This window comes from Enterobacter sp. 18A13, from assembly GCF_007035975.1.
GTDB classification, from domain to species: Bacteria; Pseudomonadota; Gammaproteobacteria; order Enterobacterales; family Enterobacteriaceae; genus Enterobacter; species Enterobacter vonholyi.
This window is the reverse complement of sequence record NZ_AP019634.1, coordinates 3,946,791-4,003,320: the sequence shown is the minus strand read 5'-3', so window position 1 is coordinate 4,003,320 and position 56,530 is coordinate 3,946,791. Positions and strand designations below refer to the sequence as shown.

The following is a 56,530-nucleotide window of genomic DNA, read 5'->3' as shown; positions in this document are numbered from 1 at the left end:
CGCCGAAGAACGCCGGGGACCAGACCACCAGATCCGCCAGCTTGCCCGCCTCAATCGAACCGACTTCGTGGGCAATGCCGTGGGTGAGCGCCGGGTTAATGGTGTATTTGGCGACGTAGCGCTTCACGCGGAAGTTGTCGTTATCGCCGGTCTCTTCCGGCAGCGCGCCGCGCTGGACCTTCATGCGGTGCGCCACCTGCCAGGTGCGGATAATCACTTCTCCGACGCGGCCCATGGCCTGCGAATCTGACGAGGTGAGCGAGAATGCGCCGATGTCGTGCAGCACGTCTTCAGCGGCGATGGTTTCACGACGAATGCGGGATTCCGCAAACGCCACGTCCTCGGCGATATCCGGGTCAAGGTGGTGGCAGACCATCAGCATGTCGAGATGCTCGTCGATGGTATTGACCGTGTAGGGCAGCGTCGGGTTGGTGGAGGAGGGCAGAATATTCGGGTGCGCGCAGGCGGTGATGATATCCGGCGCGTGGCCGCCGCCTGCGCCTTCGGTATGGAAAGTGTGGATGGTGCGCCCTGCGATGGCCGCCAGCGTGTCTTCGACAAACCCGGACTCGTTCAGCGTGTCGCTGTGCAGCGCCACCTGAATATCCATTTCTTCCGCCACCTCCAGCGAGCAGTTGATCGCCGCAGGCGTCGCGCCCCAGTCTTCGTGGATCTTCAGCCCGATGGCGCCTGCGGCAATCTGCTCGCGCAGGGCGTCCGGGTTGGAGCCGTTACCTTTGCCGAGCAGGCCGATATTCACCGGCAGCGTATCGACAGCCTGGAGCATGCGGGCGATATACCACGGCCCCGGCGTGCAGGTGGTGGCGTTGGTGCCCGCCGCGGGGCCGGTGCCGCCGCCGATCATGGTGGTGACGCCGGAGACCAGCGCCTCTTCCGCCTGCTGCGGGCAGATCCAGTGGATGTGGGTGTCGATCCCGCCTGCGGTGACGATCTTCCCTTCGGCGGCAATCACTTCCGTTGCCGCGCCAATCGGGATCGTCACGCCGGGCTGAATGTCCGGATTACCGGCTTTGCCGACGGCGAAGATCCGCCCGTTCTTGACGCCGATATCGGCTTTTACGATCCCCCAGTGATCGACGATCAGCGCGTTGGTGAGAACCAGATCCACGCAGTCGTCTGCGGTCATCTGCCCCTGACCCATGCCGTCGCGGATCACCTTTCCGCCGCCGAATTTGACCTCTTCGCCGTAGACCGTGAGATCGTCTTCCACTTCGATCCACAGCTCGCTGTCGGCCAGCCGCACTTTATCGCCGGTGGTGGGGCCGAACATATCGGCATATGCCCGGCGTGAAATCTCAGCCATGTTTCACCTCGCCCATCACCTCGCCGCGAAAGCCGAAAATGCGCTGCGCGCCCGTGACCTGAACCAGCGTCACCTCACGCTTCTGGCCGGGCTCGAAGCGCACGGCGGTGCCCGCCGGGATATTTAGCCGGTAGCCTTTGGTGGCTTCCCGCTCGAACTTCAGGGCCGGGTTGACCTCGAAAAAGTGGTAATGCGATCCGACCTGGATCGGCCTGTCGCCGTGATTTTCGACAACCACGCTTTGGATTTCACGCCCGACGTTGATCGCAATCGTTCCGGGCTGGATCTGGTATTCACCTGGGATCATCGCGCGCTCCTTAGACGATCGGGTTATGGACGGTGACGAGCTTCGATCCGTCCGGGAAGGTGGCTTCGACCTGAATATCCGGGATCATCTCCGGCACGCCTTCCATTACCTGATCGCGCGTCAGGACGTGGCGGCCCGCCTCCATCAGCGAGGCGACGGTTTCGCCATCGCGCGCGCCCTCCATGATGAAGGCGCTGATCAGCGCGACCGATTCCGGGTAATTAAGCTTTACCCCGCGCGCAAGGCGGCGTTCGGCAACCAGCGCGGCGGTGAACAGCAACAGCTTGTCTTTTTCTCTGGGGGTCAGTTCCATAACGTTTCTCTTATGTCTGCCAGATACGCGGCGAACAGGCGGTTTTGGTGGTGAGAAGCGGGCGAAGCGACTGCCAGACGTCACGCATCACCCGCTGACAAATCAGGTTATCGTGGGAGAGAAAACGCACCGACATGAGATCGTCCGCGAGCGTGGCGCCCGCAAAGTGTTCCAGCGGCGCGAGCCGTTCGCGTACCGTGTCGAGATGTTCTTCTTTGGCCGGATAGAACAGCAGCGTGCCGAGCCATGGATATCCGGCGACGGGCGTGAGATCGCCGTCGGCAAGGTGCTGACGCTCAATCAGGCGCGGTTCATCCTCAACCCAGACTTCAAGGCGGCTCTCCAGCGTGCCGTGGCTGAAGGTCTCATTGATCACCGGGCGCCCCAGGCAGTACAGCTCCCACGCCAGCAGCGTGCTGGAGGTCTTCAGGTGGAAGACGGAGCGCAGCGCGGCGTTCGCACCCGGGAAGATAATAGTGTCCTGCGGTAGCCACTCCAGCGTGGATTCATCATCGAGATAAAAGTGCTGATTCAGGCGAGCCTGCGGGCCGCTGCTGCGATAGAACTTGCTGGCGCCGGGCATCGTGATTAGCACATGGCTTTTGGCGTCCAGCCGAACGGAAATGTCCAGCGTATCGCCGCCCACAATTCCGCCGGGCGGGTGCAGCAGATAAAGGTGGCAGGTTTCCCCTTCGGGATAAAATGGACGCTGAACGGTAAGCGGCCCGACGTGATGAGCGGAGTGCAGGAGGGTTTTCTTAGGGGTGTGACAAAACTGCAGGGCAAGCGACGCCTGCCAGCCTTTGTACGAATTATCAGTGACCTGAGCTGCTAACATGCTGCATCCATCTGCTCATCATCGGGGTCGTTTCAGTATGCCCTGGCAGAAATGAAGGCTGTCATATGAGTCGCTTATGGATGGCGGTTAAGACGAAACAAAAAAACACGCCCCGGAGGACGTGCTGTCTGACAAACATCGCGATGCCGTTATTTCAGGTGCTCATGCAGCGCTGCGCCTGCCTGCTCCAGGGCAACTTTAACCGTTGGCTCCTGGCTCAGCGGGTTAAGCAGGCCGTAATCGTGGATCATGCCGTTATAGCGCGTGACGGTCACCGGGACGCCAGCCGCATCCAGCTTACGCCCGAATGCTTCACCTTCATCCCGCAGAACGTCCAGCTCTGCTGTCTGAATCAGCGTCTCGGGGAAACCTTTCAACTGCGCGGCGCTGGCGCGAAGCGGAGAGGCAAGGATATTGTTGCGGTCGGCAGCGCTGGTGGTGTAGTTATCCCAGAACCATTTCATCATGTTTTTCGACAGGAAATAGCCGTTCTCGAACCGGTTATACGAGGCAGTATCAAAATTCGCATCGGTCACAGGCCAGAGCATCACGTTGTAGCGAATTTTTGGCCCATTGAACTGTTTTGCCTGCAGCGCCACGGAAGCCACCATATTGCCGCCCACGCTGTTACCGACCAGACCCAGACGGCTACCGTCCACGCCAATTTCCTGACCGTGTTCGGCTACCCATTTTGTCGCTTCATAGGCCTGATTGATGGCCACCGGGAAATGGGCCTCAGGTGACGGCGTGTAATCAACGTAAACCGCTGCGGCGCCTGATGCGCGAACCAGATCGCGGATTAAGCGTTCATGGGTTGGGTAATCGCCCAGCACCCAACCGCCGCCGTGGAAGAACATAAATGCCGGGAGCGTGCCGGTCGCGTTTTCAGGTTTCACTATTTTCAGTTTGATCGCCTGACCATTTACCTGGATCGTTTTTTCTGAAACCTGAGCGGGCGGCAGTTTTGCGCCTTGCTGCGCGCCGATCAGTACCTGCCGGGCCTCCTGCGGGGTCATCTGTTCCATTGGCTTACCCTTGCTGGAATTCAGAATATTAAGAAACGCCTGTACGCCTGCGGTCGGAGCTGGGGTATTGGTGGTTTGAGCGGATGCAGCAGCTGACGCGAAGACGGAAGAAACCAGGATGGTGGTTAGTGTTTTCATGGTGGTACCTCTTTAAGCGCATTTGATCGGATGAGATAACTAAATAGCGTGCTACTTAGTTGCTGGTATAATACTTGCGCGCAAGATACTTTTAGTCAAACATTATTTATAATTTTTTTAGGCAACAGATTCGGAGTTGATAGAAAAATGAAAGAAAACAAAACGCTAGATGATTTACTTTGCTTCTCGCTGTACTCGGTCACCAATGCGTTTGTTCGCCAGTATCGTCCCTTACTGCAAGAGATGGATTTGACCTACCCGCAATTCGTTGTTTTGATGGCGCTTTATGAGAAAGACAACATTCCACTTCGCGATCTCAGCGATAAGACGTTTTTTGATTCGGGCACATTGACGCCGCTTGTACAAAAGCTTGAGGCAAAAGGATTCCTCAACCGTATCGCGGTTGTGGGGGATGAAAGGATGAAAAATGTCCTGCTGACCGATAAGGCGAAAGAACTGAAAAAACGGGTGATGGCATTGCCGGACCAGATTCGCTGCAGCATGCGGATGAACGATGATGAGCTTGATATGCTAAAAAAACTTTCCCGAACGCTGCTGGACGATTTGTAAGAACCCTTCGGTGGGTGGGGAACCCACCGAAGCGATGTGTCGTTACCGATAGTCCTCCGCATCCACATCATACCCGGAGGGCTCCCAGCGGATCGCCAGCAGCGATGCCAGGCCGATAAACGGCGCCAGCGCAATCACCCAGAACACGGCGGTGTCGAGCGACGCCACCAGCAGCGGGAACAGGAACAGCGACAGCGTAGAACTACTGCGCATCAGCGTCTGGTTGAGACCCACGCCCACGCCGCGCAGCGAGGTCGGGTAGCTCAGCGAGGCGAACGTCATGGTATGCGCGCCCGGGCCAAAGCCCTGACCGAAAAGGAATAGCGCCAGCATCGCCACGGCAAGCACGCCTTCAGAGGCACCTTCCGGTCGGCCAATCAGCGCCAGGCCCAGCAGCGCGACAAGCTGGCAGGCATAACCCGCAAGCGACATTCGCCATGCGCCGAAGCGCGGCACGTAGCGTACCGCCAGCAGTCCGCCGACGAAGGCAAACAGCAGGTTAAGCACCAGAGAAATGAGAATGGTGGTGAGCATCGACTGGACAAAGAAGCTGGAGATGATCACCGGCAGACCAAACGCCACGGCGTTGTAGGCGAACGAGGAGACGACGGACAGCAGCGTGGCGAGCGTCGTGCGGCGTAAGTAGACGCCGCGAAACAGATTCAGATAGTTTGACCATTTCGCTTTATTCACGACGGGTGCAGGCTGGCCGAGCGCATCCTGCGGGACGTGGGCGTTAATATTGTACGACTGCCGCAAAATCGATGCCGCCTCCTTCAGATTGCCCTGATTCGCCGCCCATACCGGCGATTCGCTCATATAGCGGCTGCGGATGGCGATAATCACCAGCGCTGGCACTGCACCAAAGCCGAGAATTAAACGCCACAGCCAGTCGCTGTGGCTTTCCGGCAGCACGGCGTAGAAGAACAGCACCAGCAGGTAGGAGACGCTGATGGCGGCATACCAGGTGGGGCACCACATCGCGACGCTGGAGGCTTTGTTTCCCGGACCTTTCAGCCTGGCGAACTCGCTTAAAAACGCCATCGCCACGGGAAGGTCGATCCCGACCCCAAGCCCCATCACAAAGCGGGCACCCGCCAGCACATATTCGTTCGGGGCCAGCGCACAGGCGATGGCGGCCACCACGAAGAACACCATATCAGCCATAAAAACGCGGTAGCGCCCGATTTTATCCGTGAGGTAACCGCCGAGCAGCGCTCCGACAATCGCGCCAAAGGTAATTGCCGAGGCCACCATACCGGTCCCGGCGGGCGTCAGGTTAAATTCGCGGGTGATATCTTTTATGCCGAAGGCCAGCGCGCCCAGATCGTAAGCATCGAGGAAAATCCCGCCCAGCGCGATACCGACCACGATGCGGGCATTGGCCCGGCCCTGTGAGCCGTCATTAACGAGGCGTGATACATCCGAAGCGCTGCGCACCCACTTGATGTCGCCATCGGGGTGTTTTTCTGCCGTTGAAAGGGGAGTTGTTTCTGTGATTTCAGCCATTTTCTTCTAATGTGGTTGTGTTGTGTCATTAACAGTTACCACAGGCAGAAGGTGACCAAAATCACATTTGGCTATAAGGCATAACTAACCCTTACGGCGCGTCTTTTTTCTTCCTCTTGAGCTTCGTCCAGATTTTGGTCTCCTGACGACGCCACAGGCGCTGAATATTATCGTGATGACGCAGCAGGATAAGGCAGGAGAGCATCGACACCGGGAAGGTGAACTGAGGTTTAAACCACCAGACGTAGAACGGGGCGATCAGCGCGCTGACGATGGCGCCCAGCGAGGAATAGCCGCTCAGCAGAATGGTCAGTAGCCAGGTCCCGGCCATCACGCCGGTTAGGTCCCAGCCGATAGGCGCAATGGCACCAAAGGCGGTCGCCACACCTTTGCCACCTTTAAAACCGAAGAATACGGGCCAGATGTGGCCGACACAGGCCGCAATAGCAATAAGCCCCAGCCAGAACGGCGTGACGCCCAGCGCATACGCGCCCCAGACGGGCAGCATCCCTTTCAGAACATCAAAAATCAAAACCGCTACGGCTGCTCCCTTGCCACCAATTCGTAGTACGTTGGTCGCCCCCGGATTCCCGGAACCATTTTCACGCGGGTCGGGTAACCCGGCAATGCGGCAGACCAGAATGGCGCTGGAGATTGAGCCGCAAAGATAGGCGAGGAGGATCATTCCAGGCGCGATTGCACTCATAACGCTGTTCCGTTTTGAAAATGTATCTGTATTCTCAGCATCTGTGGATAATACGCATAATTCGCCGGAAGTGGTATCCGGTTTAGCCAAAAAGCAGGCAGGTCGTGATGGATATTGTATTTATAGAGCAACTTTCGGTAATCACCACAATTGGTGTTTACGACTGGGAACAGACCATCGAGCAGAAGCTGGTGTTCGATATCGAAATGGGATGGGATAACCGCAAATCGGCAAAAAGCGATGACGTGAACGACTGTCTCAGCTATGCCGACATCAGTGAAACGGTCATTGCCCACGTTGAAGGGCAACGTTTTGCGCTGGTCGAACGGGTGGCGGAAGAAGTCGCAGAATTGCTGCTGAAAAAATTCAACTCACCGTGGGTACGCATCAAGCTGAGCAAGCCGGGCGCGGTGGCGCGAGCCGCCAACGTTGGCGTCATCATTGAGCGTGGCACAAATCTGAAAGGCAAGAATTAACGTCATAATTGCTAAACCAATTTAGGTTATACCGGTCTTAAAGCTGTATCTTTCACGGTAGCCGTTGGGGCGACCGTTTTTTTATATCTTTTTAGGGGTTTATAGATGAGCGATATGCACTCGCTGCTGGTGGCGGCAATATTGGGTGTGGTCGAAGGATTGACGGAGTTTTTACCGGTTTCCAGTACCGGCCATATGATTATCGTTGGCCATCTGCTGGGCTTTGAAGGCGATACCGCCAAAACGTTTGAAGTGGTTATCCAGCTGGGTTCGATTCTGGCGGTGGTGGTGATGTTCTGGCGCCGTCTGTTTGGCCTGATCGGTATCCATTTTGGCCGTCCGCCGCAGCACGAAGGGATGAGTAAAGGTCGCCTGTCGCTGATCCATATTTTGCTCGGAATGATCCCGGCGGTGGTGCTGGGTCTGGTTTTCCACGACGCCATCAAATCGCTGTTTAACCCGATTAACGTGATGTACGCGCTGGTGGTGGGCGGCTTCCTGCTGATCGCCGCGGAAGTGCTGAAGCCGAAAACGCCGCGCGCGGAAGGGCTGGACGATATGACGTATCGTCAGGCGTTTATCATTGGCTGCTTCCAGTGTCTGGCGCTTTGGCCGGGCTTCTCGCGTTCAGGCGCTACCATCTCCGGCGGGATGCTGATGGGCGTAAGCCGTTACGCCGCGTCAGAGTTCTCATTCCTGCTGGCGGTGCCAATGATGATGGGCGCCACTGTACTCGACGTCTATAAGAGCTATCACTTCCTGACGACTGGCGATATTCCAATGTTCGCCGTTGGCTTCATCACCGCGTTTATCGTGGCGCTGATTGCCATCAAAACCTTCCTGCAGTTGATTAAGCGTATCTCGTTCATTCCGTTCGCGATCTATCGCTTTATCGTTGCCGCTGCGGTGTACGTAGTCTTCTTCTAACCGATAGCCCTCAGTCTTTTGGCTGAGGGCAGTGTTTTTCCTTCCAGTCAGACACCGCCTGAATTCGCCGTTTCGTGAGTTCTTCGCGAATTTCCGGACCTTTGAATCCCGCCTCGACAACGTCCTTCGTCGGCACCGCTTTTGCTACCTCCCAGGCTTTACGCAGTAAACGCCCCTGCGGATAATCGCACGCCTCAAACCCGGTACGCCCGCGCACGTCAGCTTCGCTGGTCAGCGCGATTTGCTCCACGCGCTGCGGTTTACGCCAGGCGTCGATGTTATCGAAAAGCTTAACGATGGTGGCCGGTTTGAGGATGGGGAAGGTGTGGATCAAATCGTGGAATTCCGCCACCAGTTTCGCCAGATCGCGGATTTCGTTCGGCACGCGCAGACGCTGGCACAGCCCCTCGACCAGCTTCACCCCTGCCGGGCCGTGCCCGTGGTGGCGAGGCCAGAATTCTTTTGGCGTTAGGCCTTTGCCGAGATCGTGGCACAGGGTGGAAAAGCGCACGTCCACGTCAGGGCTGAGCATGGCCGCCATGCTCAGGGTCATCAGCGTGTGCACGCCGGTATCAATTTCCGGGTGCCATTTCGCCGGAGCAGGCACGCCAAACAGCGCGTCTATTTCCGGGAAGAGCACCTTCAGCGCGCCGCAGTCGCGAAGGACCTGGAAAAAGACCTGCGGGTTGCGCGTTGTGAGAGCATTTTCCGTTTCTTTCCAGACGCGCTCTGGCGTCAGGTGTTCAAGCTCGCCCGCCTCGGTCATGGCGGTCATCAGCGCCATGGTTTCATCGGCAATACGGAAGCTGAGATGGGCGTAGCGTGCGGCAAAGCGCGCCACGCGCAGGACGCGGAGCGGATCTTCAGAAAACGCCGGGGAGACGTGACGTAAAAGACGGTTGCGCAGATCGTCCTGGCCGCCATAAGCGTCAACGATCTGGCCGTTCTCGTCCTGCGCCAGCGCGTTGATGGTGAGATCGCGGCGCAGAAGATCTTCCTCCAGCGTCACGTCCGGCGCGGCATAGCAGGTGAAGCCCGTATAGCCCGAACCTGATTTCCGCTCGGTACGCGCCAGGGCATACTCTTCACGACTTTTCGGGTGGAGGAAGACGGGAAAATCGCGGCCTACCTGCTGGTAGCCCGCGTCGAGCATCTCTTCCGGGGTGGCGCCAACCACCACCCAGTCTTTATCTTTGACCGGCAGACCTAACAACGCATCACGTACCGCACCACCGACCAGATAACTTTTCACGCCCAACTCTCCCGTTTTCTCTTTTCCAGAATGATACGTAAGTCTGGCAGAGAAGACGAATTAGTTCATCCAGCGGTCTTTACGCTTACGGCTCGGGATCAGGTGCGGCAGAACCAGGCCCAGCACCAGACCGACGCCCAGTACGCCGCCGCCATACATAAACCACTGCATGATGATGGTGCGCTGTTTATCGTCGAGCTGCAGATTGGCGGCATTCACTTTCTTCTGCGCGACAATCAGCTCGTTTTTCAGTTTCTGGTTCTCTTCTTTCAGACCGTTAATCACACCGTCGCTTTGCGCTACTTTCTGCTGCATTTCAGCGGTGCGCTGGTTCCAGGTGCCGTCGATGTTGTTCAGCTTGTCGGTCAGGGTCTTCACCTGGTTTTCCAGATCGGGAACGCGCGTGCGCAGGCTTGGCACGGTGCTCAGCTCTTTCAGCGGGATCCAGGACGTACGGCCGGTACTGTCGCGAACCTGACCGTAATTGGTGTCCGCGTTGGTCTGTAACAGGGTGACTTCCTCGCCGGCATTTACCGTACCCACGAGGCGATAATTATCTCCGGGGCCACTGCGTACCCAGGTGTTCAGTTCGTCAGAAACGTAACGCTTTTCTTCAGCGTGCACTGCGGTTGCGGCGCTAAAAGCGAGTAAAGTAAGTCCAATCAGGCGTAATTTAAGCATCATTAGTCGTTATTTTCATAAATAGTGGAACGATAGTAGTGGCAACAGTGTCTCTACGCAAAGCATTCGTCAGCAATCAGAATCATCTGTGTCACGACTCTACACATTTACGCCCGACAAATTGCTCATTGCATGGCAATTTGGCGCAAAATACTATGTACTGACAAACAAATGGCGAGGAAGTTCGCCCTCATTGACGCGTCTGTGACGCCCGCAAAAATACAAGGCTATGGCTCAGGAAATCGAATTAAAATTTATCGTCGAAAAAGACAGCGTTGACGCACTCCGCCAGCATCTGCATACGCTTTCCGGCGAACACCATGCACCGGTACAACTGCTTAATATTTATTACGAAACGCCAGACAACTGGCTGCGCCGCCACGATATGGGGCTGCGCATCCGTGGCGCGAGCGGGCGCTACGAGATGACGATGAAAATTGCCGGCCGCGTGGTCGGCGGTTTACATCAGCGCCCGGAATACAATATCGACATCAGTAAGCCAGAACTTGAGCTGGAACGTTTCCCGGCGGAAGTCTGGCCGGAAGGCGAGCTGCCTTCCGCGCTGGCGGAACAGGTACAGCCGCTGTTCAGCACCGATTTCTGGCGCGAGAAATGGCTGGTGACGGAAGGCAAAAGCCGCATCGAAACCGCCCTCGATCTGGGTGAGGTGAAGGCAGGGGAATTCCAGGAACCGATTTGCGAACTGGAGCTTGAGCTGCTGGATGGGGACGCAAATGACGTGCTGAAGCTGGCGCGCAGGCTGGTGAGTCAGTCCGGACTGCGTCAGGGAAGCCTGAGTAAAGCCGCGCGGGGTTACCATCTGGCCGCCGGAAATGCGCCGCGCGTGCTGAAAGAGACGACCATTTTGCACGTTGCGCCGAAAGCCAGCGTTGAACAGGGTCTGGAAGCCGCGCTGGAGCTGGCGCTTTCTCAGTGGCAGTACCACGAAGAGCTGTGGGTGCGAAATGTGAAAAACGCCAAATCCCACGTGCTCGCGGCGATTGCCCTGGTGCGCCATACCCTGGCGCTGTTCGGCGGCATCGTGCCTCGCAAAGCGAGCGCTCACTTACGCGATCTGCTGACGCAAACCGAAACGCTGATGCTCTCGGACGTCTCGGCGCAAACGGCGATCTACAGCCCGCAGGCCGCTTCGGCAAAACTGGCGCTGACCGAGTTTCTGGTGACGCGCGGCTGGCGCGCCTTCCTGGATGCGAAAGCCGAGGCCAAAATCGCGGAAAACTTTAAGCGTTTCGCGGACATTCATCTTTCCCGTCATGCCGCTGAACTGAAGAGCACCTTTGCGTATCCGCTCGGCGATAAGTATGGCGATCAGTTTCCCCGTCTTTCGCGCAACATCGACAGCATGCTGCTCCTTTCCGGTGCCTACGACGGGCCACAGGCGCAGGCGTGGCTGGAAAACTGGCAGGGGCTGAAGCATGCCATTGAAACCCGTCAGCATATCGAGATAGAGCATTTCCGTAACGAGGCCATTTCGCAGGATCCGTACTGGCTGCACAGCGGAAAACGTTAACTCTGGCAAGGAACCCCTATAATGCCGCTTTCTTCAGCGTTACAGCAGCAGTGGCAGACCGTTTGCGAACGTCTGCCTGAGTCATTACCGGCGTCATCGTTAAGCGAGCAGGCGAAGAGCGTGCTCGCCTTCAGTGATTTTGTGCAGGAAAGCATCGCCGTCTACCCGGACTGGCTGGCGGAGCTTGAGAACGCACCGCCGCAGGCGGACGAGTGGCGGCACTATGCCGGCTGGCTGCAGGCCGCACTCAAAGACGTAGCGGATGAAGCGACGCTGATGCGCGTCCTTCGTCAGTTCCGCCGTCGGGTGATGGTGCGCATTGCCTGGGCTCAGGCGCTGGAGCTGGTGGGCGAAGAGAGCACGCTGCAGCAGTTAAGCGAACTGGCGCAGACGCTGATTGTCGCGGCGCGCGACTGGCTCTACGCCGCCTGCTGTAAAGAGTGGGGCACGCCGTGCAGCGAGGAAGGGGTTCCTCAGCCGCTGCTGATTCTGGGGATGGGCAAGCTGGGCGGTTGCGAGCTGAACTTTTCCTCCGATATCGACCTGATTTTCGCCTGGCCTGAGAACGGCTCCACGCGCGGCGGCCGTCGCGAGCTGGACAACGCCCAGTTCTTTACCCGTCTCGGTCAGCGTCTGATTAAGGCGCTGGATCAGCCGACGCAGGATGGTTTTGTCTACCGCGTGGACATGCGCCTGCGTCCGTTCGGCGACAGCGGGCCGCTGGTGCTGAGCTTTGCCGCGCTGGAGGATTACTACCAGGAGCAGGGGCGCGACTGGGAGCGTTATGCGATGGTCAAAGCGCGGATCATGGGCGACAGCGATGACGCCTACGCCAACGAGCTGCGTGCCATGCTGCGCCCGTTCGTGTTCCGTCGCTATATCGACTTCAGCGTCATCCAGTCCCTGCGCAATATGAAAGGGATGATTGCCCGTGAGGTTCGCCGTCGTGGGCTGAAGGACAACATCAAGCTCGGCGCGGGCGGTATTCGCGAAATCGAATTTATCGTCCAGGTCTTCCAGCTGATTCGCGGCGGGCGTGAGCCGTCGTTACAGTCCCGCTCGCTATTGCCGACGCTGAGCGCCATCGAGCAGCTTCACCTGCTGCCGGACGGCGACGCGCAAACCCTGCGCGAGGCCTATCTTTTCCTGCGACGTCTGGAAAACCTGCTGCAAAGCATCAACGACGAACAGACCCAGACCCTGCCGGGGGATGACCTTAACCGGGCGCGCCTGGCCTGGGGCATGCGCGTGGAAGACTGGTCTACGCTGACCGAACGGCTCGATGCCCACATGGCAGGCGTGCGCCGCATCTTTAACGAGCTGATTGGTGATGACGAAAGTGAATCGCAGGACGACGCGCTTTCCGAGCACTGGCGCGAGCTGTGGCAGGACGCGCTTCAGGAAGATGACACGACCCCCGTGCTGGCGCACCTGAGTGACGACGCGCGACACCGCGTGGTGGCGCTGATCGCGGATTTCCGTCTCGAACTGAACAAGCGTGCCATTGGCCCGCGCGGCCGTCAGGTGCTGGATCACCTGATGCCGCACCTGCTGAGCGAGGTCTGCTCGCGAGCGGATGCGCCGGTGCCGCTGTCGCGCATGATGCCGCTGCTGAGCGGGATCATCACGCGCACCACGTATCTGGAGCTTCTGAGCGAGTTCCCCGGCGCGCTGAAGCACCTGATTACGCTCTGCGCCGCGTCGCCGATGGTGGCGAATAAGCTGGCGCGCTACCCGCTGCTGCTGGATGAACTGCTCGATCCGAACACGCTGTATCAGCCCACGGCGACGGATGCCTACCGTGACGAGCTGCGTCAGTATCTGCTGCGCGTGCCGGAAGAAGACGAAGAGCAACAGCTGGAGGCGCTGCGCCAGTTTAAGCAGGCGCAGATGCTGCGCGTGGCGGCGGCGGATATCGCCGGAACGCTGCCGGTGATGAAAGTGAGCGATCACTTAACCTGGCTCGCGGAGGCGATCATCGACGCGGTAGTGCAGCAGGCGTGGGTGCAGATGGTGGCCCGCTACGGCCAGCCGAAGCACCTTGCTGACCGTGAGGGGCGAGGGTTTGCCGTGGTGGGTTACGGCAAGCTCGGCGGCTGGGAGCTGGGATACAGCTCCGATCTGGATTTAATCTTCCTGCACGACTGCCCGGTTGACGTGATGACCGACGGCGAGCGCGAGATTGACGGGCGTCAGTTCTACCTGCGCCTGGCGCAGCGCATCATGCACCTGTTCAGCACCCGCACCTCGTCGGGCATTTTGTATGAAGTCGATGCGCGCCTGCGTCCGTCCGGCGCGGCGGGCATGCTGGTCACTTCAACGGAATCCTTCGCCGATTACCAGAAGAATGAAGCCTGGACGTGGGAGCATCAGGCGCTGGTGCGCGCTCGCGTGGTATATGGCGATCCGCAGCTCAAAACGCAGTTCGATGCCATCCGTAAGGAGGTTATGACCACCGTGCGCGAGGGCAGTACGCTGCAGACCGAAGTGCGCGAGATGCGCGAGAAAATGCGCGCGCATCTGGGTAATAAACATCGCGATCGCTTTGATATCAAAGCCGACGAGGGCGGGATCACCGATATTGAATTCATTACCCAGTATCTGGTGCTGCTGCACGCGCACGACAAGCCTAAGCTGACCCGCTGGTCGGATAACGTGCGCATTCTGGAACTGCTGGCGCAAAACGACATCATGGACGAGCAGGAGGCGCAGGCCTTAACCCGCGCCTACACGACGCTTCGCGACGAGCTTCATCACCTGGCGCTGCAGGAGCAGCCGGGGCACGTGGCGCTGGACTGTTTTGTCGCAGAACGCGCTCAGGTAACGGCCAGCTGGCAGAAGTGGCTGGTGGAACCGTGCGTAACAAATCAAGTGTGATATTATCGCGCGCAAATTGTGAATCTTTCTGGAGTCAGGAATGAAAGTAACACTGCCAGAGTTTGAACGTGCTGGAGTTATGGTTGTTGGGGATGTGATGCTGGATCGCTACTGGTATGGACCGACCAGCCGCATCTCTCCGGAAGCACCGGTACCGGTGGTTAAGGTCGACACCATTGAAGAGCGTCCCGGCGGCGCGGCAAACGTGGCGATGAACATTGCCTCTCTGGGCGCGCAGTCGCGTCTGGTGGGCTTGACCGGCATCGACGATGCGGCACGCGCGCTGAGCAAGTCGCTGGCGGACGTGAACGTGAAGTGCGACTTCGTTTCTGTTCCGACCCACCCAACGATTACGAAACTGCGCGTGCTGTCGCGCAACCAGCAGCTGATCCGCCTCGACTTTGAAGAAGGGTTCGAAGGCGTTGATCCCGAGCCGCTGCACGAGCGTATCAACCAGGCGCTGGGCAATATCGGCGCGCTGGTGCTGTCCGATTACGCCAAAGGCGCGCTGGCGAGCGTGCAGACGATGATTCAGCTGGCGCGTAAAGCCAACGTACCGGTGCTGATCGACCCGAAAGGGACCGATTTTGAGCGCTATCGCGGCGCAACCCTGCTGACGCCAAACCTCTCCGAATTTGAAGCGGTGGCGGGCAAATGCAAAACCGAGGAAGAGCTGGTTGAGCGCGGCATGAAGATCATCGCTGACTTCGAATTATCTGCGCTTCTGGTGACCCGCTCCGAGCAGGGGATGACGCTGCTGCAGCCGGGCAAAGCGCCGCTGCATATGCCAACCCAGGCGCAGGAAGTGTACGACGTGACCGGTGCCGGCGACACGGTGATCGGCGTGCTGGCGGCGACGCTGGCAGCGGGTAATTCTCTGGAAGAGGCGTGCTACTTCGCTAACGCCGCGGCGGGCGTGGTCGTGGGTAAACTCGGGACCTCAACCGTTTCGCCAATCGAGCTGGAAAACGCGGTGCGTGGTCGCGCGGATACCGGTTTTGGCGTCATGACCGAAGACGAGCTGAAGGTAGCCGTCGCCGCCGCGCGCAAGCGTGGGGAAAAGGTGGTGATGACCAACGGCGTGTTCGACATTCTGCACGCTGGGCACGTTTCTTATCTGGCGAATGCGCGCAAGCTGGGCGATCGCCTGATTGTGGCGGTCAACAGCGATGCCTCGACGAAACGCCTGAAGGGTGAAACGCGTCCGGTGAACCCGCTCGAGCAGCGTATGATTGTGCTCGGCGCGCTGGAAGCGGTGGACTGGGTGGTGTCGTTTGAAGAAGATACCCCGCAGCGCCTGATTGCCGGTATTCTGCCGGACCTGCTGGTAAAAGGCGGGGATTACAAGCCGGAGCAAATCGCGGGCAGCGAAGAGGTTTGGGCCAACGGCGGCGAGGTGATGGTGCTCAATTTTGAGGACGGGTGCTCAACCACCAACATCATCAAGAAGATCCAGAAAGACAGTCAGTAAAAAACGGGCCAGTTGGCCCGTTTTTTTTCACCCTCTCCCTGTGGGAGAGGGCTGGGGTGAGGGCATCAGGCCGCACTTACTCCTGGTCATCCACCGGCGGAATGGCCGGTGCCGGCTTCACTTCTTCCGGCGCATTGCGGTTTTCCAGCTCGGTCAGACGCTGTTCCAGCAGCGCCAGCTTCTCGCGGGTGCGCAGCAGAACCTGGGTCTGCACGTCGAACTCTTCGCGGCTGACTAAATCAAGGCGAACCAACTGCGCCTGCAGCGTCTGGCGGATTTTCTTTTCTACGTCATCACCAAATTCACGAATGCCTTTTGGCATAGATTCATGAACCTGACGCGCGATCTGCTCAATTTTTTTCGGGTCAATCATTGTCGTTTCCCTTGATGGAAAGGTGTTAGTGTCCATTGTAGCGCGTCATGCCCGGGGTAAACAAAATTGTTTGATGCTTATGCATTGCCCAGGATAATCAATAGCGTTATAGTTATCTCGCTTATTCTCAGGGCGGGGCGAAATTCCCCACCGGCGGTAAATCAGCGTGACGCTGAAAGCCCGCGAGCGCTTTGGGTGAAAACTCAAAGGTCAGCAGATCCGGTGTAATTCCGGGGCCGACGGTTAGAGTCCGGATGGGAGAGAGTAACGATCAAGTCGGGCATGGGCCCGCTCACGTTATCTTTTTGCCGCTTATACGGCGCTCCTAAGACTGCCCTGATTCTGGTAACCATAATGTTAATGAGGTTTTTTTACCATGAATCAGACGCTACTTTCCTCTTTTGGCACTTCAACTCAACGTGTTGAACATGCACTGGATGCACTGCGCGAAGGCCGCGGTGTGATGGTGCTTGACGATGAAAACCGTGAAAACGAAGGCGACATGATTTTCGCCGCCGAAAACATGACCGTTGAACAGATGGCGCTGACCATCCGTCACGGCAGCGGCATCGTATGCCTGTGTATTACTGAAGATCGTCGTAAGCAGCTCGAGCTGCCGATGATGGTCGAAAACAACACCAGCGCCTATGGTACCGGTTTTACCGTGACCATTGAAGCGGCGCATGGCGTGACCACCGGTGTGTCTGCGGCTGACCGTCTGACCACCGTTCGTGCAGCTATTGCCGATGGTGCGAAGCCATCCGATCTGCATCGTCCAGGCCACGTCTTCCCACTGCGCGCGCAGGCGGGCGGCGTATTGACCCGCGGCGGTCACACCGAAGCGACGATCGACCTGGTGACGCTGGCTGGCTTCAAACCTGCTGGCGTGCTGTGCGAACTGACCAACGATGACGGCACCATGGCGCGCGCGCCGGAGTGCATCACCTTTGCCCGTCTGCACAATATGCCGGTGGTAACGATTGAAGATCTGGTCGAGTATCGCCAGGCGCACGAGCGCAAAGCCAGCTGATAATAAAAACGCCGGGATGTCCCGGCGTTTTTTTACCCGATTCCTGCGGTCTGCAGCAGAACCAGACTTAATCCCATCACCGACATTCCGCACAGCACGCCATAGCTGGGGTTGTTGTTAGGATCGATCTCCTTCGCCAGCGGCATCAGTTCATCCACCGAAAGCGCAACCATGATCCCGGCTACCGCTGCCATAATCGCTGCCATCACTACCGGAGAGACCAGGCTACCAAGGATCAGCCAGGCCAGCACGCCGCCAAGGATTTCGGCCATCCCGGAAATACCCGCCCAGAACACAGCGGTGCGTTTCGATCCCGTTGCGGCATACACGGGTCCGGCGACGGCCAGTCCTTCAGGAATATTGTGTAAGGCGACCGCCAGCGCGATGCCAAAGCCCATCTCAAGATTGCTGCTGGCCGTCACGTAGGTGGCGACTCCTTCCGGGAAGTTATGCAGGCTGATGCCAAGCGTTAACAGCACGGCGGTACGCTTGATATTGCGCGGCATGGGCGTCACGTTTTTCTGCATTAAATCCTGCGGATGGGCGTGCGGCAGCATTCGATCGAGGGCAAAGTACCCCAGCAGGCCAAAGACAAACATGCCGTAGCCCAGCAGCGGAGACATGCCTTCCGTGCCCAGCGCGGCAGGGAGCATTTCCATCAGGGAGATGAGCAACATGATCCCGGCAGCAAAGCCCAGTGAGAAGGCCAGTACGCGGTTAGAGGGCTTTTGGCCGAGCACGCCGAGGATCGCGCCGATGAAGGTCGCGGCGCCCGCCAGTATGGTCAGGATCAGAGGGACTGACATGCATTGCTCCTTATGATAATGATTCTCATTAATATAAATGATTCATTTCTGGCAAAGCGAGGGGGAAAACCCGGCTTTACACATTCCTTACATTCAAATTTCCTGATGATGATCTTCACGCTTATCTGCGTTCATCTTTGCCGGATTGCGCGTAATGTAGCACCATTAAATTGACACCTTCCGTAAGGATATCACCATGACTTCTTCACGTATGCCAGCCCTGTTTTTAGGCCACGGTAGCCCTATGAACGTTCTGGAAGACAACGTCTATACCCGCGCCTGGCGTCATCTGGGCGAGACGCTACCGCGTCCGAAAGCGATCGTGGTGGTATCTGCGCACTGGTTTACCCGTGGGACGGGCGTGACCGCCATGGAAGCGCCAAAAACCATTCATGATTTTGGCGGCTTCCCGCAGGCGCTATACGACACGCATTATCCGGCCCCCGGCTCGCCCGAGCTGGCACAAAGGCTGGTGGATTTGCTGGCGCCTGTCCCTGTGACGCTGGATAAAGAAGCCTGGGGCTTTGACCACGGCTCCTGGGGCGTGCTTATTAAAATGTATCCTGATGCGGATATCCCGATGGTGCAGTTGAGCATCGACAGCACCAAACCGGCCGCCTGGCATCTTGAGATGGGGCGTAAGCTGGCGACCCTGCGTGATGAAGGCATCATGCTGGTGGCGAGCGGCAACGTGGTGCATAACCTGCGTACCGCACGCTGGCACGGTGAGAACACGCCGTACCCGTGGGCGACCGCCTTTAACGACTACGTTAAAGCGAACCTGACCTGGCAGGGGCCGGCTGAGGCGCATCCGCTGGTGAACTATCTGGATCATGAGGGCGGTTCGCTTTCTAACCCGACGCCGGAGCACTTCCTGCCGCTGCTGTACGTACTTGGCGCGTGGGATGGTCAGGAGCCGGTTACGATCCCGGTCGACGGTATTGAGATGGGCAGTTTGAGTATGCTATCGGTGCAGGTGGGATAATAAAAGCAAAACGGCAACGTCAGGTTGCCGTTTTTAGTCTTTCCACCCTCTCCCTGTGGGAGAGGGCTGGGGTGAGGGCATCAGGCCGCAGTCTTACTCCACAAAAATGTGCGGATAGAACCGCGACAGATCCTGCGTGATCAGCGCGCGATCTTCGCGAATTCCAATTCCGGCAGGCTGATCGTTGATGAGCCAGCTGCCAATCAGCGTATAGCTGTCGCCAAATTTTGGAAGTTGATAGAACTCCTGGACGATCATCCCTTCTTCGCCGTACGGCCCTTCAACCGCTTCCAGCGTCTTGCCGTTTTCGATAATCGACACGTTTGCGCCTTCGCGTGAGAAGATCGGCTTGACGACGTACTTCTCCATTTGCGGGTAATCATCTTCTGCAAAGTACGCCGGCAGCAGGTTCGGATGGTTCGGGAACATCTCCCACAGCATCGGCAGCAGGGCTTTGTTGGAGATAATGCTCTTCCAGGCCGGCTCAAGCCAGCGCACGCCAGCATCTTCCAGCTTGGTGGAGAACATCTCGCGCAGCATGTATTCCCACGGGTAGAGCTTGAACAGGTTGCTGATCACCTGGTCCTGCATGTCCGTGAACTGACCTTTTTCACCCAAGCCGATATCCTCGATATAGAGGAACTCGGTCGCCACCTCCGCTTCAGCGGCGCAATCCTGCAGATACTGAACCGTGCCACGGTCTTCTTCCGTGTCGCGGCAGCAGGCGAGATGCAGCAGGTTGAAGCCAAACTGCTCGCGCAGCTCGGCGAAGCGCTCGATCAGCTTTTCCTGCAGGCTGTTGAACTGGTCGCTGCCTTCCGGCAAGTTTCCGGCATTGGCCTGGTCTTCCAGCCAGATCCACTGAAAGAACGCCGCTTCGTACAGGGACGTTGGGGTATCGGCGTTGTTTTCCAGCAGCTTAGGCTCGCCTTTGCCGTCCCATGCCAGATCCAGGCGAGAGTAAAGCGAAGGCTGATTCGTTTTCCACGACTGGCGGACAAAGCTCCAGGTGTGCTTTGGAATGCGGAACTTTGCCATCAGCTCGTCGCTGTCGATGACTTTTTCCACCACCTTCAGGCACATCTGGTGCAGCTCGGCCGTTACCTCTTCCAGCTTCTCAACCTGGGCCAGCGTGAGCTTGTAATAGGCGTCTTCACACCAGTACGGCTCGCCGTACATGGTGTGGAAGTTAAAACCGTACTCGGTGGCTTTTTCGCGCCAGTCCGGGCGCTCGGTGATACTGACTCTTTCCATGATCAGCCGCCCATTGAGCGAGTAGAGGAGGTGCCTGTCGCGCTGCGCTGCATGCTGGTCTGCTTCGCCACAGACTCACCGAACCCGCCACGGGTGATGGTGCTGGTGGTCGCAGGCTTCGGCGCCATCGCCGTTTTCGGTACGGTCACGGTGCGGCCAGGGGTCGCTGCGCCGTAGCCTTTGCCGCTGGCATCGGTATATTGACCGTAAGCCGGGCTGGCCGGGTTTTTCGAGCTAAACAGCGGCTGCTGCTGGTAACCTGCACCACCGCCCATCAGGCGGCCCATCATGTAGCCTGCCATCAGCGGCATCCAGAAGCTGCCGCTGGACTGCGCCTGCGCCTGATTTTCAGGTGCGGTGCCTGCCTGAGCCGGTGCCTGCTGGCACTGACCTTCACCAAACTCCGCCACGCAGTCTTCGCGTGAGGCATATTTCGGCGCGGTACGTTCCGCTTCTTTCAGCGCGCTGGTGTAAGCCGTTTTACATTCGGCGGCTTTGCCGGTTGCGGCAGAACAGTCGTCCGCGTTTTGATACAGCGAAACCGTTTCGTCATTTTTCTCACAGCCTGCCAGCATAAAGACAGCCGTGACCGCCAGCGCAACAGGGGTGAGGTGACGCGCGTTCCAGCTCTTGCGGAACGACGCGTGATTGATCGTTTTTGTCCGTTTCATCTTTGTCTTCCAGGACCCAGTGGTAATAACGCTCAGGATAGAGGATGAGTGGTTGAAAATGAAGCGAAGAGGGGCGGAATCAGGGGGATCTTTACGTTGACTTACGTTCGGATGTGATTCAGATGCGCCCTCTCCCTGTGGAAGAGGGCTGGAGTGAAGGCATCAGGCCGCAGTGGGCCTGATGACACTCTTAGTTACGGAACGGATTATTGCTCTTGCTGGCAGGCGCTGTGGTTCGCGCGGCAGCAGGCTGTGCAGCAGGGGTAGTGCCGTTAGCGTTGAAGTTATCAACCGCGGCAACCTGCTCCGGGTTCTCCGGTGCAACGCTGTCCGGAGAGGTGGAGACCGGTTTGCCCAACGCGCTGTTCAGCATCTGCAGGTCTTGCTCGTTCAGCGTACCCAGAGCCTGTTTGATGTTCAGCTGGTTAATCAGGTACTGGTAACGCGCGCTGGAGAGCTGCTGTTTCGCGTTGTACAGCGTGGTGGTCGCATCGAGCACGTCCACAATAGTACGTGTACCGACCGAGTAACCTGCTTCCATCGCGTCCAGGGAGCTCTGTGCAGACACAACGGCCTGTTTATAGGCGTTGATGCTGCTGATTGAGGCGTTCACGTTGTTGAAGGAGGAACGCACGGTCTGCACCACGTTGCGGTGGGCGCTTTCCAGCTGCTCGCTCGCGCCAACAAAGTTGTACTGCGCCTGTTTCACCTGGGAGTTGACCTGACCGCCCTGATACAGCGGCAGGGAGAAGCTCAGGCCCACCTTGTTCTGGCCCATATTGCTGTCGTCATACTGGGACGTATTGGTTTTAGAGCCGCTGTAGGTTGTATCAGAGACACCGGTAGACGCGCTCAGGCTCAGGGTTGGCAAATGGCCGTCCTGCGCCTGACGAATTTGCTCGCGGGCCAGGTCCTGGCTCAGACGCGCCTGCAGCAGCGTCAGGTTGCGGTTTTCCGCCTCTTTCAGCAGGGCGTTAACAGCCTGCGGCTTATCCGTTTTGAAGCTGTCGACGTTCAGGGAGGCCAGCTCAGGATAGTAATTGCCGGTGACCTGACGCAGGGATTCCAGCGCGTTGTCGAGGTTGTTACGCGCGGTCACTTCGTTAGCCAGCACGGTGTCGTACTGTGAACGGGCGTTCTGCACGTCGGTGATCGCGACCAGACCCACGTTGAAGCGCTGAGTGGTTTGATCTAACTGACGGTAAATGGCCTGTTTCTGCGCTTCGGTGTAGGAGAGTGCGTCAATCGCGCTCAGCACGTTGAAGTACGCCGTGGCAGTATTCAGGATCAGCGTCTGCTGGTCGGTCTGATAGGTCACATCCTGGATGCCTGCGCTCTTTTCCTGCAGGGTCAGGGCACGCCATTTGGACATATCAAACAGCGTCTGTGTTAATTGCAGTGAGGCGCTGGTAGCATTGGAGTTTACGCCGTTAGCGTCGCGGAAACCGTTGCTGTAGGTATAATCTGCACCTAAACCTAACTGTGGCAGCAAGGGGCTACGAGCTTCGTTAATCTTTTCAAACGCAGCATCACGATCGGCCGCTGATTTACGTAAATCAGGGTTGCCCAGACGTGCCTGCTGGTAGACCTGTAACAGGTTTTCCGCCTGGCTCATTGCACTGAAGCCCGTCAGGCTCAGGCCGATAAGGATGGGGAGCAATTTCTTCATTTGCATTCCTTGTTGTGAAGCAGTATTAGCGCTGATCTAATTAAAAAATAATTGCCGATTCTAACAGAATCATCCACACCAAAAGGTTGGCGTTACGTGCCATCTGGCGGTAATTTGCACCAATCTACCATATAGCCTTACAAACGGCAGCCAAACAGCCTTGAAATTCACAATTTCATCACCATTGCTACCAGGACTCGACTCATGCAAAAACCAGAAAAGTTGCCCGTGACATTCGCCAAAAACGATGTAGAAATTATTGCACGAGAAACGCTTTATAGCGGTTTTTTTTCAATGGATCTTTACCGTTTCAGGCATCGTCTGTTTAACGGGGAAATGAGCGGCGAAATCAGACGCGAAATTTTTGAGCGCGGGCATGCGGCAGTCTTGCTACCCTTTGACCCTGTGCGTGACGAAGTTGTGCTGGTGGAGCAGATCCGCATCGCCGCTTACGACGTCAGTGAGAGCCCGTGGCTGCTGGAAATGGTGGCCGGGATGATCGAAGAGGGTGAGACGGTTGAAGACGTCGCCCGACGCGAGGCGCTGGAAGAGGCCGGGCTGGTGGTGGGCCGCACAAAACCGGTGCTGAGCTATCTGGCAAGCCCGGGAGGTACCAGCGAGCGCTTGTCCATTATGGTGGGTGAAGTGGACGCCACGACGGCGGAAGGGATCCACGGTCTGGCAGATGAAAACGAAGATATTCGGGTTCATGTGGTGAGCCGGGAACAGGCTTATCAGTGGGTAGAAGAGGGGAAAATCGACAACGCAGCGTCTGTCATCGCCCTGCAATGGCTGCAGCTGCATTATCAGACATTACGAAACGAGTGGAAAAAATGAAGCGCTATACGCCTGACTTCCCAGAAATGATGCGCCTGTGCGAAACCAATTTCGCACAATTGCGCCGCCTGCTGCCGAAAAACGACGCACCCGGCGAAACGGTAAGCTATCAGGTGAGCAACGCGCAGTATCGTTTAACGATAACAGAATCAACGCGCTACACTACGCTGGTGGAAATTGAGCAAACGGCACCCAGCATTAGCTACTGGAGCCTGCCGTCAATGACGGTACGCCTCTATCACGACGCGATGGTCGCTGAAGTGTGTTCAAGCCAGCAGATCTTTCGCTTCAAGGCGCGGTATGATTACCCGAATAAAAAGTTGCATCAACGCGACGAAAAGCATCAAATTAACCAGTTTTTAGCCGACTGGCTAAGATATTGTTTAGCACATGGAGCAATGGCGATTCCGGTTTGTTAGCGTCATAAACCTACCTAAGGACACCATTTGGAAAGCCTGTTGAACCTGACTGTTGCTGGTGGGGCGCCAGTCAGGATATTACAAATCACCGATACCCACCTTTTTGCCGAAAAGCATGAAACGCTGCTGGGGGTGAATACCTGGGAGAGTTATCAGGCGGTACTTAGCGCGATTCACGCCGAAAACCGTGCATGCGATCTGATTGTCGCAACGGGCGATCTGGCGCAGGACCAATCTTCCGCGGCCTACCAGCATTTTGCTGAAGGCATCGCGAGCTTTAGCGTGCCTTGCGTCTGGCTGCCAGGAAATCATGACTTCCAGCCCGCTATGTACAGTTCTCTCCAGGATGCGGGTATTTCTCCGGCGAAATGTGTTTTTGCGGGTGACCAGTGGCAGATCCTGCTGCTGGACAGCCAGGTGTTTGGCGTCCCGCACGGTGAGTTAAGCGAGTTTCAGCTCGACTGGCTGGAGACCAAACTGGCTGCTGAACCTGAACGTCACACGCTGCTGTTGCTTCATCATCACCCTCTGCCGGCGGGCTGTAGCTGGCTCGATCAGCACAGTCTGCGCAACTCCGCAGCGTTGGATCGCGTGCTGGCGAAGTTCCCGCGAGTGAAAAACCTGCTGTGTGGACATATTCACCAGGAACAGGATCTCGACTGGAACGGGCGCCGCATGCTGGCGACGCCGTCGACCTGCGTTCAGTTTAAGCCGCACTGCGCCAACTTTACGCTGGATACCATTGCGCCAGGCTGGCGCTGGCTGGAACTGCATGCCGACGGCACGCTGACCACGGAAGTCTGCCGTTTGACCGGTGCAAAATTCCGCCCGGATACCGCTTCAGAAGGCTATTGATGTCTACGCTCCTTTATCTGCACGGATTCAACAGCTCGCCGCGCTCCGCAAAAGCGACACTGTTTCGCCAGTGGCTGAGCGAGCATCACCCCGACGTTGAGATGATTATCCCTCAGCTGCCGCCTTACCCGGCAGAGGCCGCGGAGATGCTGGAATCGATTGTGCTTGCGCACGGCGGCGAAACCTTCGGTGTGGTCGGTTCCTCGCTGGGCGGGTATTACGCCACCTGGCTCTCACAATGCTTCATGCTACCTGCCGTTGTGGTTAATCCGGCGGTTCGGCCATTTGAGTTGCTGAGGGACTTTCTTGGCGAAAACGAGAACCCCTACACCGGGCAGCAATATGTGCTAGAGTCACGCCATATTTACGATCTCAAAGTTATGCAGGTCGACCCGCTTGAGGCGCCGGATCTCATCTGGCTGTTGCAGCAGACGGGTGATGAAGTGCTGGATTACCGCCAGGCAGTGGCGTATTACGCCTCCTGCCGCCAGACTATAGAAGAGGGCGGAAACCATGCTTTCACGGGCTTTGAGAATCATTTCACCCAGATTGTCGATTTTCTTGGACTGCACAGCCACTGACAATCAATGCGAATTGCTAGTTTAAATCATGACGCAAACCTATAACGCTGATGCCATTGAGGTCCTCACCGGGCTTGAGCCGGTTCGCCGCCGCCCGGGGATGTACACCGATACAACGCGCCCAAACCATCTGGGCCAGGAAGTTATTGATAACAGTGTGGACGAAGCGCTGGCGGGCCATGCCAAACGCGTTGACGTTATCCTGCATGCCGATCAGTCGCTGGAAGTCATCGACGACGGGCGCGGCATGCCGGTGGATATCCATCCGGAAGAGGGCGTGCCTGCCGTTGAGCTGATCCTCTGTCGTCTGCACGCGGGCGGTAAGTTCTCCAACAAGAACTACCAGTTCTCCGGCGGCCTGCATGGCGTGGGGATTTCCGTCGTGAACGCCCTGTCCAAGCGCGTGGAAGTAAACGTCCGTCGCGACGGCCAGATTTATAACATCGCGTTTGAAAACGGCGAGAAGGTGCAGGATCTGCAGGTTGTCGGCACGTGCGGCAAACGCAACACCGGCACCAGCGTCCACTTCTGGCCTGACGAAAGCTTCTTCGACAGCCCGCGCTTTTCCGTATCCCGCCTGACGCACCTGCTGAAAGCCAAAGCGGTGCTGTGTCCGGGTGTGGAAATTACCTTTAAGGATAACGTCAACAATACCGAGCAGACCTGGTGCTACGCCGATGGCCTGAACGACTACCTGTGCGAAGCGGTAAACGGCCTGCCGACGCTGCCGGAAAAACCGTTCGTCGGTAACTTTAGCGGCGATACCGAAGCGGTCGACTGGGCGCTGCTGTGGCTGCCGGAAGGCGGCGAACTGCTGACCGAAAGCTACGTCAACCTGATCCCAACCATGCTCGGCGGTACCCACGTCAACGGGCTGCGTCAGGGACTGCTGGACGCGATGCGCGAATTTTGCGAATACCGCAATATCCTGCCGCGCGGCGTGAAGCTGTCGGCGGAAGATATCTGGGACCGCTGCGCCTACGTGCTCTCCGTGAAGATGCAGGATCCGCAGTTTGCCGGTCAGACCAAAGAGCGTCTGTCGTCACGCCAGTGCGCGGCGTTCGTTTCCGGCGTGGTGAAAGATGCGTTTACCCTGTGGCTGAACCAGAACGTTCAGGCAGCAGAGATGCTGGCTGAAATGGCGATTTCCAGCGCCCAGCGTCGTCTGCGTGCCGCGAAGAAAGTGGTGCGTAAAAAGCTGACCAGCGGCCCTGCGCTGCCGGGCAAGCTGGCGGACTGTACCGCGCAGGATCTCAACCGTACCGAGCTATTCCTCGTGGAAGGGGACTCGGCGGGTGGATCGGCCAAGCAGGCTCGCGACCGTGAATACCAGGCGATCATGCCGCTCAAGGGGAAAATCCTGAACACCTGGGAGGTCTCTTCAGACGAAGTGCTGGCCTCGCAGGAAGTCCACGATATCTCGGTGGCGATCGGTATCGATCCGGACAGCGACGATCTGAGCCAGCTGCGCTACGGCAAGATCTGTATCCTCGCGGATGCGGACTCCGATGGTCTGCACATCGCCACGCTGCTATGCGCGCTGTTTGTGAAGCACTTCCGCACGCTGGTTAAAAATGGTCACGTCCACGTGGCGCTGCCGCCGCTTTATCGTATCGACCTCGGCAAAGAGGTTTACTACGCGCTGACGGAAGAAGAAAAAGCGGGCGTGCTGGAACAGCTGAAGCGCAAGAAGGGCAAACCTAACGTTCAGCGCTTTAAAGGGCTGGGCGAGATGAACCCGATGCAGCTGCGCGAAACGACGCTGGATCCGAACACGCGCCGTCTGGTGCAGCTTACGATCAGCGACGAAGACGAACAGCAGACCAACGCCATGATGGATATGCTCCTTGCCAAGAAACGTTCGGAAGACCGTCGTAACTGGCTGCAGGAGAAAGGCGATATGGCGGATATTGAGGCCTGATGCCCTCACCCTAACCCTCTGCCACAGCGAGAGGGAATGGATCGTAAGCCCGGTAAGCGTTAGCGCCACCGGGCTTTTTTACATCAAAACTCCATCTTCACCGTAAACTGCACTTCGCGCGTGTCGCCAATCTGATTACCCAGATTGTTGGTGGCGATAGATGAGGTGTAGTAGGTTTTATCAAACAGGTTCTTCACGTTCACCTGCAGCGTCACCGGATACTGTAGCTTCATCTTGTACGCCGCAAACGCATCCGCCACGAAATAGCCCGGCAGATAATAATCCGCACCGTTGGTTGCGGAACGACGGCTTACGCCGTGCCCGCCGCCGCCCAGCGTCAGGGTATTACCGGCAAACGCATTGTGAATATCGTAGGTCAGGAACAGGGAGCCGGTATGGCGCGGCACGTTCGGCAGCGGTTTGCCCGCGTAGTCCGGATCTTCCAGCACCTTCGCGTCGGTATAGCCATAGCTGGCGATAATATTGGTGTTCTCGGTCAGTGAACCGGCCAGATCCACCTCCACGCCCTGGGAGCGCACGCGGCCCGCCGTTTTGGCGATGGTTTCCCCCCCCACGCTTTCGTTGTACAGCACGTTGCGTTTGTGGATATCAAACAGCGAGATATTGGCGGTAACCCCATCGAACAGGTCGAACTTTGCGCCCACTTCGTAAGCATTCGACGTTTCCGGCGGCAGATCGCCGATGTAGCTCGCAATGGACGACTGCGGCATAAACGTCTGCGAGTAGTTGGCAAACAGCGAGACCGCTGGCGTGAGCTTATAAACCAGCCCCAGCTTCGGCGTCCACTGTTCGTCGCGGCTGTCGGTGTTGACGTTGAACGGGCGGCCTTTCCCCGCGTACTGGGTGTAATACTGGTAGCGCATGCCTGCGACGGCAATCCACTTATCGGTCAGGTACAGCGCGTCTTGCGCATAGGCAGAGTAGCTTTCCTGCTTCAGCGTCTGGTCGCTGTCGGACGCCGACACGGTGGTGCATTTGCCGAGTTTGCCATACGTCGGATGATAGATATTGAAATCCTTAACGTTCTTACAGCGGATCATGTCCGTGCGCAGCAGATCGTAATTCTCATACGACACGCCGGTCAGGATCTCATTGTAAAAGCCCGCGATGTCCACGTTCCCCTGCAGATCCGCGCGCGTCGTGTGCATACGCTGTGTCGAGCCCTGGGTCGCATCCACTCGGCGGGTCAGGTTGCCGGTTTTTGAATCGTAGGCCATCACGCGCGCCTGGTTATCGCTGTATTTATCCTGGCTGTAGCTGTAGTCAAACTTCGCGGTCCACTGGCTGTTGAGGCGATATTCCGCATTGAGCTGAGCGAGATCGGACTGGCCGTCGGTCACGTTAAACGGCTCATCAAAGCGGGTTTTGCGATCGACGTCGACGGCCTTTTTGGTGTTGAGATCGAAGATCGTTCCGCGATCGAACGGCGTTTTATAGTCGCGATGCGAATAGAGCACGGTCACGGTGGCGTCGTCGCCGAACCAGGTGAGGGACGGGGCGATAAAGGTGCTGCGTTCGTTGCCAAAATTACGCCAGTAATCCTCGTCCTGATATTCGCTCGTCAGGCGATACGCCAGGCGCGTGCCGTCAATTGGGCCGGTAACATCGACCTGTCCGGTGCCGCCGCCAAAGCTGGAAGAGGTGGCAGAAATTGAACCGCCGAAGGTCTTCTCAGGGCGTTTGGTGACGACGTTAATCAGGCCGCCCGGATCGAGAATGCCGTACAGCGTGGAGGCCGGGCCTTTCAACACCTCCACGCGCTCGGTTGCGGCATTAAAGCTGCGCGGCAGGACGGTGCGCAGGCCGTTAGTCATGATCGAGCCGTCGCGGTTCGCGCCAAATCCGCGGCGCACGAAGGCATCCTGCGTACCGCCCAGGGTGTTGGTCTGCACCACGTTGCTGACGTTGTACAGAGCTTCATCCAGCGTGGTGGCATTTTGATCCTCCAGCACTTTGTCGCTGACGGTATTGACCACCTGCGGTATATCCAGCATCGGCATGGTGGTTAACGTCGCGGTGGAGGTGTTCAGCGGCTGATAGCCGTTGGTGGCCTCCGCCGCAGTAGTTGGATCGGCGGTGACGGTAAGCGTTTCGCCATCTTTAGCCGCGGTGTTATCTGCTGCCTGAACCAGCGGCGCCATAAACAGCAGGGAAAAGAGCGCGCGCCCTTTTACCCCAGAGAGTGAAGGTGTGAACGTAGCCATTACATCTGTTATCCCGAAATATCCCGCGAATGACGTTTCGCGGCAAACTGTGTGAGTCATTGCCCTTTACGGTCTGTCCGTTAGCCGGAAGTGGCATCGGACATGTAATTGAGAATCATTCAATCATGCGTGAATGTAGTAGTAAATGGAAAAAAGAAAAAATCGACTACAGCGTTTAACCGTGCGTACAAGCGCAGCGGGATAATAATTAAGTCATTGAAATAGATGTTTTTACAAGCCGTCCAGTTTTCACTTTTACTCAGGCTTACCCCTGGTTTTTCCAGGGTGTTTATTCTCTTGACTACTACATGGCTCGGCGTCAAACTCTCAAAAGAGAATGAGTTTTATTTTTATTTGTTGGTTTTTCATTACGTTGGCGTTCACGTGGCTCACAACACACACAAACCGGGTCTGGTTCTGGAGAACCTCTCTGCGGGCTATCAGAAAAAAATCATCGTTGATGATATCTCCCTTGCGATCCCACAGCAGAAAATGACCGTGCTGGTAGGGGCGAACGGCTGTGGGAAATCCACGCTGCTGAGCACCATTGCGCGTTTGCTCCAGCCGCTTGGCGGCGCGGCAGTTCTCGACGGCAAGGCGATCCACGAGCAGCCCACCAAAGCGGTCGCCCGTCAGCTTGGCATTCTCCCGCAGTCGCCGCTGCTGCCGGAAGGGTTAACCGTTTTTGAACTGGTCTCGCGCGGGCGTTTTCCCTGGCAGAACTTTATGCGTCAGTGGAGCGACGAGGACGAGCGGGCGGTGGAAGAGGCCCTGCGCCTGACCGGCACGGCAGAGTTTGCCCATATGCCGGTGGAAAGCTTATCCGGCGGCCAGCGTCAGCGCTGCTGGATCGCCATGGCGCTGGCGCAGCAAACGCCGTATATCCTGCTTGACGAGCCGACGACGTATCTCGATCTCCGCTACCAGGTGGAGATCCTGGAACTGCTGCACGCCCTGACCCGCCAGCACGGGCGTACCGTGGTGGTAGTGCTGCACGATCTCAACTTCGCCGTGAACTACGGTGATTCGCTGGTCTTTTTGCGCCAGGGAAAAGTGGAGGGCGTATTGCACGAGGGCGACGTCTGCACGCCGGAACTGATCAAAGCGGTGTTTGATGTGGACGTGCATATGTCCATCAACCCCTTGACCGGCAAACCGTTCTTTATGCCGTTTCGCCAGAGCCTTGAACAGCCATGATACGCGCTTCTCTGGCCTTCCTGATTTTTATATTGCTGCTGGCGCTGGGTGCGATTACGCATCTTGGCATCGGTGCACGCTTTATCGCCCCGCAGACGGTAGTGGAGGCGTTCATCCACTTCGACCCGCGCAATTTCGACCATAACGTCATTATCAAATTACGACTGCTGCGCCTCTGCGCCGCGATGGTGACGGGTGCCGCGCTCGGCGTGGCGGGCGTGCTGCTGCAGTCTGTGATCCGCAACCCGCTCGGCGAACCGCACATTCTGGGGCTCAACGCCGGGGCTGCGCTGGCAGTGGTGAGCGTCAGCGCGCTTGGCCTGTCGCTGCCGTTTGGTCGCCCGCTGATTGCCGCCGTCGGTGCCGCCGCGCTGTTTCTGCTGGTGCTGATGTTCTCCTCGTCCGGTCGTACCGGGCTCACGCCGATGAAGGTCACCCTGTGCGGCGTGGCGATGTCGGCGTTTGCCTCGTCGATTACCGCCGCGGTGTTAATCCTGGATGAACAGACGCTGCTCTCTCTGCGCACCTGGCTGGCAGGTGATATCGCCGGAGTCAACGCGCAGATGCTCCAGAGTGCCCTGTGGGCTGCAGCCGCTGGTTTTGTTCTTGCTATCGGGCTGTCGCCCTCGCTCAACATGCTGGCGCTGGGCGACAGAATGGCGCAGGGGCTTGGCGTGTCCCTGCTGAAAACCCGCCTGCTCGCCCTGCTGGCCATCGCGCTACTCTGCGGCGCGGCCGTCTCTATCGCCGGACCGATTGGCTTTATCGGCCTGGTCGTGCCGCAGCTCATCCGCCGTCTGGTGTCGGTCGATTTGCGCGTGATGGTGCCGCTGTCGGCCCTGTGCGGCGCGCTGGTGCTGCTGCTGGCGGATATCGCCGCCCGCACGCTGTTTACCCCCTGGGAGCTGGCAACCGGCATCATGACGGCCCTGGTCGGCGCGCCCGTATTCATCTTTATGGCGTCGAGGATGTTCAAATGAACCGGGCCGGATTCCGCGCGATCCGAATTGGCCGTATATCGGCGCTGGTTCGCCCGAAAGCGCTGGCGTACCTGTCGCTTTTCGTGCTGGCGGCGCTAAGCCTGCTGGGCTTTGGCCTGACGCACGGTTCTCTGCCCATTCCAACCTCCGCCATCGGGCGCGCGCTGTTTTCGCCTGAAAGTCTGACGGCGGAGACGCGTTACGTCGTGATGGATATCCGCCTGCCGCGCCTGATGATGGCGGTGCTGTGCGGCGCGATGCTCGGCATGGCGGGGGCGGCGATGCAGTCCATCACCCGCAACGGTCTGGCTGACCCGGGGCTTATCGGCGTGAAGGAGGGCTGTAGCGCGGCGGTACTGCTGCTGATTTTTCAGTTCCCGGCGCTGAGCCTGGCCTGGCGTCCGCTGGTCGGCATGGCCGGTGGGCTGCTTACCGCGCTGCTGGTGATCGTCCTGGCGCGCGATATCTCGCGCCCGCGGTTCATCCTGATCGGCATCGGCGTGTCGTGGGCGTTTGCCGCGGCGATGGGCGTCTTTATGACCACCGCCGACGTGCGTGACGTACAGACGGCGATGCTGTGGCTGGCGGGAAGCCTGCATGCGGCAAACTGGACGCTGGTAGGCCTGGCTGCGCTCTGGGCCGCCCCCGCGTTTGCGCTGCTGCTGTTTACCGCCCGGGCCGCGGACGTGGCGTTGCTCGGCAATCAGGCCGCTACGGGCCTTGGCGTGCGCACAACCCGGCTGGCGCTGCTGCGGGTTCTCGCTCCGGTGGTGCTGACGGCGGCCTGCGTCTCCTGCGTGGGCAGCATTGGCTTCGTGGGGCTGATTGCCCCGCACATGGCGCGCCTGCTGCTGCGCGGCGGGCAAACCGCGCTCCTGACGGGAAGCGCCGTGCTGGGGGCGCTGCTGGTGCTGCTGGCGGATAACGTCGGCCGTCTGGCATTCCTCCCGCTGCAGCTGCCGGCGGGAATTGTGATTTCATTGATTGGCGGACCGTTTTTCCTGCTGCTGCTCTGGCAGCGTCGGGACAGATTTTAGGGGACTATGATGCGCGTACTGTTTTCGATGCTGTTGCTGGTGGGGTTCGCGGTGAGCGCGGCGGAGCCGACGCAGGTCTTTACCGACGATTTGGGACGCAAGGTGGTTGTGCCGGTTCATCCGAAGCGGATTGTTTCCTTACACGATCTGGATATCACCATTCCGCTGATTGAGCTTGGCGTGCCGCCGGTGGCGAGCCATGGCCGCACGCGGCCGGACGACAGCCACTTTCTGCGCTCCAGCGGCATGTTAACCGGCGTCGACTTCGATAATTCCGATATCAAATTTATCGGCACGGCCGATATCGACATCGAAGCCATCGCCGCCGCAAAACCTGACCTGATCGTTACCGAGCCGACCCGCAACACCCCGGTGGAACAGCTGGCGAAAATTGCCCCGACGGTGAGCATCGATCATCTCGACGGCGGCGCGCCGGAAATCTACCGCAAGCTGGCGCAGCTCACGGGCACGCAGGCAAGGCTAAACATTCTGGAACGCCGCTATCAGGAACAAATCAAGGCGCTGAAGGCGACCATCGACACGCGCAAAATCACCGTGTCGGTGATTCAGGCTAATCAGGGGAAAATCAACGCTATGCACAGCTACCACTCGCTGGGCCGCGTGCTGCGCGACGCAGGATTCAAGTTCCCGCCGCTGATTGAGTCCATCCCGGAAGGGGGACGGATTGACGTCAGCGCCGAGCGCCTGCCGGAGCTGGATGGCGATTTCGTCTTCGCCACCTGGCGCGGGGATACGGGCGGTAAACCGCAGGACGAGCTGGCGGCGATGGATGCGGTCATGCCGGGCTGGTGTCAGTTCCTCAATGCCTGCCGAACCGGGCATTACGTGCTGATCTCGCGTGAAGAGGCGATCTCGAATTCGTTCGCGTCTTTAGGGCTGATGGTCGCGCAGGTGCAGTCTCAGATTGCCGGGCGACCGCTGCCGGAGGCGTCACGGTGATCCGCAAAGAGAAAGGGCGCGTGGATGTCTATGGCGACCGTTTTCGCGCGCGGGCGCATCAGCTGACGCCGCGTCTGCTGCAGGTTGCACGCTATATTCATGACAATCGCGAAGCGGTGATGGAACAGACCGCCATGGAGATTGCTGCCGTAGTGAAAACCTCCGATGCCACGGTGGTCCGCGCCATCCAGGCGCTGGGTTTCGCCGGGCTGCGCGATCTCAAGCAAACGCTTGAGCAGTGGTTTGGTCCGGTGGTCACCTCCAGCGAAAAGATGTCCACTACGGTGAACACGCTTGCCAGCGACGTCAACGCGAGCATTGATTTTGTGCTGGAGGGGCATCAACACACCTGCGAGGTGTTGTCCGAGCCCCACAACCGATACGCGATGGCCCAGGCGGTCTCTCTGCTGGCGCAGGCGAGGCAGGTTGCCATATTTGGCATTGGGGCATCCGGTATTCTGGCCGAGTATACCGCCAGGCTGTTCAGCCGCATGGGGTTACCCGCCACGCCGCTTAACCGTACCGGAATAGGGCTTGCCGAGCAGCTGATTGCGCTTCAGCGCGGCGACGTGCTGGTGATGATGGCGCAGAAGTCCGCGCACCGGGAGGGGCAAACCACCCTGCGTGAAGCAAAACGTCTGGGCATTCCAACGATCCTGCTGACCAACGCCCTTGATTCGCGTTTCAGCAAGGAGGCCAGCGTGGTGATCCACGTTCCGCGCGGCGGCGAAAAGGGCAAAATCCCGCTCCACGGCACGGTGCTGCTCTGTCTGGAGATGATTATTTTATCCGTAGCCTCCACCGAGCCGCAGCGCACTATCAAGTCGATGAAGCGCATCAACGAGCTACATCGCGGGTTAAAACCGGGGAAGAAAAGCAGCTAAAAACAACAAAGCCCGGTTGCGCTGACGCTCACCGGGCCTGGACCTGTTCTCCCTCTCCCGTCAGGAGAGGGCTGGGGTGAGGGAAAACTTAAACCCCTTGCTCCAGAATACGGATGTGGGTTTCCAGCACGTCACCCTTCACCGCGTCACTCCACGCTTTCATGTGCGTGGTCTGCAGGTGTGCTTCGAGGTGCGCGACGGTTTCCCACTGCTCAACCATGATGATCGAGTCCGGCGCGGTCGCCTGGAAGCTGGCATCAGTGGCGGCATCCACCATCGGCGCGTAGCCGTGGCAGCCTTCTTCTTTCAGTACGGTCGGGATAATTTTCGCGAACTGATCCAGCACCGCCTGACGGTGATGTTGACCTGGACGAGTACGGATTTCTGCGATAACGGTAAGCATGTTTACTACTCCTTTAATTCCAGGCTACCAGTTAAGCAAAAATTTCCGCGAGATGCTTGCGATATTCTGCGATATAGCTCGGGACATCAGGCATTTTAATCACGTCGTTGACGATAAACGTCGGCAGAGGATCCATGCCCAGGAACTGGTTAGCCTTGTGGAACGGCAGGTACGCGCCGTCAACGCCCACGCCTTCGAAGAACTGATCTTTCTCGGTGAAGGCTTCCAGCGGGGCGTTCCAGGTCAGAGAGAGCATATATTTTTTGCCCTGAATCATACCGCCTGACCCGTATTTTTTGGACGCGTCAGAGCGGGTGCGGCCATCGCTGGCATACAGTGAGCCATGACCTTCGGTGAACACGTCGTCCATGTATTTTTTTACGGTCCACGGCGCGCCCATCCACCAGCCTGGCATCTGCCAGATCACCACGTCAGCCCACAGGAAGTTCTGTACTTCGGCCTTCACGTCATAATTGCTGTCCGCGCGTACGACCTTAACATCATGCCCGGCGTCGCGCAGGAAACCGTCCGCGACCTCGGTCAGGGTGTCATTCAGCTGGCCTTTAGAGTGCGCAAATTCTTTTGCACCGTTGATAATCAGGATATTGCTCATTATTTGTCCTCGATGATGAGAGTATGGCCAGTATTCTACGCGCGAGGACGGTGCGGTAAAATGAGCAAAATGTGCAAAGTCTTTTGCATTAAACGCAATAATCTCTACCAGCTGACCTTCACTTCAAAACCGCCTTCAGGCGCATTGCTCAGCGAAACGCGCATCCCGTGCAGGGTGGCGATGCGTTTTACAATGGATAACCCCAGCCCGCTGCCCGTGGCATCCTGACCCGGCGGACGATAAAAGCGCTCGCCGACGCGCGCCAGCGCGTCAGGTGAAATGCCAGGGCCGTTGTCGCGCACGGTAAAGCCACGCGCGTCCAGCGTCACGTCCACCACGCTGCCACGCGGACTGTAGCGAATCGCGTTATCCAGCAGGTTGCGCACCAGCAGGCTCATGAGGAGCTGCTGGCCCGTGCGTGTAACCTCTGGTGCATGGATGTTCAGGCGAAGATCAATGCCCGCCTGCTGCGCCGGATGCCAGATATCCAGCACGGCTGACTGCAGCAAGTCGGCAAGGGGAATCGGTTCGACATCGTCAAGGTTATCCAGCGAGTCCAGGCGCGACAGCGTGAGGAGTTGATCCACCAGCCGGGAGGCGCGGTCGATACCCGCATGTAACTGCGAAAGGGCTTTGGACTGCGCCTCGGGATCGTCCTGATACAGCTGCGCCACGTCAGTTTGCACCTTCAGGGCCGCCAGCGGGCTGCGCAGCTCGTGGGCGGCATCGGACGTAAAGCGGCGCTCGCGGGTCATCATCTCCTGGGTGCGCGCGAAGAGATGATTCAGCGCGTCGAGCAGGGGGCGCACTTCCGTAGGAAGGCCCTCCGTCGGCAGTTTATCGGTGGCATCCGGCGAGCGGGAGCGCAGGGTCTGCGCCAGCTTTTTCAGCGGCTTCAGCTCCCGACTCAGGAGGACGATCAGCAGCAGCAACATCACGGGCAGCGCCACCAGCCAGGGGGTCAGCTGCGAGCTGACCACGTCCAGCGCCATCTCCTGGCGGTACTCCCACTCCTGGCCGACCACCACGCGGTATTTTCCGTCAGGTGAGGTTAGCCATAAAAAACGCCACTCGTCGTTGTCGCCCTGCAGCTGCCCGTTATCGAACCCGTCGCGGCGATAGTGGTACGGAATATCGCGTCCGTTTTCACCGTCGTTGAGGAGCATTTTGCCGTCGACGGCGTAAATGGCGAAAGCCAGCGCGTCGTCGTCCAGACGACCGTGCTTCACTTTTTTCGGGATCTCGCGCATGCGTTCGGGGGCGCGGATCTCGTCCAGATCCATCGTCAGCAGCCGTTTAGCAAACAGCATCTGCTGGGTGTCGAAGAGCTTATCCAGCTTGTGGGTGGTCTGCTGCCAGGCGACCAGGCTGGCGGCAAACCAGGCCGTCAGAGAGAGCAGCAGGAAGAGAAGCGTCAGGCGCAGCTTCAGGCTCAGGCGTTGCGTCAGCTTCATGCGTCACCCAGGGTATAGCCGATGCCGTGCACGGTGCGGATAAACTCGCTGCCAAGCTTGCGGCGCAGGTGATGAACGTGGACTTCTACCGCGTTGCTGGAGACGTCGTCATCCCAGGTATACAGTTTTTCCTCAATCGTCTTGCGAGGGAGCACGCGGCCTGCATTGCGCATCAGCAGTTCCAGCAGCGCGAACTCTTTCGGCTTCAGCGTCAGCGGTTCACCGTCCAGCGTGGCGACGAGACGGGTCGGATCGAGCGTGACCTTGCCGTGGCGTAGCTCGCTATGCGTCTGGCCGTGACTGCGGCGGACCAGCGCCTCGAGGCGGGCGCCGACTTCAATCAGCGCGAACGGCTTGCAGAGATAATCATCCGCGCCAAGACGCAGCCCTTCCACGCGCTGGTTGAGCGCATCCCGCGCGGTCAGGATCAATACCGGCTCGCTGCGCCCGCTTTCGCGCCACGCGCGCAGGATGTCCAGACCGTCGATTTCCGGCAGCGTCAGATCCAGCACCACGGCATCATAGGGCGCAGAAGCAAGCGCGGCATGACCGGTTTTACCGTCGGTAAACCAGTCCACGCTAAAGCCCATTTTGCTTAAACCCGCCCTGATACCGTCGCCGATTAACGTGTCGTCTTCTACCAGTAAAATGCGCATGTTCCCTCCTTGATGCCGTCAGTAAACCCTCTGCAAGCGCCTGCTGTACAGCAATAATAAATAAATTTTTCCCTTAAGAAGTTGTTAAGGATTACCCTGTTTAATGGACTGCGAAACCAGATTAAAGGGAGAGTTAATATGAAAAAATTCGCTGCCATTGCCGCCATCATGATGATGACCACTGCCCCCGTTTTTGCCGCGCAGGGCGGATTTAACGGCCCGTCGGCCACGCAAACCCAGACCCAGACGCAGACGGGAGGTTTTGTTGATAACGACGCTAACCACACCACCGCGGTGAAGGTGAAAGAGATGAAGGACGACAGCTGGGTGAAGCTGCGTGGGAACATTACCCAGCGCCTGTCCGATGACCGCTACACCTTCCGCGATGAGACCGGCACGGTCAACGTGGAGATTGACCACAAGCGCTGGAACGGCGTGACCGTCACTCCGCAGGATAAAGTTGAACTGCAGGGTAAAGTCGATAAAGACTGGAACGAGTTTGAAATCGACGTGAAGCAGGTCATTAAGCTGAACAAATAACCCGGAAAGGGCCGCATAAGCGGCCCTTTTTCTTTGTGACTCAACTCGTCAGATAGGGTAGTATCTGCGGCAATATTGCCTGAAACCCTTCGGTTTCTGAGTTGAGGAATCACACGTAATGAGCGATATGGCAGAGCGCCTCGCGCTACATGAATTCACGGAAAACGCATACCTGAACTATTCCATGTACGTCATCATGGACAGGGCGTTGCCGTTTATCGGGGATGGCCTGAAGCCCGTTCAGCGCCGCATCGTGTATGCGATGTCCGAACTGGGGCTGAACGCCACCGCCAAGTTCAAGAAATCCGCCCGTACCGTCGGTGACGTACTGGGTAAATACCATCCGCACGGCGACAGCGCCTGTTATGAAGCGATGGTGCTGATGGCCCAGCCGTTCTCTTACCGCTACCCGCTGGTGGATGGTCAGGGGAACTGGGGGGCGCCGGACGATCCGAAATCCTTCGCGGCGATGCGTTATACCGAATCCCGCCTCTCTAAATATGCCGAAGTGCTGCTGGGCGAGCTGGGGCAGGGGACCGTTGACTGGGTACCGAACTTCGACGGTACGCTGCAGGAGCCGAAGATGCTGCCTGCGCGTCTGCCGAACATCCTGCTGAATGGCACCACCGGGATTGCGGTCGGTATGGCGACGGACATTCCGCCGCACAACCTGCGTGAAGTGGCGAAAGCCGCCATTACCCTGATCGAGCAGCCTAAAGCCTCGCTCGACGATCTGCTGGATATCGTGCAGGGGCCAGATTTCCCAACCGAAGCTGAGATCATCACCTCTCGCGCGGAAATTCGCAAAATCTACCAGAACGGGCGCGGCTCCGTGCGCATGCGCGCGGTGTGGAATAAAGAGGACGGCGCCGTGGTGATCACCGCGCTGCCGCATCAGGTTTCCGGCGCCAAAGTGCTGGAGCAGATCGCCTCCCAGATGCGCAATAAAAAGCTGCCGATGGTCGACGACCTGCGCGATGAATCGGACCACGAGAACCCGACCCGTCTGGTGATCGTGCCGCGCTCCAACCGCGTGGACATGGAGCAGGTGATGAACCACCTGTTTGCCACCACCGATCTGGAAAAAAGCTACCGCATCAACCTGAACATGATCGGCCTCGACGGACGCCCGGCGGTGAAAAACCTGCTGGAGATCCTCACCGAATGGCTGACGTTCCGCCGCGATACGGTACGCCGTCGTCTGAACCATCGTCTCGAGAAAGTGCTTAAGCGCCTGCATATCCTTGAAGGTTTGCTGGTGGCGTTCCTCAATATCGACGAGGTGATTGAGATCATCCGCACCGAGGACGAGCCGAAGCCCGCCCTGATGTCGCGCTTTGGCATCAGCGAAACCCAGGCCGAAGCGATCCTCGAGCTGAAGCTGCGCCATCTCGCCAAACTGGAAGAGATGAAGATCCGCGGCGAGCAGAACGAGCTTGAAAAAGAGCGCGATCAGCTGCAGGCGATCCTCGCTTCCGAACGCAAGATGAATAACCTGCTGAAAAAAGAGCTGCAGGCCGATGCCGATGCCTTCGGTGACGACCGTCGTTCTCCGCTGCACGAGCGCGAAGAAGCGAAGGCGATGAACGAGCACGACATGCAGCCGTCCGAGCCTGTGACTATTGTCCTGTCGCAGAGCGGCTGGGTACGCAGCGCCAAAGGCCACGATATCGACGCGCCGGGGCTCAGCTATAAAGCGGGCGACAGCTTCAAAGCGGCGGTGAAAGGCAAGAGCAACCAGCCGGTGGCGTTTATCGACTCCACCGGTCGCAGCTACGCCATTGACCCGATCACGCTGCCTTCCGCGCGCGGGCAGGGCGAGCCGCTAACCGGCAAGCTGACGCTGCCGCCGGGCGCGACGGTTGACCATATGCTGATGGAAGCCGATGACCAGAAGCTGCTGCTGGCGTCCGATGCGGGCTACGGCTTTATCTGTACCTTCAACGATCTGGTTTCCCGCAACCGTGCCGGTAAGGCGCTGATTAGCCTGCCGGACAACGCTCACGTGATGGCACCGCTGGTGATTGAGAACGAAAGCGACATGCTGCTGGCGATCACTACCGCCGGACGTATGCTGATGTTCCCGGTCAGCGATCTGCCGGAGCTGTCAAAAGGCAAGGGCAACAAGATCATCAACATCCCGTCGGCGGAGGCCGCGAAAGGCGAAGATGGCCTGGCGCACCTCTTCCTTCTGCCGCCGCAGAGCACGCTGACCATTCACGTCGGCAAGCGCAAAATCAAGCTTCGTCCGGAAGAGCTGCAGAAGGTGGTGGGTGAGCGCGGTCGCCGCGGCTCGCTGATGCGCGGTCTGCAGCGTATCGATCGCGTGGAGATTGACTCTCCTGCACGCAGCGCTGCGGGCGACAGCGAAGAGTAATGTCGTGATATCCCCCCTCTGTCCGGAGGGGGAATTTCAATAAAATTTCCCGTAAAATCGTTGTTAATTCGTGCGTTGCGATTAACAATACGCGCTCGTAATAAAGTCCTTACCTGGCCACAGGTGAAGTATAATTGTCAGCTGTTGGGGCTTCAGAGGTCGCTATGCTATATATTGTTCGTCTTATTCTTACCGTCATCTACTGTATTCTGGTCTGTATTTTCGGCTCTATTTATTGCCTGTTCAGCCCGCGTAATCCGAAGCATGTCGCCACCTTTGGCCATATGTTCGGGCGCCTTGCTCCGCTGTTTGGCCTGAAGGTTGAAAAACGTCTGCCGGAAGGGGCGGAGAATTTCGGTAACGCCATCTATATTGCCAACCATCAGAACAACTACGATATGGTGACGGCCTCTAATATCGTGCTTCCACCGACCGTGACGGTGGGCAAAAAAAGCCTGCTGTGGATCCCTTTTTTTGGTCAGCTGTACTGGCTTACCGGTAACCTGCTGATTGACCGTAATAACCGTGCAAAAGCGCACAGCACCATTGCGGAAGTGGTGAATCATTTTAAAAAGCGCAAAATCTCAATCTGGATGTTCCCGGAAGGAACGCGCAGCCGTGGTCGCGGCCTGCTGCCGTTTAAAACCGGTGCGTTTCATGCTGCAATTGCGGCAGGTGTTCCAATTATTCCCGTGTGCGTTTCCAATACTTCGAATAAGATTAATCTTAACCGCCTGAATAATGGGCTGGTGATTGTCGAAATGCTGCCACCTGTCGATACCAGCAAATACGGTAAAGATCAGGTGCGCGAATTGGCAGCACACTGCCGTGAGCTAATGGCTCAGCATATTGCGCAGCTCGACAAAGAAGTCGCAGAGAGAGAAGCCGCCGGTAAGATTTAACCCGGCGTTGAAGGGAAAACGAATTCCCGCGTTGTTAGTCGTTTCAGATGGAGCTTATATGTCACTCAGTCGGCGTCAGTTTATTCAGGCTTCGGGGATCGCCCTTTGTGCGGGTGCGATGCCGCTGACAGCCAGCGCCGCCGGGCAGCAACAGCCGCTGCCTATACCGCCACTCATTGAATCCCGTCGCGGTCAGCCGCTTTTCCTGACGCTGCAGCGTAGCCACTGGTCCTTTACCCAGGGGACGCGTGCGCCCGTCTGGGGCATTAACGGACGTTACCTCGGGCCGACAATACGCGTGTGGAATGGCGATGACGTAAAGCTCATCTACAGTAACCGTACCTCTGAAAATGTCGCTATGACCATCAGCGGCCTGCAGGTGCCTGGCCCGCTGATTGGCGGCGCGGCGCGAATGATGTCACCCAGCGCAGACTGGGCGCCCGTTCTGCCGATTCGCCAGAGCGCGGCAACCCTGTGGTATCACGCCAACACGCCTAACCGCACGGCGCAGCAGGTCTATAACGGCCTGGCCGGCATGTGGCTTGTGGAAGATGAAGTCAGCAAATCTCTGCCGATCCCGAATCACTACGGCGTGGATGACTTCCCGATTATCATCCAGGACAAACGTCTGGATAACTTCGGCACGCCTGAATACAGCGAGCCGGGTAGCGGTGGCTTCGTCGGCGATACGCTGCTGGTTAACGGCGCGCAGAGCCCGTATGTCGAAGTTTCTCGCGGCTGGGTGCGCCTGCGCCTGCTCAACGCGTCTAACTCGCGCCGCTATCAGCTGCAAATGAGCGATGGCCGTCCGCTGCACGTGATCTCCGGCGATCAGGGCTTTTTACCGGCGCCGGTGTCCGTCAAACAGCTTGCGCTCTCGCCGGGCGAACGTCGCGAAGTTCTCATTGATATGACCAATGGGGATGAAGTATCTGTCACCTGCGGTGAAGCGGCCAGCATTGTCGACCGTATTCGCGGGTTCTTTGAACCGTCGAGCATTCTGGTCTCGACCCTGGTGCTGACCCTGCGTCCAACCGGTCTGCTGCCGCTGGTGACCGATAGCCTGCCCATGCGCCTGCTGCCGCAGGAGATCATGAGCGGCTCGCCGGTGCGCAGCCGTGATATCAGCCTCGGCGACGACCCGGGCATCAACGGCGCGCTGTGGGACGTCAACCGCATTGACATTACCGCGCAGCAGGGTACCTGGGAGCGCTGGACGGTGCGTTCAGATATGCCGCAGTCGTTCCATATTGAAGGGGTGGCATTCCTGATCCGCAACGTCAACGGTGCCATGCCGTTCCCGGAAGACCGCGGCTGGAAAGATACCGTCTGGGTGGACGGCCAGGTTGAGCTGCTTGTCTACTACGGTCAGCCTTCGTGGCCGCACTTCCCGTTCCTGTTCCACAGCCAGACGCTGGAGATGATGGACAGGGGGTCCGTAGGGCAGATGCTGATCAACCCTGCCCCATAATCCTGACATTCCCGGTTCGCCGGGAATGTTTTATGCCCGCCAGAAAAAGCGCGAGAACAGTATCAGCACCGGATAAATTTCCAGACGCCCTAAGATCATCGCCGCGCACATCAGCAGTTTTGCCCCCTCTGTTAACGTGCCGAACGTCGACGCCGTCTCGCCAAACCCCAGCCCCATGTTGTTGATGCAGGCGGCAACCGTTGCGAATGAAGTAAACAGGTCGTAGCCCATCAGATTGAGCGACCAGACAAAAAAGCCCGTAATCATCACGTAGAGAAAAAAGAAGCTCCAGACCGAGCGCAGGACGCGTTCATTCACCACGCTTTTGCCCACCTTAATGCTCAGCAGCGCTCTCGGATGCGCCAGCTGGTTCATCTCCTGAATACTCTGCTTGAACATAATGAGAAAACGCAGCGCTTTGATCCCGCCGCAGGTCGAGCCTACGCAGCCGCCAAAAAAGCTGGCGCTCAACAGCAGGAAGATGGTGTGTGCAGGCCACTGGGCATAGTCGGCTGTCGAAAGGCCGTTATCGGTCATCATCGAACTGGCAAGGAAGAAGGCGTGCACCAGGCTATCCGTAGCGTTGTACATCCCGGCATGCCAGACCTGCCATGCGGTGATGACAATAATCACCGCGGCGGCGCTCAGAAAGAATTTAACCTCCGGGCTGCGGCGAATCGGTTTCAGGGTGCGTCTGACAATGGCGACGTACCAGAGGGTGAAGTTGAACGCGGAGAGCAGTGAAAACGCCCCGGCGACCAGCTCAATCGCGTGGCTGTCATAAAACCCAATGCTCTCGCTGCGGGTGGAGAACCCGCCCAGCGACACGGTCGACAGCCCGTGACAGAGGGCGTCAAAAAATGACATTCCCGCCAGCCAGTAGGCCAGGGTGCAGGCCACGCCCAGCGCGAAGTAGGTCACCCACAGCGTGCGCGCGGTATCGGCAAGGCGGGGAGTCAGACGCTCCTCCTTGAACGGCCCCGGCATCTCTGACTGATAGAGCTTCATGCCGCCAATGCCCAGCAGCGGCAGGACCGCGACGGCCAGCACGATGACGCCTAACCCGCCAATGAAATTCAGCTGAGCGCGGTAATAAAGGTACGATTTAGGCAGGGCGCTGACGTCCCCGATCACCGTTGCCCCGGTGGTGGTGATCCCGGAAACCCCTTCAAAGAGCGAGTCGGCAAAAGAGAGCTGTAGCCCGTCATCCATCCAGAGCGGCATGGCGCTAATCAATGAAAACAGCAGCCAGAACAGCACGATGATCACGAAACCGTCGCGGGTGCGCAGCTGTATGCCCGCGTGACGGGTTGCCCGCCAGGTTAGCCCGCCGAGAGTAAAAAAGGTTAAAAAGGTGGTCAGAAAGGCAAAGTAGGTCCGCTCTTTATTCAGCAGGGCGATAACCATCGGCGGCAGCATAGAAAGGCTGTACAGCAGAACCAGAAAACCGCAGAGGTGAAGGACAACCCGCAGTTGGGAGACATGTAACGAATCGTTGGGCTTCACAGCAGAGCTCCGCACAAGCACGCATTCCGGGGCAAATCACCGGAAAATATAGTGAATATTATGATCCAAAATTATCAGGGTGCTGTATTTTAACGAGTTCCGTGAATATCTGCCTGCTTCCTGCATCCTTTTCTTCAAATCCGGCGGATGAACAGCGTATAATCCCGCTCCTTTTGTTTATTTTTTCTTCGGAAGCATTATGAGCGCAATTTCCCTGATCCAGCCGGATCGTGACCTCTTCTCCTGGCCCCAGTACTGGGCGGCCTGCTTTGGACCGGCGCCATTCCTGCCGATGTCCCGGAAAGAGATGGACCAACTGGGCTGGGACAGCTGCGACATCATTCTGGTCACGGGCGATGCCTACGTTGACCACCCGAGCTTCGGCATGGCCATCTGTGGACGTATGCTTGAGGCGCAGGGCTTCCGCGTGGGGATCATCTCCCAGCCTGACTGGAACAGCAAAGACGACTTTATGCGTCTGGGTAAACCGAACCTGTTCTTCGGTGTGACTGCAGGCAACATGGACTCGATGATCAACCGCTATACCGCCGACCGTAAGCTTCGTCATGACGACGCCTACACGCCGGAAAACGTGGCGGGTAAACGCCCGGACCGCGCAACCCTCGTCTATACCCAGCGCTGCAAAGAAGCCTGGAAAGACGTGCCGGTGATCCTGGGCGGCATCGAGGCGAGCCTGCGCCGTACCGCGCACTACGATTACTGGTCTGATACCGTGCGCCGCTCGGTGCTGGTGGATTCCAAAGCCGACATGCTGATTTACGGAAACGGCGAGCGTCCGCTGGTGGAAGTGGCGCACCGTCTGTCGCAGGGCGAGCCGGTGAGCAGCATCCGCGACGTGCGCAATACCGCCATCATGGTGAAAGAGGCGCTGCCGGGCTGGCGCGGAGTGGATTCCCGCATCATTGATATGCCGGGTAAAATCGACCCGATCCCACATCCGTACGGCGAAGATCTGCCGTGTGCCGATAACAAGCCGGTTGAGCCGAAAAAAGCGGAAGCGAAGGCTATCGTCGTGCAGCCTCCGCGCCCGAAGCCGTGGGAAAAGACCTACGTGCTGCTGCCCTCCTATGAGAAGGTGAAAGCCGACAAGGTGCTCTACGCGCACGCGTCCCGTATTTTGCACCATGAAACCAACCCTGGCTGCGCCCGCGCGTTGATGCAGAAGCACGGCGAGCGCTTTATCTGGATCAACCCGCCGGCGATCCCGCTTTCCACCGAAGAGATGGACAGCGTTTTTGCGCTGCCGTACAAGCGCGTGCCGCACCCGGCGTACGGCAACGCCCGTATCCCGGCGTATGAGATGATCCGCTTCTCGATCAACATCATGCGCGGCTGCTTCGGCGGCTGTTCCTTCTGCTCGATTACCGAGCACGAAGGGCGCATTATTCAGAGCCGCTCTGAAGATTCGATCATCAATGAGATCGAAGCGATTCGCGACTCGGTACCTGGATTTACCGGCGTGATTTCCGACCTCGGCGGTCCAACCGCGAACATGTACATGCTGCGCTGCAAGTCGCCGCGCGCAGAGCAAACCTGTCGTCGCCTCTCCTGCGTCTATCCAAGCATTTGCGAGCACATGGACACTAACCATGAGCCGACGATCAACCTCTACCGCCGCGCGCGCGACCTGAAGGGCATCAAAAAGATCCTGATCGCGTCCGGGGTACGTTACGACATCGCCGTGGAAGATCCGCGCTACATCAAAGAGCTGGCGACGCACCACGTCGGTGGCTACCTGAAGATTGCGCCGGAGCACACCGAAGAAGGCCCGCTGTCGAAGATGATGAAGCCGGGCATGGGTAGCTACGATCGCTTTAAAGAGCTGTTCGACACCTACTCGAAGCAGGCGGGCAAAGAGCAGTATCTGATCCCGTACTTCATCTCTGCGCACCCGGGCACGCGTGATGAGGACATGGTGAACCTGGCGTTGTGGCTGAAGCAGCGCCGCTTCCGCCTGGATCAGGTGCAGAACTTCTATCCGTCACCGCTCGCCAACTCGACGACCATGTATTACACCGGCAAGAACCCGCTGAGTAAGATTGGCTACAAGAGTGAAGAGGTGGTGGTGCCGAAAGGGGATAAACAGCGTCGTCTGCACAAGGCGCTGCTGCGTTACCACGATCCGAAAAACTGGCCGCTGATCCGCCAGGCGCTGGAAGAGATGGGTAAAAAACACCTGATCGGCTCGCGCCGCGACTGCCTGGTACCGGCCCCGACGCTGGATGAGATGCGCGAAGCGCGTCGCCAGAACCGCAATACGCGCCCGGCGCTGACCAAGCACACGCCGATTGTGCATCAGCGTTCGAATGGTAATTCGAGTGTTAAGAAGCCCGTGAAGCGCAAAGCGTAAATAAAAAACCCCGGCAAGCCGGAGTTTTTATGTCGACACGCAGGCCGGGTAAGGCGAAGCCGCCACCCGGCTTTTTTACGCAATTACCCGCCAAACTGATCCGGGTCCGGCCCAAGCCGCTTGCCCTTATCCAGCTTCGCAATTTCCCCCAGCTCATCTTTGTCCAGACGGAAATCCCAGACGTCGAAGTTCTCGGCGATGCGCGATGGCGTGACCGATTTCGGGATCACCACCAGGCCGTTGTCCAGATGCCAGCGAATGACGATCTGCGCCGGGGTTTTGCCGTATTTATCCGCCAGGTCGCGAATAATTTTCTGATCGAACACGCCTTCGCCACCCTGTGCCAGCGGGCTCCAGGACTCGGTCTGGATTTTATGCGTGGCGTTCCAGGCGTGAAGCTGACGCTGCTGCAGCAGCGGGTGCAGTTCGATCTGGTTAATGACAGGCGCGACGCCCGTCTCGTCAATCAGCCGCTGCAGGTGATGAACCTGGAAGTTGCAGACGCCGATACTTTTCACCAGCCCCTCTTTCTGCAGTTCAATCATTCCTTTCCAGGCATCAACGTAATGGTCGATAGCCGGGACCGGCCAGTGCATCAGATAAAGATCGACGAAGTCGAGCTGGAGCTTCTCCAGGCTCTCCTGCAGGGCCTCGCGGGGACGCTTTTGATCGTCATTCCACAGTTTCGTGGTGATGAATAACTCATCGCGGGGGACACCGGCGCTGGCCAGTGCGGTCCCCACGCCGTCCTCGTTTTTGTACGCGGCGGCGGTGTCAATCGACCGATAGCCGACTTCCAGGGCTTTATGAATGGCGGAGACGACCTCGTCGTTACCGGCTTTCCATACACCTAGCCCCAGCTGGGGCATCACGTTGCCGTCCTGCAGCTTGATTACGGTTTGGTTTGCCATTTTTCCTCCTTCAGGTGCGCATCGCCGGAGGGAGACTCCGGCGATGGGGTGTGCATTAAGTCTGGACGAAATGTCAAAAAACGAAAGTCGGGGGGACAAAAACGCTTAGCGTGCCGCCTCGTAAATACGACGGCTGACGTCCAGGGTGATGTCGCCGTGCTCGCCCAGATGGGTCATGCCGTGCTCTTCGAGTTTCGCCAGCAGGGCAGGGATGGAGCTGCCGTCCAGCCCGTAGCCGGACAGACGCGTCGGCACGCCCAGACCTTCAAAGAAGCTGCGGGTCGCTTCGATGGCGGCATCAATGCGCGCGTCGTCAGAACCCTCGGTGATGTTCCACAAGCGCTCAGCGTACTGCAGCAGTTTGGCGCGTTTGGTATCACGTTTTTCATTCCACAGCGCAGGCAGCACAACGGCCAGCGTCTGAGCATGATCCAGACCGTGCATCGCCGTCAGCTCGTGGCCCAGCATGTGGGTCGCCCAGTCCTGCGGCACGCCAGCGCCGATCAGGCCATTCAGCGCCTGTGTGGCGGCCCACATCACGTTGGCACGAACGTGGTAGTTTTCAGGCTCTTTCAGCGCTTTCGGACCTTCTTCAATCAGCGTCAGAAGAATGCCTTCCGCGAAGCGATCCTGAATTTTGGCATTCACCGGGTACGTGACGTACTGCTCAACGGTATGAACAAAGGCATCGACCACGCCGTTCGCCACCTGACGCGCAGGCAGGGTGTAGGTGTAAACCGGGTCCAGGATAGCGAACACAGGCTGAACGTGTTCGTTCATGAAGGCCTGCTTGTCACCGGTGGTTTTACGGGAGATCACCGCGCCCTTGTTGGATTCAGAACCGGTGGCTGGCAGGGTCAGCACGGAGCCCATCGGGATGGCGCTTTTAATGTCGCTGCCGCGGGTTTCCAGAATGTGCCACGGATCGATGCCGTCAGCGTAGTGCGCTGCCGCAGCGATGAATTTGGTGCCGTCCAGTACCGAGCCGCCGCCGACGGCCAGCAGGAAGGTGACGTTTTCTTCGCGGGCGATTTTCACCGCGTTCATCAGCGTTTCGTAAGACGGGTTTGGTTCGATACCGCCGAACTCACGCACGTCCAGACCGTCCAGCGCGCTATAAACCTGATCCAGTACGCCGGTTTTTTTCACGCTGCCGCCACCGTAGGTGATCAGTACGCGGGCGTCAGCAGGGATCTGCGCGCGCAGGTCAGCGATAGCGTCTTTACCAAACAGAATGCGGGTTGGGGTGTGAAGATTAAAGTTGTTCATTGCTCGTTCCCTTTAGTGGGTGAAAAACCGTGGTGCGCAGAGGGCGACCTGATGCTGCACATTGTGGCCGTCCGGGGCTATCCCCTCAATGCACATTCCTGCCGATGTCTTGCCCATTTCTACAAAGCGCTGGAGAAAGCGCGGAAAACGACGCACACTGTTAGCGTCGAAAACCGTACCCGGAGTAACGCAAGATGAACCGTGAGGCTATCTGCCAGCAGCTCACTGTGAAGATTAAGAAATTGATAGATAATGATAATCGTGCCAGCGATCTGCTGCCGGATATTCGCCTGCTCTATGGCACGCAGCCGGGGACGCGCACGCCGGTCATGTACCAGCCGGGCATCGTTTTTCTCTTTTCAGGCCATAAAATTGGCTATATCAACGAGCGCGTGTTCCGCTACGACACCAATGAATATCTTCTCCTGACGGTACCTTTACCCTTTGAATGTGAAACCTTCGCGACAGAGGCGGTTCCGCTGGCGGGGATCCGCGTCAATGTCGACATCCTCCAGCTGCAGGAGCTGCTGATGGAGATTGGCGAAGATGAACTCTTCCAGCCTTCGATGGCCTCGAGCGGGATTAACTCGGCGACGCTGTCTGAAGAGATCCTCTGCGCCATTGAGCGTCTGCTGGACGTGATGGAGAGGCCGCTGGACGCGCGTATTCTGGGCAAGCAGATCGTCCGCGAAATTCTGTACCACGTGCTGCTGGGCCCGGGCGGCGGCGCGTTACTCGCTCTGGTGAGCCGACAGACCCACTTCAGCCTGATAAGCCGCGTGCTCAAGCGTATCGAAAGCCAGTACACGGAAAACCTCAGCGTCGACCAGTTGGCGGCGGAAGCCAATATGAGCGTCTCGGCGTTTCACCATAACTTTAAGTCGGTGACCAGCACCTCTCCGCTGCAGTACCTCAAAACCTACCGGCTGCATAAGGCGCGGATGCTGATGATCCACGACGGCATGAAGGCCAGCGCGGCGGCGATGCGGGTGGGCTATGAAAGTGCGTCGCAGTTCAGTCGGGAGTTTAAGCGCTATTTCGGCGTCACGCCGGGAGAGGATGCGTCACGTATCAGAACGATGCAGGGAGCCTGAGGGGAAACACAGGCCGGGTAAGCGACAGCGCCACCCGGCTTTGTTGAATTATGCGCTGCAGTACTTCTTCTTAATCACCACCGCGATGGTTCCCACCAGACCCGCCACCAGCAGGAACATCGGCAGCACCATCAGGAAGGTCATCACCTGATCTTCGTGGTGTTTCACGAAGGGGATCATATTCAGCGCATAGCCAAGCGTGGTGACTACACCCACCCACAGCAGGGCGCTCAGCCAGTTGAAGAACTGGAAGCGGCGGTTCGACAGACCGGAAATGCCCGCCATCGTCGGCAGAAGGGTGCGAACAAACGCCAGGAAACGCCCCGCCAGCAATGCCAGCAGGCCGTGGCGATCGAACATGCAGGTCGCACGCTGATGATATTTATGCGGTAACTGCGCCAGCCAGCCTTTTACGACGCGGGTATTCCCGAGCCAGCGGCCCTGAAGATAGCTCAGCCAGCAGCCCAGGCTGGCTGCGGAGGTGAGAATAACCATCGTTGGCGTGAAGTCCATGACGCCTTTCCCGATTAACGCCCCGGCAAGTAAAAGCAGGCTATCACCGGGTAAAAACGAGGCTGGCAGTAATCCATTTTCCAGAAACAGAGTTGCGAACATCACGAAATAGACGATACCGACGACGTGAGGATCCGCCAGCGCGGCAAAATCGTGGTGCCAGAGCGCCGCGATAATATCTTGAATAACAGCCATGGACTTTCCTGTGGAACAGCAGATATAGCGCTATTGTACTCCCTTATTCGCCCGTCGGGTTTGATCCCGGGCGCAACTCATGCAGACTTTTCTCATTGCCGTGTCCACAAAAGCGTCCAGAGAGTACATTTTCAGCCAGCACTCTACACGATACGCTCGAACCCTGCTGCTAAATCGGCAATCAGATCGTCAACATTTTCTAAACCGATATGCAGTCGTATCAGGGTACCGCTGAAGTCTACTTCACCCCCGGGGCGAAGGGCCGCGATCTGTTCCGGCTGGTTAGCCAGGATCAGGGATTCAAAACCGCCCCAGGAGTAGGCCATGCTGAAAAGGGTAAAATTATCCAGATAGCTCGCCAGCTCGTCGTTATTCAGCCGCTTTTTCAGTACGAATGAGAACAACCCGCTGCTGCCCGTAAAGTCACGTTGCCAGAACTCATGGCCTTTACTACCCGGTAATGCGGGATGATTCACGCGCTCAACCAGCGTATGCTGCGCCAGCCATTCGGCGACCTTCAGGCTGCTTTCATGGTGCTGACGCAGACGAACGCCCAGCGTGCGGATACCGCGGCTGGTCATGTAGGCCGTGTCGGCATCCACCATCTGGCCCATCAGGTAGGCATTTTCACGCAGCTGATCCCAGCAGCGCGCGTTGGAGACCGCAGTACCAATCATACCGTCAGAGTGGCCTATCAGGTATTTCGTTGCCGCCTGAATCGAAATATCAATGTCGAATTCCAGCGCTTTGAACAGCACGCCTGCCGCCCAGGTGTTGTCGATCATAACGATCGCCTCTGGCGCTTTGTTGCGTACGGCCTTCACGATAGCCGGCACGTCGTGAACTTCCATGGTGAGCGACCCCGGAGATTCCAGGAACACAATGCGCGTGTTTGGCTGAATAAGTTCGGCAATGCCTTCACCAATCAGCGGGTCGAACCAGCCGGTCGTTACCCCGAGCTTGCTGAGGATTTTGGTGCAGAAGTCCTGGCTGGGTTCATAGGCGGTGTTGGTCATCAGGATATGGTCGCCCTGTTCCACAAACGCCAGAATGGTGTTGGCGACCGCCGCCGCCCCGCACGGGAAGAGCGCACAGCCCGCGCCGCCTTCCAGCTCGCACATCGCTTCCTGCAGAGAAAAATGGGTTAGCGTGCCGCGACGGCCATAAAACAGCCCGCCTTTCGCGCGGTTACGCGTGGCGTTTTTTTTCTCCTCAACGGTGTCAAACACCAGCGAGGAGGCTCGTTGAATCACGCTGTTGACCGATCCCTGAGTATATTTTTTGCTGCGTCCTGCCTGTACCAGCGTGGTATCAAGATGCTTCTTTGTCATGTTCGCTAACCCTGTTTTTATACGTCTGGACGTCCAGACTACCACGATTGGAAAAAACTGCACCCCGAGGCTTATCGAATAAGCAGAAAATATTAGCAAAAAACCGCATAAGAAATTTTTACTGCGTAAGCGCAAGGAAAGTGAGCGAAAATTACGGCACCATGCAAATACTAATGAGAACTACTATCAATTCGACGACGTTTTGATATTATTACGCTCAGATTTTGTGATTTGCGTCCTGGAGATACAGAGTGGGTAATAATTTGATGCAGACGGATCTCTCCGTTTGGGGCATGTATCAGCATGCTGACATCGTGGTTAAGATTGTGATGATCGGCCTGATTCTGGCGTCCGTTGTCACCTGGGCTATCTTCTTCAGCAAAAGTGCCGAGTTGCTTTCGCAGAAGCGTCGCCTGAAGCGGGAACAGCAGCAGCTGGCTGAAGCCCGCTCTCTGGATCAGGCTTCAGATATGACCTCATCTTTCCACGCGAAAAGCCTGACTACCCTGCTCGTGAATGAAGCGCAGAACGAGCTGGAACTCTCCGCAGGCAGTGAAGATAACGAAGGCATCAAAGAGCGTACCGGTTTCCGCCTGGAGCGCCGCGTTGCGGCCGTTGGCCGACACATGGGGCGCGGCAATGGTTATCTGGCTACCATCGGCGCGATCTCACCGTTCATCGGTCTTTTCGGCACGGTCTGGGGCATCATGAATAGCTTTATCGGTATCGCGCAGACCCAAACTACCAACCTGGCGGTCGTGGCGCCGGGTATCGCAGAAGCGCTGCTGGCGACAGCAATCGGTCTGGTTGCCGCTATCCCGGCGGTGGTCATCTATAATATCTTCGCGCGTATGATTGGCAGCTATAAAGCGACTCTTGGAGACGTTGCCGCGCAGGTTCTGCTGCTGCAAAGTCGCGATCTCGATCTGAATGCCAGCTCGGTTAAGCCGGTGCATGCGGCGTCTAAACTGCGCGCAGGTTAATAGTATGGCGATGCGTCTAAACGAAAATCTGGACGATAACGGCGAAATGCATGAAATCAACGTGACGCCGTTTATCGACGTCATGCTGGTTCTGCTGATTATCTTCATGGTAGCTGCACCGCTGGCGACGGTGGATGTGAAGGTGAATCTGCCGGCATCTTCCAGCCAGCCCCAGCCGCGCCCGGAGAAGCCTATTTACCTGTCGGTGAAAGCGGATAAATCCATGTTCCTCGGGAACGACCCGGTGACGGCCGACTCAGTCATCCCGGCGCTGGAGCAGCTTACGGGCGGAAAGAAAGACACTACGGTCTTCTTCCGTGCGGATAAAACCGTTGATTATGAAACCATGATGAAGGTAATGGACACGCTGCATCAGGCGGGTTACCTGAAGATTGGACTGGTCGGCGAAGAAAAGGCGGCCTCGAAGTGATAAAGAAGCTGGCGAAAGCCGGCTTTTTTTATGCCTGTCGGTTATGCGCTTTTGTTATTCGTTGGTGCGGCAGAAGGATTTGCCAGCGCGTCCTCATCAAGCGCAACGCAGGTGACGTTTGAGGTACGGTACTCACCGTCTGACAGCTTGCGCGTCAGACGCAGGGTGGCGATTTCTCTGGCGAGCAGATACTGATAATTGGCCTCGAGGCGCCCCAGAAGCTTCTCTTTCAGCTCTGGCCGCTGTTCAATGATGGCATTCATCACGGCACCGTAAATTTCTTCTTTGACCTGCAGCGGATAAATTTCACGGCGATTCTGCCATTTAAGCCGCACCAGCGTCGCCGGGATCGATACCAGGTCTTGTGTAATGCGCGTCATCTCGTCATTTTTTGTGTTTCGTAGTGCGTCGAGATTTTGCTTTAAGATAAATTCATCACTTTTTTTATCATCTAAAGTCAAATAAACGTCGTTATTTTTAACTTCTTTCACGTTAATCTTCCCCCAGGCTATAAAAAATTGGGTTGTTTTTTTCGCGCGTAATTAAATTAAGCCAAATTTCATTGCCCGCTTCATTAATTTCTTCGGTTTTCTCGGCTATTATTTGACTTAGTTTCTGGGCATCTATTTCTCCCTCGGCCTGCAGGTCATTCAGCAGGTGGACAAAGGCTTCAATTTTTATAGCGCGAAATAAGCGGTCTTTTATATGACGATCGTGCTCTTCCAGCAACATATTTCGCGATTTGCCAGTTCGGGAAACACCAATTAATATATCGGGCTCGAAATCAGAGAGCTTTCTTTTCCCCTGAGTGAAACTGGCCTCTTTTTCTGCTTCCGTCGGTTGCTGTTCCACAGGCGTAATGTGGTACTTAGCCGGGACGAGATAGTCGGGCAGCATTTTTAATTTCCTTTAATTTCAACAGGGTGGGGTTGGTAAAGGCGTGAGATTCGTTGACAATATCATGAGGCAAATTTAAAATCAAAAAAAATGGAGCCTACCCATGAACAGCATCTTTTTTACGGTCATCACATTACTATTATTGACCGCTGGTGTGCTTTTATTGATGCAAGAGTTCAATAAAACGAAAGTGTCGAAAGACGCCAGTGAGCCCCCACAACCTGAACTGATGACAAAAGAGGAAGGTGAAGACCATTTCTCTGTATTGATGAACTCCGTTACGCCTGTCTGGTACTGGCGGGTGAACCACGAATATATCGACTTTTTACATGCGACAATTAAGCGCATGAAAATGTCGGAAATTAATGACACGCCCGGACTGTTTGAGGCGCAGCGTCGCTGTAGCGATCTGAATTCAGCAGTCTATAAATATTATGACAATATCAAAAAGCGCTGTCTTAACGGAGAAAAGGTATCTTATTCCGATCTGGACGTATTGAATTTGCGGCAGTGTTTTCGCGAGTTCAGTCTGGAAGCCTATCCTGAACTGGTGGCGCTTGTCTGGCCGGAGTACGCACGTCCGGAAGTTAATCCAGACAACGTCTGAGTGACGTACCGTTGAGTTATTGCAAACAGTCAGCGCCGTTGAGATATACTGGGCGCTGGTTTCTTTTGCAAACAGGACTCTATGGAACGCTTTTTTGAAAATGCCATGTACGCCTCTCGCTGGATACTGGCCCCCGTCTATTTTGGCCTTTCGCTGGCGCTTATCGCGCTGACGATTAAGTTCTTTCAGGAAATCCTGCACGTTCTGCCGAATATCTTTTCCATTGCCGAAGCGGATTTGATTCTGGTTCTGCTCTCGCTGGTGGATATGACCCTGGTGGGTGGGCTGCTGGTGATGGTGATGTTCTCCGGCTACGAGAATTTCGTCTCCCAGCTTGATATCGACGAGCGTAAAGAGAAGCTCAGCTGGCTGGGCAAAATGGATGCCTCGTCGCTGAAGAATAAAGTGGCCGCGTCGATTGTGGCGATCTCTTCTATCCACCTGCTACGCGTATTTATGGACGCGAAGAACGTGCCGGATAACAAACTGATGTGGTACGTCATTATCCATCTGACGTTTGTGCTGTCTGCGTTTGTGATGGGGTATCTGGATAAGATCAGTAAGAAGTAAAGTACGCCTTACCCCTCACCCTAACCCTCTCCCCAAAGGGGAGAGGGGACTGCTCGGTGCGGCATTATTTATCAGACGACGCCTGCCACAGATTCAACTCCCCATCCGCAACATGCTGGTCAATCCGCTTGAGTTCGTCCTCCGTAAAGCGCAGGTTTTCCAGCGCCTGTACATTCTCTTCCAGCTGTTCCGGGCGGCTTGCGCCAATCAGCACGGACGTCACGCGCGCATCTTTCAGCAGCCAGCTCAACGCCATCTGCGCCATGGTTTGTCCGCGCGCCTGCGCCATCTCATTCAGCAGGCGAAGGCTGCTCAGGTTGGCGTCGGTGAGCATCTTTTGCGTCAGGCCGCGCACTTTATTCCCTTCGCGCTGCATGCGTGATCCTTCAGGGATACCGTTCAGGTATTTCCCGGTCAGCAGCCCCTGCGCCAGCGGGGTGAAGGCAATACAGCCCGTACCGTTTGCTTCCAGCGCATCCAGCAAGCCGGTCTTATCGACCCAGCGGTTAAGCAGGTTATAGGACGGCTGATGGATCAGCAGGGGGATCTTCCACTCGCGCAGCAGCTCGGCCATTTTTTGTGTGCGATCTGTCGAGTAGGAGGAAATCCCCACATACAGCGCTTTTCCGCTCTGCACGGCATGGGCCAGCGCGGATGCCGTCTCTTCCATCGGGGTGTTTTCATCCACGCGGTGGGAGTAGAAAATATCGACGTACTCGACGCCCAGACGCTTCAGGCTCTGGTCGAGGCTGGCGAGCAGATATTTGCGTGAACCGCCGGAACCGTAAGGCCCAGGCCACATGTCATA

Annotated in this window: 55 protein-coding genes and 1 riboswitch (2 of these 56 only partly in view); of the genes, 28 read left to right on the top strand and 27 right to left on the bottom strand. The window is 57.5% G+C overall.

All coding sequences use genetic code 11. From position 1 onward, the window contains the following. The 5 genes from ureC to FOY93_RS19265 form a co-directional block, all read right to left on the bottom strand. Positions 1-1,324, bottom strand: partial view of an urease subunit alpha gene (gene ureC, locus FOY93_RS19285; RefSeq protein ID WP_133295159.1) — the 5' portion only. It extends 380 nt beyond the left edge of the window; only the first 1,324 of its 1,704 coding nucleotides appear in the window; its start codon is at positions 1,322-1,324; its stop codon lies off the left edge, out of view. Beyond that, positions 1,317-1,631, bottom strand: coding sequence for an urease subunit beta (locus FOY93_RS19280; protein ID WP_133295158.1), 315 nt, complete (start codon positions 1,629-1,631; stop codon positions 1,317-1,319). The genes ureC and FOY93_RS19280 overlap by 8 nt, the downstream gene beginning before the upstream one ends. Before the next feature lie 10 nt (positions 1,632-1,641). Next, the gene (locus FOY93_RS19275; RefSeq protein WP_003862556.1) at positions 1,642-1,944 is read right to left on the bottom strand and encodes an urease subunit gamma; all 303 of its coding nucleotides are present in this window, start codon (positions 1,942-1,944) and stop codon (positions 1,642-1,644) included. A gap of 10 nt (positions 1,945-1,954) precedes the next feature. Then, a complete protein-coding gene (locus FOY93_RS19270) occupies positions 1,955-2,782 on the bottom strand; it encodes an urease accessory protein UreD (protein ID WP_143345559.1) in 828 nt (275 codons plus the stop codon). A 149-nt stretch (positions 2,783-2,931) separates the two neighbouring features. Next, positions 2,932-3,945 (bottom strand): alpha/beta hydrolase, encoded by a 1,014-nt coding sequence (locus tag FOY93_RS19265; protein WP_133295156.1) that lies wholly within the window; start codon positions 3,943-3,945, stop codon positions 2,932-2,934. A gap of 147 nt (positions 3,946-4,092) precedes the next feature. Here FOY93_RS19265 and FOY93_RS19260 point away from each other — a divergent pair, with 147 nt between their 5' ends. Next, on the top strand, positions 4,093-4,515 hold the full coding sequence (locus FOY93_RS19260) for a MarR family winged helix-turn-helix transcriptional regulator (protein ID WP_115876296.1): 423 nt from the start codon (positions 4,093-4,095) through the stop codon (positions 4,513-4,515). Between the two features lie 42 nt (positions 4,516-4,557). On the opposite strand, the gene FOY93_RS19255 is transcribed toward FOY93_RS19260, so the two are convergent. Both FOY93_RS19255 and plsY read right to left on the bottom strand, forming a co-directional pair. Beyond that, positions 4,558-6,024 carry an MFS transporter gene (locus FOY93_RS19255; protein WP_133295155.1) on the bottom strand — a complete coding sequence of 489 codons (1,467 nt, stop codon included), beginning with the start codon at positions 6,022-6,024 and terminating at the stop codon, positions 4,558-4,560. Positions 6,025-6,115: 91 nt separating this feature from the next. Beyond that, positions 6,116-6,730 (bottom strand): glycerol-3-phosphate 1-O-acyltransferase PlsY, encoded by a 615-nt coding sequence (plsY, locus tag FOY93_RS19250; protein WP_111963295.1) that lies wholly within the window; start codon positions 6,728-6,730, stop codon positions 6,116-6,118. Between the two features lie 107 nt (positions 6,731-6,837). On the opposite strand from plsY, the gene folB reads away from it, so the two are divergent. Both folB and bacA read left to right on the top strand, forming a co-directional pair. Continuing rightward, the gene (gene folB, locus FOY93_RS19245; RefSeq protein WP_023333447.1) at positions 6,838-7,206 is read left to right on the top strand and encodes a bifunctional dihydroneopterin aldolase/7,8-dihydroneopterin epimerase; all 369 of its coding nucleotides are present in this window, start codon (positions 6,838-6,840) and stop codon (positions 7,204-7,206) included. A gap of 105 nt (positions 7,207-7,311) precedes the next feature. Next, the gene (gene bacA, locus FOY93_RS19240; protein ID WP_115876294.1) at positions 7,312-8,133 is read left to right on the top strand and encodes an undecaprenyl-diphosphate phosphatase; all 822 of its coding nucleotides are present in this window, start codon (positions 7,312-7,314) and stop codon (positions 8,131-8,133) included. 10 nt (positions 8,134-8,143) lie between these two features. Here the strand turns inward: bacA and FOY93_RS19235 are convergent, their stop codons facing one another. Next, complete coding sequence (locus tag FOY93_RS19235; RefSeq protein WP_127732337.1) at positions 8,144-9,385, bottom strand: multifunctional CCA addition/repair protein; 1,242 nt, start codon at positions 9,383-9,385, stop codon at positions 8,144-8,146. Positions 9,386-9,445: 60 nt separating this feature from the next. After that, entirely contained in the window at positions 9,446-10,066 is a 621-nt protein-coding gene (locus tag FOY93_RS19230) for a TIGR04211 family SH3 domain-containing protein (RefSeq protein ID WP_024906484.1), read from the bottom strand. Positions 10,067-10,295: 229 nt separating this feature from the next. On the opposite strand from FOY93_RS19230, the gene FOY93_RS19225 reads away from it, so the two are divergent. Genes FOY93_RS19225 through hldE form a run of 3 tightly spaced genes read left to right on the top strand, consistent with a single transcriptional unit; the run spans position 10,296 to position 15,945 of the window. Continuing rightward, complete coding sequence (locus FOY93_RS19225) at positions 10,296-11,597, top strand: CYTH domain-containing protein (RefSeq protein ID WP_133295154.1); 1,302 nt, start codon at positions 10,296-10,298, stop codon at positions 11,595-11,597. 21 nt (positions 11,598-11,618) lie between these two features. Continuing rightward, a complete protein-coding gene (gene glnE / locus FOY93_RS19220; RefSeq protein WP_133295153.1) occupies positions 11,619-14,474 on the top strand; it encodes a bifunctional [glutamate--ammonia ligase]-adenylyl-L-tyrosine phosphorylase/[glutamate--ammonia-ligase] adenylyltransferase in 2,856 nt (951 codons plus the stop codon). Positions 14,475-14,514: 40 nt separating this feature from the next. Further along, on the top strand, positions 14,515-15,945 hold the full coding sequence (hldE, locus tag FOY93_RS19215; protein ID WP_032642099.1) for a bifunctional D-glycero-beta-D-manno-heptose-7-phosphate kinase/D-glycero-beta-D-manno-heptose 1-phosphate adenylyltransferase HldE: 1,431 nt from the start codon (positions 14,515-14,517) through the stop codon (positions 15,943-15,945). Positions 15,946-16,021: 76 nt separating this feature from the next. Here hldE and ubiK read toward each other — a convergent pair whose 3' ends face one another. Further along, positions 16,022-16,318, bottom strand: coding sequence for a ubiquinone biosynthesis accessory factor UbiK (gene ubiK, locus FOY93_RS19210; protein WP_014071796.1), 297 nt, complete (start codon positions 16,316-16,318; stop codon positions 16,022-16,024). A 119-nt stretch (positions 16,319-16,437) separates the two neighbouring features. Further along, positions 16,438-16,588: riboswitch (FMN riboswitch) on the top strand. Between the two features lie 106 nt (positions 16,589-16,694). On the opposite strand from ubiK, the gene ribB reads away from it, so the two are divergent. Continuing rightward, positions 16,695-17,348, top strand: a complete 654-nt coding sequence (gene ribB / locus FOY93_RS19205) for a 3,4-dihydroxy-2-butanone-4-phosphate synthase (protein ID WP_143345558.1) — start codon at positions 16,695-16,697, stop codon at positions 17,346-17,348. A gap of 32 nt (positions 17,349-17,380) precedes the next feature. On the opposite strand, the gene zupT is transcribed toward ribB, so the two are convergent. Next, positions 17,381-18,154 (bottom strand): zinc transporter ZupT, encoded by a 774-nt coding sequence (gene zupT / locus FOY93_RS19200; RefSeq protein WP_024906487.1) that lies wholly within the window; start codon positions 18,152-18,154, stop codon positions 17,381-17,383. A 196-nt stretch (positions 18,155-18,350) separates the two neighbouring features. On the opposite strand from zupT, the gene ygiD reads away from it, so the two are divergent. Further along, positions 18,351-19,139 (top strand): 4,5-DOPA-extradiol-dioxygenase, encoded by a 789-nt coding sequence (gene ygiD, locus FOY93_RS19195; RefSeq protein WP_115876291.1) that lies wholly within the window; start codon positions 18,351-18,353, stop codon positions 19,137-19,139. Positions 19,140-19,232: 93 nt separating this feature from the next. Here ygiD and FOY93_RS19190 read toward each other — a convergent pair whose 3' ends face one another. The 3 genes from FOY93_RS19190 to tolC all read right to left on the bottom strand — a co-directional run bounded on the left by FOY93_RS19190 (position 19,233) and on the right by tolC (position 22,733). Beyond that, positions 19,233-20,393 (bottom strand): glutathionylspermidine synthase family protein, encoded by a 1,161-nt coding sequence (locus tag FOY93_RS19190; protein ID WP_136195072.1) that lies wholly within the window; start codon positions 20,391-20,393, stop codon positions 19,233-19,235. 2 nt (positions 20,394-20,395) lie between these two features. Further along, the gene (locus FOY93_RS19185; protein WP_048028997.1) at positions 20,396-21,064 is read right to left on the bottom strand and encodes a DUF1190 family protein; all 669 of its coding nucleotides are present in this window, start codon (positions 21,062-21,064) and stop codon (positions 20,396-20,398) included. 190 nt (positions 21,065-21,254) lie between these two features. Next, positions 21,255-22,733, bottom strand: a complete 1,479-nt coding sequence (tolC, locus tag FOY93_RS19180) for an outer membrane channel protein TolC (protein ID WP_111963287.1) — start codon at positions 22,731-22,733, stop codon at positions 21,255-21,257. 204 nt (positions 22,734-22,937) lie between these two features. Between tolC and nudF the strand changes: the two genes are divergently transcribed. The 5 genes from nudF to parE are packed head-to-tail and all read left to right on the top strand — an operon-like array spanning position 22,938 to position 27,346. Continuing rightward, positions 22,938-23,570, top strand: coding sequence for an ADP-ribose diphosphatase (gene nudF, locus FOY93_RS19175; protein WP_008502974.1), 633 nt, complete (start codon positions 22,938-22,940; stop codon positions 23,568-23,570). After that, positions 23,567-23,989: a DUF1249 family protein gene (locus FOY93_RS19170; protein WP_014833293.1), complete on the top strand. Its 423-nt coding sequence runs from the start codon at positions 23,567-23,569 to the stop codon at positions 23,987-23,989. The genes nudF and FOY93_RS19170 overlap by 4 nt, the downstream gene beginning before the upstream one ends. 27 nt (positions 23,990-24,016) lie before the next feature. Beyond that, positions 24,017-24,844 carry a 3',5'-cyclic-AMP phosphodiesterase gene (gene cpdA / locus FOY93_RS19165; RefSeq protein ID WP_111963286.1) on the top strand — a complete coding sequence of 276 codons (828 nt, stop codon included), beginning with the start codon at positions 24,017-24,019 and terminating at the stop codon, positions 24,842-24,844. Beyond that, a complete protein-coding gene (gene yqiA, locus FOY93_RS19160; RefSeq protein WP_047173609.1) occupies positions 24,844-25,425 on the top strand; it encodes an esterase YqiA in 582 nt (193 codons plus the stop codon). Before cpdA ends, yqiA begins: the two co-directional genes overlap by 1 nt. A 28-nt stretch (positions 25,426-25,453) precedes the next feature. After that, complete coding sequence (gene parE, locus FOY93_RS19155; RefSeq protein WP_111963285.1) at positions 25,454-27,346, top strand: DNA topoisomerase IV subunit B; 1,893 nt, start codon at positions 25,454-25,456, stop codon at positions 27,344-27,346. Positions 27,347-27,429: 83 nt separating this feature from the next. Here the strand turns inward: parE and FOY93_RS19150 are convergent, their stop codons facing one another. Then, a complete protein-coding gene (locus FOY93_RS19150) occupies positions 27,430-29,571 on the bottom strand; it encodes a TonB-dependent siderophore receptor (RefSeq protein ID WP_143345557.1) in 2,142 nt (713 codons plus the stop codon). Positions 29,572-29,955: 384 nt separating this feature from the next. Here FOY93_RS19150 and FOY93_RS19145 point away from each other — a divergent pair, with 384 nt between their 5' ends. The 5 genes from FOY93_RS19145 to FOY93_RS19125 are packed head-to-tail and all read left to right on the top strand — an operon-like array spanning position 29,956 to position 34,629. Next, positions 29,956-30,768 carry an ABC transporter ATP-binding protein gene (locus FOY93_RS19145; RefSeq protein ID WP_136195074.1) on the top strand — a complete coding sequence of 271 codons (813 nt, stop codon included), beginning with the start codon at positions 29,956-29,958 and terminating at the stop codon, positions 30,766-30,768. After that, on the top strand, positions 30,765-31,748 hold the full coding sequence (locus FOY93_RS19140; protein ID WP_136195075.1) for a FecCD family ABC transporter permease: 984 nt from the start codon (positions 30,765-30,767) through the stop codon (positions 31,746-31,748). The genes FOY93_RS19145 and FOY93_RS19140 overlap by 4 nt, the downstream gene beginning before the upstream one ends. Further along, entirely contained in the window at positions 31,745-32,785 is a 1,041-nt protein-coding gene (locus tag FOY93_RS19135; RefSeq protein ID WP_136195076.1) for a FecCD family ABC transporter permease, read from the top strand. Before FOY93_RS19140 ends, FOY93_RS19135 begins: the two co-directional genes overlap by 4 nt. Before the next feature lie 9 nt (positions 32,786-32,794). Then, a complete protein-coding gene (locus tag FOY93_RS19130) occupies positions 32,795-33,745 on the top strand; it encodes an iron-siderophore ABC transporter substrate-binding protein (RefSeq protein ID WP_136195214.1) in 951 nt (316 codons plus the stop codon). Beyond that, entirely contained in the window at positions 33,742-34,629 is an 888-nt protein-coding gene (locus tag FOY93_RS19125) for a MurR/RpiR family transcriptional regulator (protein WP_039025548.1), read from the top strand. Before FOY93_RS19130 ends, FOY93_RS19125 begins: the two co-directional genes overlap by 4 nt. Before the next feature lie 88 nt (positions 34,630-34,717). Here the strand turns inward: FOY93_RS19125 and FOY93_RS19120 are convergent, their stop codons facing one another. From FOY93_RS19120 to qseB, 4 genes are all read right to left on the bottom strand, one after another. Further along, positions 34,718-35,032: a putative quinol monooxygenase gene (locus tag FOY93_RS19120; protein WP_032664433.1), complete on the bottom strand. Its 315-nt coding sequence runs from the start codon at positions 35,030-35,032 to the stop codon at positions 34,718-34,720. A gap of 31 nt (positions 35,033-35,063) precedes the next feature. Continuing rightward, positions 35,064-35,645, bottom strand: coding sequence for an NAD(P)H-dependent oxidoreductase (locus FOY93_RS19115; protein WP_111963279.1), 582 nt, complete (start codon positions 35,643-35,645; stop codon positions 35,064-35,066). A 104-nt stretch (positions 35,646-35,749) separates the two neighbouring features. Continuing rightward, the gene (gene qseC / locus FOY93_RS19110) at positions 35,750-37,099 is read right to left on the bottom strand and encodes a quorum sensing histidine kinase QseC (protein WP_045356057.1); all 1,350 of its coding nucleotides are present in this window, start codon (positions 37,097-37,099) and stop codon (positions 35,750-35,752) included. Further along, positions 37,096-37,755: a quorum sensing response regulator transcription factor QseB gene (gene qseB, locus FOY93_RS19105; protein WP_136195077.1), complete on the bottom strand. Its 660-nt coding sequence runs from the start codon at positions 37,753-37,755 to the stop codon at positions 37,096-37,098. Before qseB ends, qseC begins: the two co-directional genes overlap by 4 nt. A 138-nt stretch (positions 37,756-37,893) precedes the next feature. Between qseB and FOY93_RS19100 the strand changes: the two genes are divergently transcribed. The 4 genes from FOY93_RS19100 to ftsP all read left to right on the top strand — a co-directional run bounded on the left by FOY93_RS19100 (position 37,894) and on the right by ftsP (position 43,045). After that, complete coding sequence (locus FOY93_RS19100) at positions 37,894-38,295, top strand: YgiW/YdeI family stress tolerance OB fold protein (protein WP_136195078.1); 402 nt, start codon at positions 37,894-37,896, stop codon at positions 38,293-38,295. A 118-nt stretch (positions 38,296-38,413) separates the two neighbouring features. Continuing rightward, entirely contained in the window at positions 38,414-40,672 is a 2,259-nt protein-coding gene (parC, locus tag FOY93_RS19095) for a DNA topoisomerase IV subunit A (protein WP_045415164.1), read from the top strand. A gap of 164 nt (positions 40,673-40,836) precedes the next feature. Then, a complete protein-coding gene (plsC, locus tag FOY93_RS19090) occupies positions 40,837-41,574 on the top strand; it encodes a 1-acylglycerol-3-phosphate O-acyltransferase (RefSeq protein WP_045404006.1) in 738 nt (245 codons plus the stop codon). A gap of 58 nt (positions 41,575-41,632) precedes the next feature. Next, complete coding sequence (gene ftsP, locus FOY93_RS19085; RefSeq protein WP_143345555.1) at positions 41,633-43,045, top strand: cell division protein FtsP; 1,413 nt, start codon at positions 41,633-41,635, stop codon at positions 43,043-43,045. 30 nt (positions 43,046-43,075) lie between these two features. Here the strand turns inward: ftsP and FOY93_RS19080 are convergent, their stop codons facing one another. Then, complete coding sequence (locus FOY93_RS19080; protein WP_111963275.1) at positions 43,076-44,551, bottom strand: TrkH family potassium uptake protein; 1,476 nt, start codon at positions 44,549-44,551, stop codon at positions 43,076-43,078. Positions 44,552-44,750: 199 nt separating this feature from the next. Between FOY93_RS19080 and FOY93_RS19075 the strand changes: the two genes are divergently transcribed. Continuing rightward, the gene (locus FOY93_RS19075; RefSeq protein ID WP_143345554.1) at positions 44,751-46,922 is read left to right on the top strand and encodes a YgiQ family radical SAM protein; all 2,172 of its coding nucleotides are present in this window, start codon (positions 44,751-44,753) and stop codon (positions 46,920-46,922) included. A gap of 83 nt (positions 46,923-47,005) precedes the next feature. Here the strand turns inward: FOY93_RS19075 and dkgA are convergent, their stop codons facing one another. Together dkgA and yqhD are read right to left on the bottom strand one after the other, a co-directional pair. Next, positions 47,006-47,833 (bottom strand): 2,5-didehydrogluconate reductase DkgA, encoded by an 828-nt coding sequence (gene dkgA, locus FOY93_RS19070; protein ID WP_021242117.1) that lies wholly within the window; start codon positions 47,831-47,833, stop codon positions 47,006-47,008. A 105-nt stretch (positions 47,834-47,938) separates the two neighbouring features. After that, the gene (gene yqhD / locus FOY93_RS19065) at positions 47,939-49,102 is read right to left on the bottom strand and encodes an alcohol dehydrogenase (protein WP_143345552.1); all 1,164 of its coding nucleotides are present in this window, start codon (positions 49,100-49,102) and stop codon (positions 47,939-47,941) included. A 194-nt stretch (positions 49,103-49,296) separates the two neighbouring features. Here yqhD and FOY93_RS19060 point away from each other — a divergent pair, with 194 nt between their 5' ends. Then, positions 49,297-50,196, top strand: coding sequence for an AraC family transcriptional regulator (locus FOY93_RS19060; protein ID WP_143345550.1), 900 nt, complete (start codon positions 49,297-49,299; stop codon positions 50,194-50,196). Between the two features lie 48 nt (positions 50,197-50,244). Here the strand turns inward: FOY93_RS19060 and yghB are convergent, their stop codons facing one another. Together yghB and metC are read right to left on the bottom strand one after the other, a co-directional pair. Next, entirely contained in the window at positions 50,245-50,904 is a 660-nt protein-coding gene (gene yghB, locus FOY93_RS19055; RefSeq protein WP_143345549.1) for a DedA family general envelope maintenance protein YghB, read from the bottom strand. A 143-nt stretch (positions 50,905-51,047) separates the two neighbouring features. Further along, positions 51,048-52,235, bottom strand: coding sequence for a cystathionine beta-lyase (gene metC, locus FOY93_RS19050; protein ID WP_143345548.1), 1,188 nt, complete (start codon positions 52,233-52,235; stop codon positions 51,048-51,050). A 251-nt stretch (positions 52,236-52,486) separates the two neighbouring features. On the opposite strand from metC, the gene exbB reads away from it, so the two are divergent. Next, complete coding sequence (exbB, locus tag FOY93_RS19045) at positions 52,487-53,218, top strand: tol-pal system-associated acyl-CoA thioesterase (protein ID WP_023333405.1); 732 nt, start codon at positions 52,487-52,489, stop codon at positions 53,216-53,218. A gap of 4 nt (positions 53,219-53,222) precedes the next feature. Next, complete coding sequence (exbD, locus tag FOY93_RS19040; RefSeq protein WP_023309173.1) at positions 53,223-53,648, top strand: TonB system transport protein ExbD; 426 nt, start codon at positions 53,223-53,225, stop codon at positions 53,646-53,648. 41 nt (positions 53,649-53,689) lie between these two features. Here exbD and FOY93_RS19035 read toward each other — a convergent pair whose 3' ends face one another. Together FOY93_RS19035 and FOY93_RS19030 are read right to left on the bottom strand one after the other, a co-directional pair. Then, entirely contained in the window at positions 53,690-54,139 is a 450-nt protein-coding gene (locus FOY93_RS19035; protein ID WP_143345546.1) for a cytoplasmic protein, read from the bottom strand. A 1-nt stretch (position 54,140) separates the two neighbouring features. Beyond that, a complete protein-coding gene (locus tag FOY93_RS19030) occupies positions 54,141-54,545 on the bottom strand; it encodes a hypothetical protein (protein WP_032659974.1) in 405 nt (134 codons plus the stop codon). Between the two features lie 103 nt (positions 54,546-54,648). Here FOY93_RS19030 and FOY93_RS19025 point away from each other — a divergent pair, with 103 nt between their 5' ends. Then, a complete protein-coding gene (locus tag FOY93_RS19025) occupies positions 54,649-55,152 on the top strand; it encodes an ESA_00282 family adhesion-associated protein (RefSeq protein ID WP_111963268.1) in 504 nt (167 codons plus the stop codon). Positions 55,153-55,233: 81 nt separating this feature from the next. Continuing rightward, the gene (locus tag FOY93_RS19020; protein ID WP_008499805.1) at positions 55,234-55,722 is read left to right on the top strand and encodes a TIGR00645 family protein; all 489 of its coding nucleotides are present in this window, start codon (positions 55,234-55,236) and stop codon (positions 55,720-55,722) included. A gap of 64 nt (positions 55,723-55,786) precedes the next feature. On the opposite strand, the gene FOY93_RS19015 is transcribed toward FOY93_RS19020, so the two are convergent. Further along, positions 55,787-56,530, bottom strand: partial view of an aldo/keto reductase gene (locus FOY93_RS19015; protein WP_115876273.1) — the 3' portion only. The gene runs 297 nt beyond the window's last position; 744 of the gene's 1,041 nt are visible here — the last part of the coding sequence; its start codon lies beyond the right edge, outside the window; its stop codon occupies positions 55,787-55,789.

Coding starts and splice junctions, on each gene's coding strand:
- FOY93_RS19100 (WP_136195078.1), top strand. CDS start 37,894: ATGAAAAAATTCGCTGCCATTGCCGCCATCATGATGATGACCACTGCC.
- FOY93_RS19120 (WP_032664433.1), bottom strand. CDS start 35,032: ATGCTTACCGTTATCGCAGAAATCCGTACTCGTCCAGGTCAACATCAC.
- FOY93_RS19115 (WP_111963279.1), bottom strand. CDS start 35,645: ATGAGCAATATCCTGATTATCAACGGTGCAAAAGAATTTGCGCACTCT.
- yqhD (WP_143345552.1), bottom strand. CDS start 49,102: ATGAACAACTTTAATCTTCACACCCCAACCCGCATTCTGTTTGGTAAA.
- FOY93_RS19270 (WP_143345559.1), bottom strand. CDS start 2,782: ATGTTAGCAGCTCAGGTCACTGATAATTCGTACAAAGGCTGGCAGGCG.
- qseC (WP_045356057.1), bottom strand. CDS start 37,099: ATGAAGCTGACGCAACGCCTGAGCCTGAAGCTGCGCCTGACGCTTCTC.
- dkgA (WP_021242117.1), bottom strand. CDS start 47,833: ATGGCAAACCAAACCGTAATCAAGCTGCAGGACGGCAACGTGATGCCC.
- ribB (WP_143345558.1), top strand. CDS start 16,695: ATGAATCAGACGCTACTTTCCTCTTTTGGCACTTCAACTCAACGTGTT.
- FOY93_RS19020 (WP_008499805.1), top strand. CDS start 55,234: ATGGAACGCTTTTTTGAAAATGCCATGTACGCCTCTCGCTGGATACTG.
- tolC (WP_111963287.1), bottom strand. CDS start 22,733: ATGAAGAAATTGCTCCCCATCCTTATCGGCCTGAGCCTGACGGGCTTC.
- parC (WP_045415164.1), top strand. CDS start 38,414: ATGAGCGATATGGCAGAGCGCCTCGCGCTACATGAATTCACGGAAAAC.
- FOY93_RS19190 (WP_136195072.1), bottom strand. CDS start 20,393: ATGGAAAGAGTCAGTATCACCGAGCGCCCGGACTGGCGCGAAAAAGCC.
- FOY93_RS19255 (WP_133295155.1), bottom strand. CDS start 6,024: ATGGCTGAAATCACAGAAACAACTCCCCTTTCAACGGCAGAAAAACAC.
- FOY93_RS19265 (WP_133295156.1), bottom strand. CDS start 3,945: ATGAAAACACTAACCACCATCCTGGTTTCTTCCGTCTTCGCGTCAGCT.
- FOY93_RS19275 (WP_003862556.1), bottom strand. CDS start 1,944: ATGGAACTGACCCCCAGAGAAAAAGACAAGCTGTTGCTGTTCACCGCC.
- FOY93_RS19260 (WP_115876296.1), top strand. CDS start 4,093: ATGAAAGAAAACAAAACGCTAGATGATTTACTTTGCTTCTCGCTGTAC.
- zupT (WP_024906487.1), bottom strand. CDS start 18,154: ATGTCAGTCCCTCTGATCCTGACCATACTGGCGGGCGCCGCGACCTTC.
- metC (WP_143345548.1), bottom strand. CDS start 52,235: ATGACAAAGAAGCATCTTGATACCACGCTGGTACAGGCAGGACGCAGC.
- ubiK (WP_014071796.1), bottom strand. CDS start 16,318: ATGATTGACCCGAAAAAAATTGAGCAGATCGCGCGTCAGGTTCATGAA.
- folB (WP_023333447.1), top strand. CDS start 6,838: ATGGATATTGTATTTATAGAGCAACTTTCGGTAATCACCACAATTGGT.
- parE (WP_111963285.1), top strand. CDS start 25,454: ATGACGCAAACCTATAACGCTGATGCCATTGAGGTCCTCACCGGGCTT.
- qseB (WP_136195077.1), bottom strand. CDS start 37,755: ATGCGCATTTTACTGGTAGAAGACGACACGTTAATCGGCGACGGTATC.
- yghB (WP_143345549.1), bottom strand. CDS start 50,904: ATGGCTGTTATTCAAGATATTATCGCGGCGCTCTGGCACCACGATTTT.
- FOY93_RS19025 (WP_111963268.1), top strand. CDS start 54,649: ATGAACAGCATCTTTTTTACGGTCATCACATTACTATTATTGACCGCT.
- nudF (WP_008502974.1), top strand. CDS start 22,938: ATGCAAAAACCAGAAAAGTTGCCCGTGACATTCGCCAAAAACGATGTA.
- glnE (WP_133295153.1), top strand. CDS start 11,619: ATGCCGCTTTCTTCAGCGTTACAGCAGCAGTGGCAGACCGTTTGCGAA.
- FOY93_RS19170 (WP_014833293.1), top strand. CDS start 23,567: ATGAAGCGCTATACGCCTGACTTCCCAGAAATGATGCGCCTGTGCGAA.
- FOY93_RS19075 (WP_143345554.1), top strand. CDS start 44,751: ATGAGCGCAATTTCCCTGATCCAGCCGGATCGTGACCTCTTCTCCTGG.
- plsY (WP_111963295.1), bottom strand. CDS start 6,730: ATGAGTGCAATCGCGCCTGGAATGATCCTCCTCGCCTATCTTTGCGGC.
- FOY93_RS19185 (WP_048028997.1), bottom strand. CDS start 21,064: ATGAAACGGACAAAAACGATCAATCACGCGTCGTTCCGCAAGAGCTGG.
- FOY93_RS19030 (WP_032659974.1), bottom strand. CDS start 54,545: ATGCTGCCCGACTATCTCGTCCCGGCTAAGTACCACATTACGCCTGTG.
- ygiD (WP_115876291.1), top strand. CDS start 18,351: ATGACTTCTTCACGTATGCCAGCCCTGTTTTTAGGCCACGGTAGCCCT.
- FOY93_RS19280 (WP_133295158.1), bottom strand. CDS start 1,631: ATGATCCCAGGTGAATACCAGATCCAGCCCGGAACGATTGCGATCAAC.
- FOY93_RS19140 (WP_136195075.1), top strand. CDS start 30,765: ATGATACGCGCTTCTCTGGCCTTCCTGATTTTTATATTGCTGCTGGCG.
- FOY93_RS19150 (WP_143345557.1), bottom strand. CDS start 29,571: ATGGCTACGTTCACACCTTCACTCTCTGGGGTAAAAGGGCGCGCGCTC.
- yqiA (WP_047173609.1), top strand. CDS start 24,844: ATGTCTACGCTCCTTTATCTGCACGGATTCAACAGCTCGCCGCGCTCC.
- FOY93_RS19225 (WP_133295154.1), top strand. CDS start 10,296: ATGGCTCAGGAAATCGAATTAAAATTTATCGTCGAAAAAGACAGCGTT.
- exbD (WP_023309173.1), top strand. CDS start 53,223: ATGGCGATGCGTCTAAACGAAAATCTGGACGATAACGGCGAAATGCAT.
- ftsP (WP_143345555.1), top strand. CDS start 41,633: ATGTCACTCAGTCGGCGTCAGTTTATTCAGGCTTCGGGGATCGCCCTT.
- FOY93_RS19060 (WP_143345550.1), top strand. CDS start 49,297: ATGAACCGTGAGGCTATCTGCCAGCAGCTCACTGTGAAGATTAAGAAA.
- FOY93_RS19135 (WP_136195076.1), top strand. CDS start 31,745: ATGAACCGGGCCGGATTCCGCGCGATCCGAATTGGCCGTATATCGGCG.
- bacA (WP_115876294.1), top strand. CDS start 7,312: ATGAGCGATATGCACTCGCTGCTGGTGGCGGCAATATTGGGTGTGGTC.
- FOY93_RS19230 (WP_024906484.1), bottom strand. CDS start 10,066: ATGCTTAAATTACGCCTGATTGGACTTACTTTACTCGCTTTTAGCGCC.
- hldE (WP_032642099.1), top strand. CDS start 14,515: ATGAAAGTAACACTGCCAGAGTTTGAACGTGCTGGAGTTATGGTTGTT.
- plsC (WP_045404006.1), top strand. CDS start 40,837: ATGCTATATATTGTTCGTCTTATTCTTACCGTCATCTACTGTATTCTG.
- FOY93_RS19130 (WP_136195214.1), top strand. CDS start 32,795: ATGCGCGTACTGTTTTCGATGCTGTTGCTGGTGGGGTTCGCGGTGAGC.